Below are 57,671 nucleotides of genomic sequence, written 5' to 3'. Positions count from 1 at the left end.
ACGCTCGTCATGCCGTCCTCGAAGTCGCCCGAGCGACGCCAGATCATGCGCGCCTACGGCGCCGAGATCGAACTCGTCGACGGAGACATCTCCGCGGCGAAAGAGCGCGCCGACGAGCTCGAAGCGGACGACGGGTACGTCCAGCTCCGCCAGTTCGAGAACCCGGCGAACCCGGATGCCCACTACCGGACGACCGGCCCGGAGATCCTCGACCAGATCGGCGACCGCGAGGTCGACGCGTACGTCGCCGGCGTCGGGACGGGCGGGACGCTCACCGGCATCGGGCGCCGACTGCGCGAGGCGTTCCCGGACGTGGACATCGTCGCGGTCGAGCCCGCGAGCAACGCCGTCCTCTCGACCGGCGAGGCCGGCGAGGACGACTTCCAGGGGATGGGGCCGGGGTTCGTCAGCGACAATCTCGACCGCGACCTGCTCGACGGCGTCGAGACGGTCGAACTCGCCGCCGCCGAAGCCGAGTGCCGTCGGCTCGCACGGGAGGAGGGCATCTTCGTGGGCCAGTCGTCGGGCGGGACGAACCTGGCCGCGAAGCGCGTCGCCGAACGGCTCGTCGACGACGGGGTGGCGGACCCGTTCGTCGTCACGGTGTACTGGGACAGCGGCGAGCGGTACATGTCGACCGGGATGTTCGAGTAGTTCTCAGTCCCGGCGCGCGTCCTCGAAGGCCCGTCGCTCGCCGGTGATCCGGGCGCTGGCCTGTCGGTGCATGAACATCCCGAGCAGGACCGCGAGCCCCGCGATCACGAGCGCGACGAACATCACGGTCCCGAACGCGACCGACAGGTCGTTCCCACTGACCCGGAGCCCGATCGGGATCAGCGCGGTCCCGGCCGCCACGAAATACAGGCTCCGAGCGAACGCCTCCGCGGGGACCCGGGCACGGGCCAGAAAGGCGGCGGGGCCGAGCCAGCTCCCGAGGAAGACGAGCGGAGCGGTCCACACCGTCAGCGGCTGGACGGTGTTGACGAGGAAGAGCCCGAGCGGAGCGAGCGGGATGCTCACGGCCAGTCCGGCGATCACCATGACCGTGCCGGAGGCGCGGCGCTCGCCACCCTCGACGGTGATGAACTCGGGCTGGTCGTCGCCGTCGAACAGCCCGTCGAGTTCGGAGAGATCCACCGGTGCGCCGTCCTCGGACAGCGCGGCCTCGCAGTGAGGACAGAACCGCGCGCCCGCTGGCAGCGATTCGCCGCAGTCGGGGCAGGGGAAGGATTCGGCCTCCGCGTCGCCTCCGGCGTCGCTGTCGGGGTCCGCGGCGGCCGCTCCGTCGCCCTCGGTCGCGTCGCCGTCGTCCGCCCGGTCCGTCATGGCACCGGCTATGCGGTCCCCGGATAAGAATCCCTGCCCACGGCCGGGTTCGGCGTTCGATCGCACGGGCACGACGGGTAACGACTTTACCGGCGCGGAGCCACGCCACTGCCATGCGACTGGAGGACTACTGGGGTATCGGGCCGAAGACCCGGGACCTGCTGGCCGACGAACTGGGCGTCGAGCGGGCCGTCGAAGCCATCGAGACGGCTGACACGCGCGCCCTCGTCGCGGCCGGGCTCTCACAGGGTCGAGCGACGCGTATCCTCCGGCGGGCGCAGGGCGGCGCGGCGATGGACGTGCTCGCGACGCGGGACACCCGCGAGGTGTACAAGGAGATCCTCGACCTCGCCGGCGAGTACGCGCTCACCGAGGACGCGGCCAGCCGGATCCGTATCCTCACGCCGCTCGGCTCGCGCGACGAGATGGCCGAGCGCATCGACCGGATCCTCGAAGCCCGCGACTCCTGGAACGCGCTCGACGAGCCCACCAGAGCGGCCGTCGAAGACGCGTTCGAGGAGAACGCCGACGGCGGAGAGCTCGCCGCGGTGCGGACCGTCCTGGCGCTCTCCGACGCGGGCGTCTCCGAGGGCGTCTTCGAACCGATCGCCGAACTGGACGACGAGACGCTCGAAGACGCCGCGGCGGCGCTGGCGGGACTCCGCGGCGACGGCGACCGCATCGGCGAGGGCGCCGACGACCGCCTCGACTCGCTCCGTCGGACGCTCGCGAGCGTCGAGGACATGGCCGCGACGCCCGCCGAGGTGGCCGAGGAGGTGCAGTCCGGGGCCCGCGGCGCCGACGACTTCCGCGAGACGCTGGTCCGCCACGTCACGAGCGAGACGGAGGTGGACGTGGGTCGCGTCCGCGAGGCGTTGCCCGGCGAGGCGACCGACGCCGGCGACTTCGTGGCCGAGACGCTCAGGTCGCTGGCGAGCGATCTACGGACGGCTGTCGAGGAGCGGGAGGTCGAGGTTGCCGACCGGCTCGAAGGCACCATCGAGACCTCGCGTACCGAGGTCGACGCCGCGGTGACGGCCGTCGACGACGTGGCCCTGTACGTCTCGCTGGCCCGCTTCGCGGCGGAGTTCGACCTCCAGCGGGCGACGTTCGTCGACCGCGAGACGGTCGCCGTCGAGAACGCCCGGAACCTCTCGCTGGTCGCGAGCGGGATCTCGGTCCAGCCGGTGACCTACGGCATCGGCGACCACGGACTCGACGTGCCGAGCGCGAACGCGCCGCCCGACGCGCATCGCGTGGCGGTGCTCACGGGCGCGAACAGCGGCGGGAAGACCACGCTGCTGGAGACGCTGTGTCAGGTGCAACTGCTCGCCCAGATGGGGTTGCCCGTCCCGGCCGACAGCGCGGAGGTGGGCGTCGTCGACACGGTCGTCTTCCACCGCCGTCACGCGAGTTTCAACGCGGGCGTGCTGGAGGCAACGCTCCGCTCGGTCGTGCCGCCGCTGACCGACGAGGGCCGGACGCTGATGCTCGTCGACGAGTTCGAGGCCATCACCGAACCCGGGAGCGCCGCGGACCTGCTCCACGGCCTCGTCCGCCTGAGCGTCGACCGCGGCGCGCTCGGCGTGTTCGTCACCCACCTCGCCGACGACCTCGAACCCCTCCCACCCGAGGCGCGGGTCGACGGCATCTTCGCGGAGGGGCTCACGCCCGACCTGGACCTCCGGGTCGACTACCAGCCCAGGTTCGAGACCGTGGGCCGGTCGACGCCGGAGTTCATCGTCTCCCGACTGGTCGCCAACGCGGCCGACCGGAGCGAGCGAGTGGGCTTCGAGACGCTCGCCGAGGCCGTCGGCGAGGAGGCCGTCCAGCGCACCCTCTCGGACGCGCGCTGGGAAGCCTGATCGGGCACCCCACGGCCTGGGTCAGACCGCCCCGGCGACCAGGAAATCGTCGTCCTCGCCGTTCTCGTCTTCCGTCTCCGTGTCGCCGTCCGCTGATCGCTCTCGCTCGTCGCCGTGCGACTCGTACTCGGGTGCGATGATGCACAACATAGCTCTCACCAGACTCTCCGGCGGGGATCGAACCCGCCGCTCCGGCGCGGGGCCGGTGTCACACCGCTGTGACCGCGGAGAGCAGGGGGCCGGGGCGGCCCGTTCCGGGGGTCGCCGTCGGTAGTTCTCGCCGTTCACGCGTCGGCGGGTTCGGCGACAGGGACGTCCGCGTCCATGATGCCGAAGCCGTCCTCCAGCGTCTCGCGGACGGCCGTCGTCTCGGGGCTGTGGTCCGGGAAGACGAGCCAGACGGTCGCCGTGACCCGGATGTCAGTGGCTCGCGGCGTCACGTCGGTGACGCCGGTGACCTCGGCCGTCTCGACGCCGTCGACGTCGCGGACGACCGTGCGGACGCCGCTCTCGAGGTCGGCCATGGTGTCCCGGGGGACCCACAGGTCTATCTCCGCTGTCGCTTCCACCGCGGTTGTGGCATGGACTGCCATACGACCCCGGCGCGAGTCGAACGCGCACCGCCGCGAGGCGGCCTCCGAGCGGGCGTCGGGGGGAGAGTGATGCCTCTCTCCGGCATCGCTGGCGCTATCTCTCCGACCCGCGCCCCGCGTCACTCCGACCGCCCGCGGCGGCGACGGCCGCGGGACGGTCGAGAGTGCGACGGGGCGCGGACCGAGCGTGCGTGGACCGGGACCAGCGCTGGACGGAGCGGTGGCACCGGTGGTGCGGGACCTGTCGTCACGCGGGACGGACCGGGGGTCACGACGTCGGAATCTCAGGAAGAGCCGAGATGGCTCGAACCGACGGCCGTCGACCGGACTGGGAGCCCGGACGGCCCGCGGAATCTCACGCGGCGACGGTCGGTTCGAGCGTGCGGATCACCCCGACCGATAGACCCATCGCGAGATTCGCGCCGGCGAAGCCCGCCACAGCGGCGGCCTTCGGACAGCCGGACCCGTCCCCATACGGGGCGTGGCTCCGGTCGTCCGCCGGGTTCGCGATGTAGTCGATCATCGGGGATCACCGCTCACACCGTGTGGTGGAGCGTACTCGATACGTCTACACGGCAATATATTAAATTTTTTGCACGTATGCGAGAGGTTCACACACGTCGAGTTCTCGGAAGGAGTACACTTATCAGATTCAGCGACTAACTACACAGGTATGGGAACCCGATTGAAACGCGTCCTGAGTCGAGCTCGCTACGCAGCCATGGGAGCCGCCATCGGTGCCGGTATCGGTGGGGTCTTCGGTCGAAACGCCGCCAGCACCGGTGGGGCACTCGGCGCCATCGTCGGCGCCACCGTCGGTGAGAAACGTGTCAGCGTCGACACATTCATCGACGACGTGAAAGAGAAGCGCGCGGAACGCGACGTGCTCGCGGAAGGCGACGACTGACCGGCCGCCGGCGCTTGGGGGCCCCGGTCGACCCCGCGGTATCGCGACCTCAGACGGCTTCTTCGACGTGCACTCTCGACACGTGACCGCCGCAGCCACACTGTTCCACGTACTCGTACGAGACGGCGTCGCCCACGGACTCCTCGAGCGCCTCGTAGAGGTACGTCTCGGGATGGCCGTGGTCGCCGTGGGTGACCAGGTTCACGTGGTTCCCCGGCGCGGTGTGCTCCACGGCGTCGACCGCGTGCGAGAGGACGAGCTCGCGGTCCTCGCCGTGATGGGGTTTCTCCAGATTCGCCGACCAGGAGTTGTCGTGGACGTGGTCGGTCACGGGTTCGACGTCGTCGTGGCTCACAGACATACCCGATCGTACGGTCCGAACGCGCGAACCGCTGGTGCCGAACGTGTTCGGCCGACGAACAGCAGTCAGGCGACGCCGGTGTCGCGCTCCTCGTCGTCCCCTTCGCCGGTCTCCTCGCTGCTCTCCTCGGCCGCGCTCTCGTCATCCGTGCTCTCGTCGGCCGCGCTCTCTTCAGCGTCCTCGACGGTCCGCTCGCGGACCTGAACGCCCTTGCCGGCGAGATAGCGCATCTGCTGGCGGGCGAACTCCTCCTCGCTCGTGCCCTGTGTCGCGAGGACGTACATCAGGGCGCGTCCGGCGGGGCGCATCGTCCGCCCCGCTCGCTGCGTCCCCTGTCGGCGCGACCCACCGAGGCCGGACGCGACGATCGCGAGCGACGCGTCGGGGAGGTCGATCCCCTCGTCGCCGACGCGGGAGACGACGAGCGTCCCCAGCGAGCCGTCGCGGAACTGCTGGAACAGTCGCTCGCGCTCGTGGTGGGGCGTGTCGCCGCTGATGAACGGCACGTCCAGCGCCGTCGACAGCGCTCGGCCCTGGTCGAGGTAGTCGACGAAGACGAGCGCCTTCTGCTCGGGGTGGCGGGCGAGGATCCGCTCGGTCTCGTCGATCTTGGCGGGGTTCGAGGCCGCGACCTGCCGGCGTTCGTGGCTCTCCGTCCCGACGTACTCGTTACGGCTATCGTCGTCGGTCCACGGGACGTAGCGGATCTCCACCTGCGGCTCCGCGACGAAGCCCTCGTCGAACAGCGCGTCCCAGTCGGTCCCGATCGGCGGGCCGATGAGGGTAAATATCTCCTCCTGGAGGTCGTCCTCCCGGACAGGCGACGCCGAGAGCCCGAGTCGGTGGCGCGTCTGGAGGTTCGCGCTCCGCCGGTACACGTCGCTCGGGACGTGCTGGACCTCGTCGTAGACGATGAGCCCCCACTCCCGGGAGTCGAAGAGGTGGCGGTGGCGGTCCATCCCCGCGGTCTGGTAGGTCGCGATGGTCACCGGCCTCACGTCCTTCTTCCCGCCGTGGTACTCGCCGACCTGCGACTCGTCGAGAGTCGTGTGGGTGAGCAGTTCGTCACGCCACTGGCGGACGAGTTCGCGGCTGGGCACCAGGATCAGGGTCTCGCCGCCGACCCGTTCGAGGATGCCCATCGCGGCGACGGTCTTGCCGCTCCCGGGTGGGCCGACGAGGACGCCCGACTTCGTCTCCATGAAGCGCCCGACCCAGTCGTGCTGGTACGGCCGGAGGTCGAGGGTCGTGGAGAGGTCGAGCGGGTCGCCGGAGTCCAGGTCGCGCTCGTCCTGCACCGGGTAGCCCGCCTCGTAGAGGATCCGTTTGATCTCCGCCGTCGCCTCCTCGGCCACCCAGCTCTCGGTGTCGGAGATGGGCGCTCGCAGATGAGAGTCGTCGAGCTTCTGGCGAGCGACGTTGCCCATCAGGTTCTCCGTCGCGGCCTCGAGCACGGTGTAGCCGTCTTCGTGGGTGCGGAGGGTGAACTGGTGGGCGCGCTTCCACTGGTCGCCGATCCACTCCTCCAGGTCGGGGTAGCGCTGGGGGAGCACGTCACGGACCGTCCCGAGGAGCCCTTCAAGGTCCTCGTAGGGCGCCTGCCAGATGTCGGAGTCGCCGATCTCGTACACGTAGCCGCCGTCGCCGTTGGTGTCGACGAGGCGGGCGAACTGTGAGAGCTGTGCCCGCGTGAACTGCGCGGGTTCGTCGACGACGATCTGGCGGCGGTCGGGGAACACGACGAACCGTTCGCGGTTCGCGTAGTCGGTCCACTCCGCGGGATACCACACCGTCGGGTCCTGAGACACGTCCCGACTCACGACGCCCTCGGCCCGCTCCAGGTCGCGGAGCCACGCTTCGACCCGTTCCCTTGATTCGTCCGACTGGCGCGCTATCTCCTCCGTCGTCAGGACCGGACTGCCCGCTTCCTCGACGGCGTCGTGAAAGCGGTCCAGCGCTCCCTCCCCCTGGTCGTCTGTCACGCTCCCCGGTTAGCGGCGACGCGACAAGGGGGTTTCGTCTGCGCACGCGACGGATCGTTAATAGATTTGTTATCTGGTAGTACGAGAGTCGTATAATATTTCGAGGTATTAAATTGCGGATTTTAATTATACGCCAGCGAGGTACGAATACGGCCACATAGGTCTGCAAAAGAAGTATTCTGGGCGTTCACCGGGAACGGAGGCTCGATGGTCGGTTCGTAGAATCAGATCGAAGAAATCCAATCCAGACAGATCGAATGGGCTATTGAGGGCCGTTACAGCCAGAATATCGGTATCGAAGCGAATCCGTGTCGAAGAGAGTACGAGATAGGCAGATCGGTTCAGTTGCTCAAACTCTAATAATTCTAGTATAGTCCGATATTTTACGAGTAGGTGACGTTGAGCTCGAGGACGTTGGCGGTTTCGAGGACGCGCTTGGGGAGTTCCTCGCGGAAGCGGTGGTCTTCGAAGCGGTGGGAGGGGCCGGAGACGCTGATAGCGCCGAGGACGCGGTCGTCGTTGCTGAGGACGGGCGCGGCGACACAGCGGAGCCCGGACAGCCGTTCTTCGTCGTCGAACGCGAAGCCACGCTCGCGGATCTCGGCGAGCCTCTCGAACAGTTCGTCGCGGTCGGTGACCGTCCGCTCGGTGGTCTGGGGGAGCCCGTGACGGTCGATGATCTCGTCGACGCGGTCCTCCGAGAGGTGCGCGAGGATGGCCTTGCCCAGCGCCGTGCTGTGGAGGCAGACCCGGTTGCCCACGTGCTCTTTCACGCGGACGGCGTTCTCGCCGCGGGTCCGGTAGAGGTAGGTCCCCTTGCCGTGCTCCTCGACGAGGAGGTTACAGAGCTCGCCGGTCTCGTTCGCGAGCCGGTCGAGTTCCGGGCGCGCGATCTCGAAGATGGGGGACTGGTTGCGGGCGTAGGCCCCGTGTTCGAGGAACCGGAGGCCGATGCGGTACTCGTCGTCCGCTTTGACGACGTACGCCTCCTGTTCGAGCGTGCTGAGGTAGTTGTGAACGGTACTTTTCGGCAGGTCGAGATGGGTCGACAGCTCCGTCACTCCCGCTCCGCCCAGCTCCTGCAGCCCACCGATGATCCTGAACGTGCGTTCGACCGACTTTACTGTGTTCCGCGCGGACTGCGCCATACACGGCTACTATCACCCGCCCGTAATAACCGTTCTGCAAACGCAAACAGTCGTTCAGAAGATTACTCGCGACCGAGCAAATCCTTCGGTCGCTCAGACCGTCGTAACTGGGTTCGTCAGCGTCCCGATCCCCTCGATATCGATCTCGACCTCGTCGCCCTCGTGGAGCGTGAAGTCGCCTTCGGGCACCAGCGCCGTTCCGGTCATCAGAACGGTCAGGTCGGGGACGACGTTGTGTCGAGTCAGGTAGGAGGCGAGTTCCTCGCAGGTGCGGACCATCTCGCCGGTGTTGGTCGTGCCCTCGTAGACGACCTCGCCGTCGCGGTGGATCTGCATCGTCATCTCGAGGTCGTGCGGGTCTTCGATCTCGCCGGCGGAGGTGACGCAGGGGCCGAGCGCGGCACAGCGGTCGTACACCTTCGCCTGCGGGAGGTAAAGCGGGTTCTCGCCCTCGATAGAGCGACTGCTCATGTCGTTGCCGATGGTGAACCCGACCGTCTCGCCCTGGTAGAGGACGACGGCGAGTTCCGGCTCGGGCGTGTCCCACGTGGAGTCGCCGCGGATGCCCACCGCTTCGTCCGGGCCGACCGTCCGGCTCGGTGTGGCCTTGAAGAAGACCTCGGGGCGCTCGTTCTCGTACACGTCGATGTACACGTCGGGCATGTGGCTCTCCTCCTGACGCGCTTCCTCACTGATGGCGTAGGTGACGCCGGAGGCCCACACTTCCGGCGGCTCGACGGGGAGCACCAGGTCCTCGTCGTCGAAGTCGATCTCGTCGGCGTCGTCGAGGTACGCCTCGGCGGCCTCGTCGAGGCCCTGGCGCGTCTCGTCGGCGGACGCGAGGAGGTCGACGACGGTCGACGGCCCGGTCGGCGCGCTCGTCAGGTCGTAGGCGGCGTCTCCATCCGATGCGACCAACCGCTCGTCGTCTCCGCGCGTCACCCGAAAGTATCTCATGCTACTCACTGTGATGGACAGCCACTATTTAATTTTGCCGGGCCGCGGCCGACGGCCGAATCGCTCACCGGCGGCGGGCCCGTCGCCGTCCCTCGGCCGTCGCGTGCACCCCGTCGCTCCGGGCGCGATTCTGCCCAGAATCGCCTGAGGACGCGGCGAGCGGTACCGACACCGCAAGAGTTTTTGAGCGTTCGTGTGAGGTGAACACACATGGACGTAGGTGTGCTCACCGTGGCATTGGGCGGCGAATCGGTCGACGACGCGTTCGCGTACCTCGACGAACAGGGCGTCGACGCGGTCGAACTCGGCTGTGGGGGGTTCGTCGGCGACGACCACCTCCCTCGCGACGAGTATCTCGACGACGACGAGGCACAGGCGGAACTGCAGGACCTGCTGGACGAACACGACCTCTACGTGTCGGCGCTGGCGACACACAACAACCCGCTCCACCCCGACGAGGACCGGGCCGCGCGCGCAGACACGGAACTCCGGGAGGCCATCACGCTGGCCGACCAGCTCGGCGTCGACGCCGTGACGTGCTTCTCCGGGCTCCCGGCGGGCGGGCCGAACGACGAGACGCCCAACTGGATCACGGCACCCTGGCCGAACGAACACCACGAGGCCCACGAGTACCAGTGGGAGGTAGCCGAGGAGTACTGGTCGGATCTCGCCGAACACGCGGCCGACCACGACGTGTACGTCGGCATCGAGATGCACCCGAACATGCTCGTCTACGAGCCGACGGGCATGGTCGAACTCCGCGAGCGCACGAACGAGTACATCGGCGCGAACTTCGACCCCTCGCACCTGTTCTGGCAGGGAATCGACATCACCGAGGCGATCCGCTTCCTCGGCGAGCACGACGCCATCCACCACTTCCACGCCAAGGACACGAAGGTGTACGAGTCCAACAGCCGCGTGAAGGGCGTCCTCGACACGGAGCCCTACACGGAGGAGCCCGACCGCTCGTGGCTCTTCCGCTCTATCGGCTACGGGCACGGCGAGGAGTTCTGGAAGGACGTCGTCTCGACGCTGCGGATGGTGGACTACGACGGCGCCCTCTCCATCGAGCACGAGGACTCGCTGACCTCGCCGAACGAGGGGCTGGAGAAAGCCATCGACGTGCTCCAGCGCTCCGTGTTCGAGACCACCCCCGGCGACGCCTACTGGGCCTGAACGATGACGGACGAACCACTCTCCGTCGGCGTGCTGGGCTACCGGTTCATGGGCAAGGCCCACGCCAACGCGCTGGCGCGCCTCCCCATGTTCTTCCCGGAGGCGCCCGAGGTCGAACGCGAGGTCGTCGTCGGGCGCGACGAGGAGGCGCTGTCAGAGGCCGCCGACCGGCTCGGATTCCAGCGGTACGCCACCGACTGGGAGGACGTGGTCGAGGAGGTAGACGTGTTCTACAATCTCGGGCCGAACAACATCCACGCCGATCCCTCGATCGCGGCGCTCGAAGCGGGGACGCACGTCTTCTGCGAGAAGCCCCTCGCGCACACGCTCGAAGACGCCGAGCGGATGCGAGACGCGGCCCGCGAGTCGGACGCTACCGCGGGAATCGCGTTCAACTACCGGTTCATCCCGGCGATCCAGTACGCGAAGAACCTGATCGACGCCGGCGAACTCGGCGAGATCCACCACGTCCGCGGCACGTACCTCCAGGACTGGCTCGTCGACCCCGACGCGCCGTGGAGCTGGCGCAACTCGAAGGATGTCGCGGGCTCGGGCGCGCTCGGCGACCTCGGCGCCCACACCATCGACCTCAGCCGCTACCTCGTCGGCGACGCGGCCGGCGACCTGACGCGACTGTCGGGGCACCTCCAGACGTTCGTCGACGAGCGGCCCGTCCCCGGCGGCGACGAGGGGTCGCTGGAGGGCGAGGGCGGCGAATCGTCGGAGACCCGCGCCGTGACGGTCGACGACGCCTACACGGCACAGGCGGAGTTCGAGAACGGCGCCATCGCGACCTACGAGGCCTCCCGGTTCGCCAACGGCTGCAAGAACGACCACTCTATCGAGATCAACGGCTCGAAGGGGAGCCTGAAGTTCTCGCTCGAACGGCTGAACGAACTCGAACTCCTGACCGAGGGCGACCGCGGGTTCCAGACGATCAACGTGACCGACCCCGAGGACCCCTACATCGACCACTGGTGGCCGCCGGGCCACGTCATCGGCTGGGAGCACACGTTCGTCCACGAGAACTACGAGTTCCTCTCGGCCGCGGCGGCCGGCGAGAGTCACAGCCCGTCCTTCGAGGACGGCTACCGCGTTCAGGAACTGCTTACCGCCATCGAGGAGTCCGACGCTTCCGGCGAGTGGGTCGAGGTCTGACGGCTCGACCCCCCTCGGACACCCGGAAGAAATCGCTCGCGACGGCAGCTTTTTCCTCTTCTTACGTCTGTATAGTGTATGACATACACGGCGGCAGTCATCGGAGCGGGGCCGGACCCGGAGAACCCCAGCGGCGAGGGGTACGCCATGGGGTATCGCCACGCCGACGGCTACGAGACCGTCGAGGGCGTCGAACTCGTCGCGGTCGCGGACATCGTGCCCGAGAACGCACGGCCGTTCGCGGCGGAGTACGACATCGACGACGACGGGATCTTCGAGGACTACGAGCGGATGCTCGACACCGTCGAGCCCGATATCGTCAGCGTGACCGTGCCGCCGTCGATCCACGCCGACATCTCCGTCGGGTGCATCAGGAGCGGCGTCGTCGAAGCGGTCCACTGCGAGAAGCCCATGTCGCGGACGTGGGGCGAGGCCCGCCTGATGGCACAGGAGGCCGACCGGCACGGCGTCCACCTCACCTTCAACCACCAGCGCCGCTTCGGCGAGCCGTTCCGTCGAGCCAAGGACCTGCTCGACGCCGGCGAGGTCGGGACGCTCGAACGCGTCGAGTTCTCCGCGCACAACGTCTACGACTACGGGAGCCACTCCTTCGACCTGTGCTCGTATTACAACGACGAGGCCAACGCCGAGTGGGTGCTGGCGAACGTCGATTACCGCGAGGAGGACGTCCTCTTCGGCGCGCACAACGAGAACCACGCCGTCGTCCAGTGGGCCTACGAGAACGGCGTCACCGGCCTCGCGACGACCGGCGTCGGCGCGGAGACGGTCGGCTGTCACAACCGGCTGATCGGCTCGGAGGGCGTCATCGAGGTCGGTCCCGGTGGTGTCGGCGCGAGCGAACCCCTGCGGATCCGCCGCGACGGCGAGGGATGGGAGTCCGTAGCGTGCGAGGAGGGGCTCCACGACGACGCGTTCATCTACCGGGGGATCGAGGACGTGGTGTCAGCCGTCGAGACGGGCGAGCCGTCCGAACTGTGCGCGCGGAACGCGCTCGTCGCCACCGAGTTGATATTCGGCGCCTGGGAGTCCGCACGGCGCCGCGGCCGCGTCGACTTCCCGCTCACGGTCGACGACAACCCGCTCGAATCGATGGTCGAATCGGGCGACCTGACGCCCGAACCCCGCGAGGACTGACGGCCAGTCGGAGACTCGTCGCAGACGGTCCCTCCGAACGGACGGCCGGACCCCCTGACCGCAGGTTTCGATGGGTCGCCACACCGTCCCGCTGAGGCGAATCGGAGTTCTCCTTCTCACAGTGCCGTTCTCTATGACAGCATTTCGTTCTGTAATGAATCCCATCCGGTCTCCGATACGAGACCGAAGTGAACAGATAAATCAGCCGACTCTGTCAGATGAACGGTTCCGGTCACTGACGACAGAGTCCCGCTATTCTGTGTGTGACCCTCCCTCACGGGCGGTGGGACCGTCTCAGATTACAAACTTAAGACTGTAATCGGCGTCGATCTGGTTCCGATCGAAACTAGTTCTACTAAACGATATTCTCCATAGCAGAACGACACCGGATTTCTGTCCCGGACGACGGCCAGTGGCAGAAGACGCAGATTCCGAGCGGAGGTTACGACCGGTCGTCGAGGCGCTCGGCGAGCGCCCGGTACCCGTCCTTCGGTCGACGGTGCTCGGTGAGGATGCCCTTGTTGTTGCGCGACCGCGGGCGAGACATCGCGTCGACGGGGTTGGCGAGCGTGTCGGCGAACTGCCAGACGGTGAACCCGGCGACGCTGTCGCGGTCGAGGAACAGGTCGACGCAGTCGGCGAGCAGATCCGCCTGGTAGGACTCGGACCACTTGCGCGACTCGTGGGTCCGTTCGTCCGGGATCGCACCGGCCCCGAACTCCGAGACGACTATCGGTTTCTCGCCGTACTCGTCCTCGATCCGGTCGAGGTGGTCGGCCCAGTCGCCGTCGTCCCGGTACCAGCCCCAGTAGGCGTTGACCGAGAGGAAGTCGCAGAACTCGAACACGCGGTCGGCCTCGCCCTCCCAGTCGGTGTTCGAGGCCGCGGTCACGAGGCGCGACCCGTCCAGCCCGTCGACGGTTCCCCGGAGCTGCCGGGTCGCGTCGACGACGCTGTTTTGCTCGTTCGCGCACTCGTTCGAGAGGCTCCACGCGAACACCGACGGGTGGTGGCGGTCGCGCTCCAGCATCTCGATGAGCGTCCGCTGGGCAGATTCGATACTGGCCGTCATCGTCCCGCGGTCGACCTGCCACAGGGGGAGTTCCTCGATCACGAGGACGCCCGCCTCGTCGCAGAGGTCGAGAAACCGCGGGTGGTTCGGGTAGTGTGAGCACCTGACCGCGTTGCAGTTCGCGCGTTCGACGATCTCGAGGTCGCGCTGCTGGATCCCCAGCGGCTGGGCGGCCCCCCAGTCCGGGTGGTCCTCGTGGCGGTTGACCCCCGCGATCGTCACGGGGTCGCCGTTGAGCAGGATGTCGCGGCCGTCGACGGCGACCTCCCGGAAACCGATCCGGTCCCGCCGGTCGTCGGTGAACACCTCGCCGTCGCGCGCCGCGGCCTGCTCGCCCCGGAGTCGCGCTTCTACGTCGTACAGCGTCGGGTCGTCGAGCGTCCAGCGGTCCACGTCGGTCAGCGTGAGCGACAGCGTGGTCGTCAGCGCGTCCATGCCGTCTACCTCGACGTCGTCGACGGCGGTCTCGTCGCCGACGGAGACGGCCAGTTCCGGTTCGGCTGTCAGCGCGCCGGCGTTGTGCACCGTCACTTCGGCCTCCACGGTCGCGTCGTCGCCGTCGAGTTCGTAGTCGACGGCGAGATCCCGTACGTACACGTCCGGGACCGTCTCTACGACGACTTCGCGGTGGATGCCACCGTACGGGAACCAGTCCACGTCGTCGTGCGGGACGGTCGTCTCGGTGCGCGTGTTGTCGGCGCGGACGACGAGTTCGTGTTCGCCGGGTGCGAGGTCGCGGGCGAGCGCGTCGAAGGGCGTGTAGGCCCCCTCGTGGCTGACGAGTTCCGCTCCGTCGAGGTACACGGTCGCCTCGCGGCCGACGCCGTGGAAGGTGACCAGCAGCGATTCGGACTCGGTGAGTTCGAGGGTCCGCCGGTACCAGGCCGGGCCGACGTAGTCGGCGTACGCCGTCCGAGCGTTCCAGGAACTCGGGACCGCGATACGGTCGGCGTCCTCCGAGGGGAACGCTTCGTGATACTCGGCCTCGCGGCCCTCGTCGTCGGGGTCGGTGACGAACTCCCACTGTCCGTCGAGGGTCCGCTGGCGTCGTTCCGTCGTCGTCTCGAACGTCCTGTGCATACTGACCACCCGCTCGCGGTGCAGGATAAACGTTACCACACGAACGGCTCGCGAGGGGTCGGTCGAAAGCGAGAAACGGGCCTGACAGCGAGTGAGTCCCGTTACGGCGACGGGAAGTCCTCGTCCGTGCTCGCTTGCGTGATACCGCTGAGAACGACTGCGTTCTCGATGCCGGCGAAGCGCTCGTAGTCGAGCGCCTGGGCGTCCGGCTCGGGCCACTCGAAGTCCCGCACGTTGCCCCACGACCCGGCGAGCAACTGCTGGAACACGAAGTGGGGGACGTAGAAGTTGTAGTACTGCGCGCAGGTGCGGTAGAGCTCCTGGAGCTCCTCGTCGGAGTTGCCCGGCTGTCGGATCGCATCGACGACTTCGAGCATGTCGACCTCGCGTCCGTTCTCGAGGTCGGGATCACGACCGGCCTGGTCGGGCGCTTCGATCGAGCCGACCTCCTCCGGGAGTTCGACGTGGACGGGTTTGTTCTGGGTGTCCACCTCGTCGTCGTCGGTCAGGCGGAAGGGGCTGTCGGCGGACGGACTGCCGCCGAGGAGCGCCTCGCCCCACCACGCGCCCCGGTCGTTGTACTTGCCGTAGACCGTGGCGGTGTCCGACCAGAAGAGGGTGGAGTCGTAGTTGAGCTGGTTCGGTTTGAGGCTGTTCGACCACGTGGACCAGCCCTGGGTGGTGAAGTTCACGCCGAAGCCCCAGCTCGCGAGGTTCTCCCGGATCGTCTGCCCGGCCTGGACGTTGGACGTGCTTCCCGACCGTGCGCTCAGGTCGATCGCCGCGGTGTTCCCCTGCGGGTCGACCCACTGACCGCCCTGTCGCGAGTAGCCGGCGCGCCGCATGTACTCGTCGGCGGTCTCGGTGTCCGACTCCCGCGAGTAGGTGTGGAGGCTGTCGAGGAACTCCTGTGAGAACACTCTCTCGGACTCGGCGTCGAGCAGGAACGTGTCGTGTTCGGTCACGATCGCGGAGTCCTCGCCCCAGCCGTTGGCGCTGACGGCGTTCCAGTCGATGGCCTCGACCATCGCCCGGCGCACCCACAGCCGCTGGAGGTGCGGGTTGTGCCAGTTGAGTTTCCACATGTCGCCGCGAGTCGTGTTGAGCCACCGGGACAGCTCCTGCATGTGGTCGGGGAGCGCCTCCCGATTGAGGGTAGACGTCTCGGTGACCGGCCCGGGATTCACGTCTATCTCCCCGTTGGTCTGGAGCGTCTGGAGCCGGTCGCCCTCCGCCCAGTACAGTTCGAGCTTCTCGACGTTCGTGTGCTCGGCGTTCGGGTGGTCCGGGTCGAGGTGCAAGACCGCCTTCTCCGACCCGACGTCGTCCATCGACTCGAGGACGTACGGCCCGCTCCCCCAGCCGTTCTCCTGGATCCGCTGGAGCGAGATGCGGTCGCTCCCGAGGTCGTTCGTGACCGACTCGACCTGGTCCGTCGAACTCGCGTCCTGGTACTTCTCGACGTACGGCTGGGTGAAGTCGGGGTGAGTCGGCGGGTTGAAGTTGAGCCGCGACGCCTCCGTCTCCAGAACGGGAGTCGAGACCGGGTTCGGGTCCTGGTCGGGCACTTCGCCCTTGTCGAACCAGCCGTGGCGCGTCCACTGGTCTTCGGCCTCCTGGTTGTACGTCGCTCCCTCGGCGAACTTGTTCCCGTCGTGGAAGTACTGGACGTGGTTGTGGGTGACGAGGGCGTCGGCGTCGAACGGGTCGCCGTTCCAGAACTCCGAGCGGTCGTCGTAGTGCTGGCGCCAGTCGTACGGTGGCTCTACTTCGTGGTCCTCGATCCAGGTCATCACCTCGATCTCGTCGTGGTCGGGCTTGTGTGGGGTCGGGATCGCCGCCCCGCTGTAGGAGTTGTCTCCCGTGTGGACGTTGCTCAGTCCGTACAGTTCCGTCATCCAGAGGTCGCCGATGGTGTTGTCCTGTGGCGTCCACGGGTTCCAGTTGAACACGTCCGGCGAGTTGGCGATCCCGACGGCAATCGAGTCGGTCACCGCCTGTCGGTCGGTCGCGGTAGCTTCCGACGAGTCGTCTGTCGGGGTCGCGGTCGGGTCCTCGCCCCCGCTATCGGCGGGCGTCTCGGTGTCCGCACCTCCGTCCTCCGGCGTCTCGCCGCCGCTACCGCTGTCACTCGGACACCCGGCCAGTCCGGCGACGCCCATCCCGGCCAGTACCTGCGCGTACTGTCGCCGAGACAGTCCTGTACTATCGTCTATGCTATTGGGACGCATACCACAACCCACCAATCCGGGGTATAAAACCATAATTGAAAATTACGCGATATGGACGGGGCGAACAAACGATACTGTCGCGCGTCTGAAAGGCTGTGATGCCTCTACTGCGGACAGGTCGGCCCAGTATCTGAATCTGAACTCGGCCGTCTGTCGCGCTCGAGACAGGTTTACTCGCGCTCGCGAGGCCGTCTACTCGTCGAGCGACCAAAACCCTATGGTTGGTTGTCACTATTGTCCATGCGTGATGGTGGGTGACTCCAACCGGCGGGACGACGTTCGGAACGGCGGCGAGTCCGATTCTGGCGGACGACTGAACAGGCGGCGGTTCGTCTCACTGACCGGCCTCGCGGCGTCGGCGGGGCTGACCGGTTGTTCGAACGAGACAGACGGGAGTGACCAGACCACGGCGCCCGACCGGGCCGGGACGAACGTGGTCTCCGTCATGACCCACGCCCACCCGACGTCGCTCGATATGGGGCCGAACATGGGGACGCCGACCGGGCGGGCGCACTTCCTCGGGTTCCTCCACAGTCTGGTCCTGCCCGTCCACGGGCCCTCGGGGGAGTACTACACGAGCGGGCACACAACATCAGTCGGCGGGCGGGAGCTATCGGTCCCCTGCGCGGTCGACGACTACGCCGTCGAGGACGGCGAGGCGGTGCGGCTCTCCTTCGACGACCGCCTGACCTACTGGAACGGCGAACCGCTCGACGGCCGGCCGTACTACCTCGCGGACCGGATCGGCTGGCTCGAGACGAACGGCGCCTTCCAGGAGGCGGAGTTCGGCGGTGACCTCCTCGACGGCACCGAGTACCGGCGGGCGTTCCGTCGCGGGCCGACGAACGCCGAGGCGGCCGGCGGGCGCGTCCACCCCGGTTTGCCGCCGCTCCCCCCGTCCTATAGCGAACCGTGGGTCGAGCGCTTCGAGGACGCGACGACCCGGGACGCCGTCCAGGAGACGTACCTCGACTACCGCCGGGGAAAGCTGCGTATCGAGACGTTCGTCGAGGAGGGGTACGGCACCGGCCGCTACGAGGTCCGGTCGGCGGACGACGTGACCGACGAGGGGATCGAGGTCCCTCACAACCTCCGGACGAACGCGGAAGTCGTCTACGCGGAGCCCCGGTCGGACTACCCCGGAGCCTCGGATAGGCGCACGCTCCGGATCGTCGGCGGGGCCGTGGGCGCCGACGAACCGCAGGTCAACTCGTCGAACGGCGGACGGCCGTCGGGGTCGTTCTACGACCCTCGGGACTACCTCAGCGGCGAGGAGGTGGACTTCGGGACGGGCGTCATCGCCGAGGCGAAGGGCGACTTCTTCGCGGCTGACGTCCCCGACGACGTCGAGCAACTCGCCACCTGGCCCAACCCCGCCGGCGGCGGCCTGCAACTCACCTTCAACTGGGAGAACGAGCACCTCCGACGACTGTGGGTGCGCCGCGCCATCGCCGCCGCGGCGCCGCTCGCTCGCATGCGCCTGAACCAGTACGGGAAGGGGACGATGGCGCCGTCGACGTGGACGGGGATGCTCGGGACCACCCCCGAGACGGTGTTCGAACCCGGGTTCCTCGATTCCCTGTACGACTACCCGCTGGCCGCCGACTACGAGCGGGCGGCGACGTGGCTTCGACGGGCCGGCTACGAGCGCGTCGACGGCCTGTGGACGAGCCCCGAGGGGTCGACGCTGTCGCTGACGCTCACCGTTTTCTCCCCGGAGATCGCCGAGATCGAGACCCTCGTCGCCGGTCTCGAGTCGTTCGGCGTGGCTATCGAGATCCGTCAGTTGCTGGGCGGCGGTCTCGATTACGAGGACAATATCCGTCGCGGGGCGTTCGACCTCCTCCTGACGGACGTTCCGGGCGGGTGGTCGCCGACGACGTACTACAACGACTGGTTTGCGGCGGGCGAGGGTTGGACGGCAATACCACCGATCGCCGTCGCGGGGAACCCGCTGGGCAGCTGTCGAGACGACCCACCCCTGGCGTCGGTGCCCGAGTCGGTCACGCTCCCCGAAGACCCTGGCGCGCTCGCGGTCGACGGCGTCGACTACGCCGACGGCGGCGCGACCTACGAGTTCGACGACGCGGGCGAGACGGTCTCGCCCTGTTCGGAAGTGGAGCGCCTCCGCGCCCCCGACACCGGCGAGGCGGGGTTCCGCGAGGCGGCGCGCCGCTGTGCTCGCTGGTACAACTACGCGCTCCCGAACGTCGTGTTCGTGCAGGACCGCGTGGGACTGTGGACGAATCGCTCGAAGGTCGCCCTCGCATCGGACGACGAGTTGTCGCTCAGGATGAGTCGCGGCCGACCGACCGCGCCCCAGCACTACCACGTACAGGCGGGGACGCTCGGCCCGACCACCGAGTGACTGCGGGGTTCGGGCGCCTCGCTCCGCGGGGGCCGGGCGCGAACGCCAGTTCTAAGCACGCGCGCACGAAGTGAGCGACATGGAAATCGAGTCGACCGACGGTGCGGTGTTCATCTACACCTTCGGGGTGATGTTCAGCGCGCTCTGGCTCTCGACGCCCGGAACGCCCCCGCTCAACCCGCTCGTCGTCGGACTGTTCGGCGTCACGTCGCTGGGGTGGACCGTCTACTTCAAGTGGCAGATCGCACCGCAGTACGAGGACGACGAGGACGACGAGGACGAAGAAGAGGAGACGATCACCCCGCCGACCGTCGAGGAGTAGGCGGTCGGCGGCTGGGTTGGACGACGGTCGGCCGGTCGACGACCAACCGAGTCGACTGTCGAACGTGTCGACGATCACCGAGTCGACGGCCCCGCTCGCGGATCAGTGGACGCTTCGCTCGTCGGAGGTATCGATGTCTTCTCGCGGTTCGGCGTTCCCACCGCTGGACGTCGCCGGGTCGTCGCTCGGGGCGGCCCACTCGACGGCGTTGGCCAGCACGTGCAGAATCTCCTCGTTGTGGTAGATCGGATACGTCTCGTGACCCGGTCGGAAGTAGAAGATCCGGCCGCTGCCGCGGCGGTACGTACAGCCCGAGCGGAACACTTCGCCGCCCTCGAACCAGGAGTTGAACACGAGCGTCTCGGGCTGAGGGATATCGAAGCGCTCGCCGTACATCTCCGCCTCGTCGAGTTCGATGCAGTCGTCGATGCCGTCGGCGATGGGGTGGCTCGGCTCGATGACCCACAGGCGCTCGCGCTCTGCGGCCTCGCGCCACTTGAGCGAACAGGTCGTCCCCATCAGCCCGCGGAACACCTTCGAGAAGTGTCCCGAGTGGAGGACGATGAGGCCCATCCCGTCGCGGACGTGTTCGATGACTCGCTCGGCGATCTCGTCTTCGACATCGTCGTGAGCCGTGTGCCCCCACCAGGTCAACACGTCGGTCTCGTCGAGTACGTCCTCGGTGAGACCGTGTTCGGGCTCCTGGAGAGTGGCGGTCTCCGTGTCGAAGCCGCGCTCGGCCAGCGCGTCGGCGATGGCGCCGTGGATACCGTCGGGGTAGAGCTCCGCGACCGTGTCGTTCTCCTGCTCGTGCACGAACTCGTTCCAGACCGTGACGCGTGTGTCGGGCATGTCGAGACTGTCGCCGCCCGCACGCATGCGGATTCGGATACCGGAAAGACTGTTCGCGGGCGGTCGACTTATCCGGCCGCTCCACGCCCCGCCTCGCCGTCCCGGACCGGAACCCGGACCCGGAGAGTTCCACGACCAACCGCGCGCTTTTTTGTCGGCCGACGGAAGTGAACGCCATCATGACTGACTCCACGCCGGGATCCGACCGGCCGCCCCAGCGGGTCCACGTCGACCAGGTGGGATACCTCCCGAACGCACCCAAACACGCCATCGCGGCGGTCGAGGCCGATCGGTTCGTCGTCAGAGATACCGACGAGGACGGTATCGCGCTCTCCGGGACGCTTTCCGACCCCATCGACGACCCGGACGCGGGCGAAACCGTGCGTCGTGCCGACTTCTCCGACCTGACCGCTCGCGGGGAGTACCGCGTCGCCGTGGGCCGTGGCACGGACGCGGACGGCGAACTGGCGGAGACCGCCGGGGAGTCGGTCCCCTTTCGCGTGAGCGCCGACGTGTACGAGGGGACGCTGGTCGACGCAGTCCGTCTCTACTCGTTGAAGCGGTCGGACACCGCCATCGACGATCCGGTCACCGGGCTCGATATCGACGCCGGTCACACGCAGGACGCCGAGGCGCGTCTGTACTTCGGCGACGAGTTCCGCGACGAGGGCGGCGTGCTCGACGTCTCGGGCGGGTGGTACGACGCCGGCGACTACGGGAAGTACGTGCCGCCGGGCGCGGTCACCGTCGGCCAGATGCTCCTGGCGTACGAGCGGTATCCCGACGCGTTCCGTGCCGGGCAGTGCGACGTTCCGACGGGGCTCTCGTCGGCCGACCGCGAGGCGGGACTGCCGGACCTGCTCGTCGAGGCGAAGTTCGAACTGGAGTGGCTCGAACGGATGCAACGACCCGACGGCGCCGTCTACCACAAGGTGGCGGGCGAAGCGTGGCCGGATCTCGACACCCCGCCGACGGCGGACACTCGCGACCGCTTCGTGTTCGGCCTCTCGACGTTCGGGACCGCCCAGTACGCCGCGTCGATGGCGATGGCCGCACGCGTGTACGCAGACTTCGACGCCGAGTTCGCCGAGCGCGCCCTGTCGAACGCCCGCGACGCCCACGACTACCTCGAAGCCAACCCGGACCCGTCCTTCCGCTTCGACGAGGGCCAGGGCGGCGGCTCCGGCCCCTACCGCAAGGAGACCGACGCCGAGGAGCGGTTCTGGGCCGCGAGCGAACTGCTGAAGACCACTGGCGAACCCCGATACGCCGACTATCTCGAATCCGAACTAGGAGACCTGTTCGACGCGCCCGTACGCGCGCCCGTCTGGGACGACACGCTCTCGCTCGGCCAGTGGGCGTATCTCACGAGCGATGCTGCCGATCCGGCCCGGCGAGAGGGGCTCGAATCCACCTTCCTCGACTACGCCGACGCCCTCGTCGCGGAGATCGAGGCCGACGGTTACCGTGACGCGCTCGACACCGAGGACTACCACTGGGCGTCGACGAAACTCGCGCTCTCGAAGGGCGGGCTGCTGTTGCTGGCGAACGAGGTCAGTCCAGACGAGCGCTACGTCGCGGGCGCGCTCGACCAGTTGCACTACGCGCTCGGTCGGACGCCGACCGGTTACAGCTACGTGACGGGACAGGGTACCTACCCGACGCAGAACCCCCACGACCGGCTGATCGAGGGGACCGGGACCTACATTCCGGGGATGGTCGTCAGCGGCGCCAACCGCAACGGCGACGACGAACAACTCGCCGAGTACATCGAGCGAACGGACGCCCCGCCCGCGAAGTGCTACGTCGACGCGACGGCCTCCTTCTCCGCCAACGAGTGGGCCATCGACTACACCGCACCGGCGTTCCTGATACTCGGTCACGCGACGACGATGATCGACTGAGCGGGTCCGGCTCCGGCTCCGACTCCGGGTCCGGGTCCGGCTCCGGCGCTGGCCGCTTCAGCGCAGTTCGGGTGCCACTTCGTCGCCGAACAGTTCCATCCCGCGCGTGTCGGGGTAGTCGAGGAACATGAGCTGGAGCTTGTCGAACCCCAACTCGCGAACGCCCTCGATCTGTTCGACCACTTCGCCGGGGGTCCCGATCAGGAAGTCGCCCTTCTCGCGAGCCTCCGCGGGTGTGCTCAACTCGTCGTCGACGTCCTCCTCCTCGCCCCACGGGAGCGGGAATATCTCGTCGCAGAGCCGGTCGAGTCCCGCCTCGTCCTCGCGGACGAGACAGTGGGCGAGCCACGACCGCTCGACGTCGTCGGGGTCCCGGCCCGCCTCCTCGAGGTACTCGTCGAACTTGCGGACCTTGAACTCGATCGGCTTGCCGCGCGCTCGGCCCGAGATCTCCACGTTCCACTCGTCGGCGTGACGAGCGGCGACTCGCAGCATCCGCGGCCCGGCGCCGCCGACGACGATCGGTGGATAGGGGTCCTGAATCGGCTTGGGCTCGTTGAACGCGTCCTCGATCTCGTAGTGCTCGCCCGAGAAGGCGGGTTCGGCCTCGGTGAACATCGCCTTCACGACCTGCAGGCCCTCGTCGAGCATGTCGATGCGCTGGTTCACGGGCGGGAACTCGAAGTCGTAGGCCTCGTGTTCCTCGCGGTGCCACCCGCAGCCGAGCCCGAGGCGAGCGCGGCCGCCGGAGAGGTGGTCGACGGTCGTCACCATCTTCGCCAGCAGGGCGGGGTTGCGGTAGGTGATCGAGCCGACGAGCGGACCGATATCGAGGTCGGTTCCGTGGGTTCGTTCGGCCAGTGCCGAGAGGAGCGTCCACACCTCGAACTCCTGGTGTTTCGGGCCGAGCATGAAGTGGTCGGGTGCCCAGAGCCCCTCGAGTCCGGCGTCGACGGCGGCGTCCACGCCTCGCATCAGCGTGTCGCGGTCGAGGCTGTCGAGCAGCGGGGTGTCCCTGTGGACCCCCGCACCGGCGTAGCACGCGACCATCCAGTCGAATTGCATACAGGACGGGCGGGCGGCACTCCCTTGAGTGTCGGGGTCGGCCGTGGGCGGTTCGGAGCGTGTCGGTCGACCGAGTCGCCGCGGATTCGAGCGGCTGCGCGACGCGTCGGTCGAGAGTCGGGCCGCCCGAGTCGTCTCAGACCGTCTCGACCGACAGGCCCGCGACGCTGCTGGGCGGCAGGTCGAGGACTACGTCACCGTCGGCGGTCGTCGCGTCGAGGTCGGCCGACGCGAACCCGTCGGCGTTCTCGCGGGTGGAGTAGTCGGCGGGGTCGTGCTCGGCGAACAGGAGTTCGCCCGTCACGGCCTCGACCTCGCCGTCGACGGCGACGCTGACCGTCCGTTCCTCGTCGAGCGAGCGGTTGCTGAGGGTGACGTACGTGCCGTCGTCGTCGGCGGTGGCCGACACGCTGACGAGCGGAACGTCCCACAGGTCCGTCTCGACCGCGCCGGTGTCGACGGCCGTCCGGACCGCCGTCGCGCCGACGTGGGGGCTGTACAGGTCCAGTACCCGGTACGTGGGCGTCGGCCACGCGGCCTCCTCGTCGGTCTGGACGACGCACTGGAGGACGTTCACGGTCTGAGCGAGGTTAGCCATCGACACTAGGTCCGCGCGGTGGGTGAAGTCGTCGAGGACGCCGGCTGCGGCGACGGCGTCTCGGACGCTGTTCTCCTGTTGGAGCCCGTTCTCGCTGTCGGCCTCCGGATGCCAGGCGCCCCACTCGTCGACCGCGATGCCCACGTCGTCGGTCGACGCGTACGTGTCGATGGTGGCGGCCGCGCTGTCGATCGCCCGGCCGACCTTCAGCGACTCGGCGAACAACCGGTAGTACTGCTCGTCGTCGAAGTCGGTGGCGCTCCCGCAGTCGCCGTCCCAGCGCCCGAAGTAGCGGTGGATCGAGAGGTGGTCCACGAGGTCGGGTTCCGTGAGTTCGGCGAGGAACCGCCGGTTCCAGTCCTCGTCGATGTGGCCGCACGCGATCGTCTCTTCGGCGCCGGCCACCCGCATGAAGTGGGCGAACCGGCGGAACTCGTTGGCGTACGTCTCGGGGTCGAACTTCCCGCCGCAACCCCAGTTCTCGTTGCCGACGCCCCAGTAGGTCACGTCGTGGGGGTCCTCGGAGCCGTTCTCGGCCCGTTCCCGTGCGAGCGTCGTGTCGTCGTCGCGGTTGCAGTACTCGACCCAGTCTCTCGCCTCCCGTGGGTCGCCCGAGCCGACGTTCGCGGCGAGGAACGGTTCTGCGTCCACGAGGTCGCAAAAGCGCACGAACTCCTCCGTCCCGAAGGCGTTCGACTCCACGAACGCCTCCTCGCGGCCCTGCGCCCAGAAGTCGTTCGCGCGTCGCGGGCGCTCCTCGCGGGGGCCGACCCCGTCGCGCCAGTGGTACGCGTCCGCGAAACACCCACCCGGCCACCGGAGCTGGTGCACCCCGAGGTCGGAGAGGAGTTCGACGGTGTCCTCGCGGATCCCGTCGGTCGTCGGGACCCGGTCGTCGTCACCGATCCAGATCCCCCCGTAGACACAGCGGCCGAGATGTTCGGCGAAGTGGCCGTGGATCTCGGGGTTGACGCGGTCGATCTCCTCGCAGCGGTGGACGCGGACGGTATCGTGTGTCATCGACGCTGACACACGCGTCACGGACCGGAATAAACAGTTCGTTCGAGGGGTCGGAACCAGGTCCGAGCCGTTCGATCAGCGGTCGACCGTCACCGCGCGACGGCTCCCGTCGTATTCGACGACCGTGTCGGGGTCGGATTTCTCGACGCCGACGCCCTCACCCTCGCCGACCACGACGACCTCGAAGTCGCGCTCCGCGACGAGTTCCGGGAACGATCCCTTCCGGTCCCCCACCGTCAACTCGCTGGCGGCGTCGTCCCAGCGGATGGGCGTGAAGGCGTAGTCGCCGTCCTCGTAGTCGTAGCCGTCGCCGGCGTCCTCGTAGGCGTCGAACTCGCCGTCCTGCCCCGGATAGACGCGCAGTTGCCACGGCGCGTCGGGCCGCTCGCCGGTGTGCTGGACCGCGGGACCCATCGGAAGGACGCTGCCGGCCTTCACGAACAGCGGCAGTTTCTCGAGGGGCGCGTCGGCGAGAATCGTCTGCCCGCCGTCGTAGCGCTCGCCCGTCCAGAAGTCGTACCAGTCGGTGCCTTCGGGGAGGTAGACCTCGCGGGCCTCGGCCTTCCCGTCCAGTTCCTCCGAGTCGGGGCCGTAGTACATCGGTTCGGTGACCGGGCAGACGAGCAGGGAGGGGCCGAACATGAACTGGTCGCCGACCTCGTGGGCGTCCTCGTCGTCCGGGAACTCCAGCGCGAGGTGGCGATACATCGTGTAGTCGCGGTGGGTCTCCCAGCCCGCCAGCGAGTAGATGTACGGCATCAGCCGGTAGCGCAGGCGGTCGAACTTGACGAGCGTGTCGTAGGTGCGGTCGCCGGGTTCGCCGAAGCGCCACATCTCGCGTGGGGTGTCGGTCCCGTGCGACCGGAACATCGGCAGGAAAGCGCCGTACTGGAACCAGCGGACGTACAGCTCTCGGTAGCCCAGGTCGTCGACGCCGTCGTCGAAGTCGCCGTCGGTGATCCACGACGGGCCGTCGCCGACGAAGAAGGCGCCCACGTCGAGCGTCCACTTGGGGTTGCCGGCGGCGGTGAACTGCAGGCCGTCGGTGATCTGCGTGCGGTAGCGCTCCCACGTCGCCTCGATGTCGCCGGACCACGTGATCGCGCCGTAGCGCTGCTGACCGGGGTAGCCCGACCGCGTGAGGTTGATGACGCGCTTCTCGTCGGTCTTCGCCCGCTGGCCCTCGTACATCCCCTTCGCCTGGTGGAGCGAGTAGCTGTTGAGGTACCCCGGGTCGAACACGTGCTTGAACGCGTCCGTGGTGTGCTGGGCGAGTTTGAACGGGTCCGGGCAGGTCGGGAGCGTCCACGTCGGGTCGTACGGCTCCGTCGAGTCACACCACCACGCGTCGACGCCGTGGGAGAACAGCCCCTCGTCGGCCTGGTCCCAGTAGATGTCGCGGGCCTCCTCGGAGAAGGCGTCGTAGTAGCGCTGTTCGTTGCCCGGCGCGGGCAGGGTGGCGTCGTCGAGGATGTGCCCCGCGTCGCGCATCTCGCGGTAGTTCTCGCCCGCGAGCATGTTCGGCCAGATGGAGACCATCAGCCGGACGTTTCGCTCGTGGAGACCGTCGATGGTCGCCGACGGATCGGGGTAGCGGCCCTCGTGGAAGGATTTCTGACCCCACTGGCCCCAGTCGCCCTGCGGGCCGCCCCAGTCCTCGAAGTTGGGGTCGTCGTCGGTCGTGTCGGGCCAGTACTGCCAGTCCTGCACGATGCAGTCGATGGGAATCTCGCGCTCGCGGTACTCCTCGACCACGTCGATCAGTTCCTCGCCGGTCTCGTAGCGCTCCTTGGACTGGACGTAGCCGTACGACCACTTCGGGAGCATCGTCGACTCGCCGGTGAGCTGTCGGAACCCGGCGATCACGTCGTCGGGCTCTCCCGCGACGACGAACACGTCCAGCGCGTCGTCGCACTCCGTCCAGACGTACGACCCGTGCTGGTCGTCGTGGAACGTGGTCAGCGACCCCGTGTTCCACAGCATCCCGTAGCCCCGCGTGGAGAGGATGGCGGGCATGGCGACCTTGGTGTTGCCCTGGTAGAGGACCTGCTCCTCGCCGCGGTAGTTGGCGACGCCGCCGTCGTGCTGGCCGAGGCCGAGGATCGCTTCGTCGTCGGAAAATTCGAGGTCCAGTCGGGTCGAGTACGCCTCGCGGTCGAGCGAGTCGCGGGGACTCACGACCTCGCTGTCCCCGACGGTCAGGTTCTCGGGCGAGACCGGGACGAGGGACTTGCCGCCGTCGGCCGGTTCACCGACGAGGCGCCGGCCGTCGGCGTCGCGCCACGTGAGTGCCCCCGTCTCGCGGTCGAGTTCGACTCGCATCGCGGCGGTCTGGAGTTCGAACTCCGTCTCGCGCTCGACGAGCGTCCACTCGTCGGTCGGGTCCTGTTCGACGATTACCGGGCTCTCGGGGTCGGGTACCTCCTCGCCGTCGGTGTAGACGAGGCGAACGATGTCGTCGGCGAGGACCTGCAGTTTGATGCGACTGTCGCCCGCCGCGAACAGCGGGCCGTCGGCGTCCCGTCGGAGGGTGTCGACGTGCATGCGCCATCCTCAGACGGGTCCCTCTTTAGGTTTCCTGTCACGTGCTCGCACGACCCGCCGGTGTCGGAGAGAACGACCGGTATCGGTGGGAACGGTCGGAATCATCGGGGAGAATAGCCCGGTATCTTTATCCGGTTGTGCTCACCTGTTCGTCACATGGCAGACGGAGACAGACTGCGAGACGTGGCTGCGGAGCGGGACTTCCAGATCGGTGCCGCGGTCGCGGCACAGCCCCTTCGGACGGACGCCTCGTACAAGAAGATCCTTCGCAACGAGTTTAACTACGTCACCGCCGAGAACGCCCTGAAGATGGGGCCGCTCCGGCCGTCGGAGGACACCTACGACTTCTCGGACGCCGACGCGGTCGTGAACTACGCTCGCGAGCACGACCAGACGGTCCGCGCCCACACGCTGGCCTGGCACAACCAGACCCCGACCTGGTTCCAGGAGTGGGACTACACGGACGGCCAGCTCGAGGACTTCCTGCGCGAGCACGTCCACACGGCCGCCGGGCGCTACCGGAGCAAGGTCGACACGTGGGACGTCGTGAACGAGGCAGTCGCCGACGACGGGACGATGCGCGAGAACCTCTGGTACGAGGCCATGGGCGAGGAGTACCTCGACAGGGCCTTCGAGTGGGCCAACGAGGTCGCCCCCGACACGGACCTGTACTACAACGACTACGGCGCCGACGGCGTCAACGAGAAGTCGGACGCCATCTACGACCTCGTCGAACGGATGCTCGACCGCGGCGTCCCCATCGACGGCGTCGGCCTCCAGATGCACGCCCTGCACGAGAAGCCCGGTATCGAGTCGGTCGCCGAGAACATCCGCCGGTTCAAGGAGCTCGGCCTCGACGTGGAGATCACGGAGATGGACGTGGCCTACCTGCCGGAGGACGACCCCGGCGACCAGGAGGCCCGCTGGGAGCAGCAGGCCGACTTCTACCGCGATATCACCGAAGTGTGTCTGGACGAGGGCGTCGACACCCTGATCGTCTGGGGTGTCCGCGACTCCGACTCGTGGATCCCGAACTGGTTCGAGTCGCTCACCGGGGACCCGCTCCTGTTCGACTCGGGCAACGACCCCAAACCCGCCTATCACGCGATCAAAGACACGCTGGAGACGTACGAACCGAACTAGAATCGCCGCAGTCGACGCTTTCCTACAGGTCGACCAGACCGCCGTTCTCGCCCGACTCGTAGATCGCTTCGGTCAGTCGCATGTCGAACAGGCCGTGCTCGCCGTCGGGAGCGATGTCCATGTCGGTCAGGACGCCGGTCGCGAAGTAGTCGAACTCCTCGACCATCTCGGAGGGTTCGTCGGGTTCGACGACGGTCTCCTCGCCGCTCCCCCGGATCGTAATCTTGCGGTCGGCGTCGACGTTGAACGGGACGTCGACGCGGATCCGGCCGTGGGTGCCGCCGACCTCGAAGTAGTTGTCGCCGGCGACCTGATAGCCGGTGTCGCACTCGGCGACGACGCCGCTGGGAAACTCCATCGTGAACGCGCAGTACTGCTCCAGCCCGTCGAACTCGGACGGCCCCTCGACGGTCGAGGCGTGGACCGCCGTCGGGTCCTCGTCGAGGACGAACCGCGACGTGTTGAGCGGGTAGACGCCCAGGTCCATGAGCGGACCGCCGCCCGCGAGGTCGGGGTTCAGGCGCCACTGGTCCATGTCCTCGCCGGCCGCGATCAGGTTGTACGAGAACGCGCCGCGCGTGTGTACAGGGTCGCCGATAACCCCGTCCTGCACGAGGTCACGGACCCACCTGATCGAGTTGGTGGTCTGCATCCGGTAGGCGGTCATCAGATCGACGCCCGCTTCCTCGCAGACTTCGACGCACTTGCGGGCGCGCTCGGCCGTCGCCTCCAGCGGTTTCTCGCAGAGGACGTCCTTGCCGAGGTCCGCGGCCGTCTCGACGTGCGGGAGGTGGAGACCGTTGGGGGTGACGACGTAGACGGCGTCGTAGGCGTCGGCGGCCTCGCCGTCGGCGTAGTCGTCGTAGGTGAGCGCGTGGTCGACGCCTTTCTCGTCGGCGACGCGCTCGGCCTTCTCGCGGTCGCCGCTGACGACGGTCGTGGTCACGCAGTAGTCGGATTCCTCGATGGCGGGGATCGCCACGTCCGGGCCGAACCAGCCGAGACCGATCACGGCGAACCGAACGGGACCGCCGTCGACCGGGCGCGCCCAGTCTCGCTCGTCGAACGTACTCGGGACTTCGATGTCCATACTCCGACTCACAGCGGCACGGATTAAAAGAGAGACGGTCGCGGCATCGCCCGCTGGCGCCCCCCGGCAGGCGGCGACTCAGAACCCGTACAGTTCCTTCGGTCGCTCGTAGGCGACGTGGTCGACCAGATCCTCGGCCACGTCGAGGGGCATCTGGCCGCGCTCTACCTTCTTCCCGACGACGTTGGCCAACGTCCGGCGGAACATCTCGAATCGGGAGTCGAACGAGAGGAGTTTCCGGGAGTCGCTGACCATCCCGGCGTGGTTGGCGAGCAGGTCGACGCTCCCGACGTAGTCGAGCTGGTGGTCCATCCCGAACGGGCTGTCGTTGTACCACCACGCGGGGCCGACGCTGACGTTCGGGAACGCCCGCGCGACGGTAGTGATCGAGGGGTAGTGGGTCGGGTCGACGACGTAGAGGACGATCTCGCCCTCGCCGTCGAAGCGGTTGACGAGGTGGCGCAGTCCCTCGGTGAGGTTCAGATCGCCCGTCGTCGCCGTGCCGCCCGCCGCCGGACCGATCGTCTCGTAGAGCTCCTGTCGGTAGTGGCGGACCGGACCCATGTGCAGCTGGGTGACCCAGTCCTTCTCGACGTTCAGTTCGGTCACGAACTCCAGCATGTACGCCTGGAAGTCCTCGATCTCGCGCTCGCTCAGCTGCTCACCCGCGCGGCGTCTGTCGAAGATCTCCCGAGCGCGCTCGTCGCTCACCGGCCGCGAGACGGGCTCCTCGATACCGATGTCGCAGGCGACACAGCCCCGCTCGGCGAAGTGGTCGTGGGTCGCTTCCAGCGCGGTACGGAAGCCGTCGAAGTCGTCGGGGTCGTAGTCGGTCGCCTCCTCGAGATCGTCGACGAACTCGTCGAAGTCGGCGTTCTGGACGTTGACGGCGCGGTCGCCCCGCCACGTCGGTCGAAGCGTGACGCCCTCGACCTCCGCTGCGGCGCGTTCGTGAGAGGCGAGGTCGTCAGTGGGGTCGTCCGTCGTCCCCACGACTTCGACGTTCATCTCCCGCAGGACCTCCTGCGGCCGCATGTCGTCGCCCTCCAGCTGGGACTTCGTCTCCGTCCAGATATCGTCGGCCGTCTCGGCGGAAACGGGCTCGTCGATGCCGAATCGGCGCCGCAGGTCGAGATGGAGCCACTCGTAGACGGGGTTGCCGGCCATCTCGGGGACGACCTCGGCGAAGGCGTCCCACCTCTCGCGATTCGAGGCGTCGCCCGTGATCAGTTCCTCGTCGACGCCGCGCTTTCGCATCATCGACCAGACGTAGTGGTCGGTCGCACCCTGGACCTCCCAGATGTCCGACCACCCCTCGTTCTCGACTATCTCGACGACGTCGGCGTGGGTGTGCGGGTCGAGGATCGGCCGGTCCTCGATGGTCTCGTACAGCGTCTCGGCGGCCTCGGTCTCGAGCAGATAGGTTTCGTCGAGGAAGCTCATGTCACGCGCAGCTACCCGCGATTCGGCAATAAAAGTAGCTGTCCGCGAGTGGAGACACCGTACGGCGGAAAATATGGGTAGCTATTTACTCCGATCGCCCGATGGCCCGAGCATGAGTGACAGAGATCCGGAGGACCTGAACTTCGGGTGCCAGGTCGTCACGTACGGCGACGTGCAGGGTAGCATCGACGACGCGGTCCGCGCGGAGGAGGCGGGCTTCGACATCATCACCGTGCCGGACCACCTCTTCCACCCGACCGGGTCCGAGGAGTTCCTCGTCGACCCGCCGTGGGAGGCGTTCTCCGTGCTCGGGGCCATCGCCCAGCGGACCGACGAGGCGATGCTCATGCCGGGCGTGACCGACTCCGTGCGGCGCCATCCGACCGAACTCGCCCACATCGGGGTCACCCTCGACCAGATGAGCGACGGGCGGTTCGGCCTCGGCATCGGCGCCGGCGAGGCGTTCAACTTCACGCCGATCGAGGACATCGACTGGGACGACCCGTTCGGTCGGTTCAGCGAGGCGTTCAAAGTGATCGACAGGCTCTGGGCGTCGACCGCGGCGGACCCCTTCGACTTCGACGGCGACTTCTACCAGCTCGACGCCGCCCACATGGGTCTGAAACCCGTGCAGGAGCCCCGTCCGCCGATGTGGGTCGGCGGCTACGGGCCGAGCATGCGCGGGTTCACCGGCGCACTCGCCGACGGGTGGTTCCCGTGGATCCACGCGCCGGAGCAGTACGAGGCGGACCTCCAGCGCGTGCTGGACGTGGCCGAGGACCGCGGGCGCGACCCGGACGACATCGACCGCGCGGTGATGATCCCGACCACCGTCTCGGAGGACGGCGACGCGGCCCGCGAGGCCGCTATCGAGCGCAACCGCACGAGCCTCGCGCTGCGCCCGCCGCTGCTCGATAAGATGGGCTACGAGGACATCGCCGAGGACACGCCGATCATGTTCGAGATGGCGTTCGACGAGGAGCAGGAGGAGCGACTGCTGAACGCCGCCGAGCGCATCCCGGACGAGGCCGTCGACGAGGTGACGATCTCCGGGACGCCCGAGGAAGCGATCGACGACCTCGAACGCTGGGTCGAAGCGGGACTGGACAACGTCGTGCTCATCCCGGTGGGCGACTTCGAGGAGACCGTCTCGCACTACGAGGAGACGATCATCCCGCACTTCGACAGCGAGTGAGCGACCGCGGTCGGGTCCGGCGATAACGAGTCGGTCGCGGTTCGGTCTCAGTCGTAGGCGTACTTCACTTCGACGACGTTGACGGTGTTTCGGAGTTCGGGGAGCAGTTCCTGCTGGATGCGGTCGTCGTCGAAGCGCTCTTTCGGGCCGGTGACGGAGACGGCGCCGACGACGGTGTCGTCGACGACGATGGGGCTGGCGAGCGAGCGGATCCCCTCGCGGCGCTCCTCGTCCTCGACGGCGTAGTTGCGGTCGCGGATGGTGGCCAGTTCCTCGTCCAGGCGGTCCCGGTCGGTAATCGTGTTCGGCCGGGCGCGTGGCAGGCCGTAGGTGTCGACGATCTGGTCGACGTAGCCGACGGGGAGGTGTGCGAGCATCGCCTTCCCGAGCGCCGTCCAGTGCATCTCGGTGTACTCGCCGATCGGGGCGTTGTCGTGGACGGCTTCCGTCCCTTCGGCCTGGTAGAGGATGACCCGCTGTCCGTTCTCCTCGACGCCGAGGTTGGCGACCTCGCCGGTCTCTTCGGCGAGGGCTTCGACCTCCGACTTCGTGGCGTTGTAGACGTTTTCCCGGTCCCGGACGGTCACGCCGTCGCGGAGGAACCGGTAGCTCAGTCTGTAGCCGTCCGCGTCCTGGACGACGTACCCGGCGGCTTCGAGCGTCTTGAGGTGGACGTGGGCGGTGCTCGTCGGGATGTCCAGCGCCGACGCCACGTCGGCGATACGGACCGTCCCTTCCGCTCGCACGACGCCGACCACGTCGAACGCCCGCCGGACCGACTTCACCTGTTTGTCGCTGTCGTCCTGCCGCGTGATGTCCATACCACAGTGTACGATTCCCCGATGATAAAATCTACTGATGTTGGAAATCCCGCCCCTGATTACGCCCCTACTGATGTAATCTTAGGCGCGCTCGATACCATGGTAATTTGTCACGCGCGCGTCCTCTTGGCGAGCTTTCACGGGCGCTGCACGCCTTCGTTTATAATGATTATTGGTAACTAGGGGTTTCCAACGATAGTGGATCCGTCGTGTGAAATCGTCACGTGGCAATCGAGAGAGGCGAAGCGAGCGGGCGGACTGGGCGTGGTATCCGCTCGTCGTGAGAAGGGATCGCGCGGGCTGGTCGGAGTCGCACGTCGAACGGGACGGTGAGAAACGGGAGAGCGTCTACCTGTGAGGGGCGGCCGCCGCTCGCTCCGACCGCATCGCCTTCAGCATGCCGCGGAGGTAGCCGATGGTGTAGGCTCGGCCGCGGTGTTCCCAGTCGGTGTCGCCCTCAAGATGGGGAGTGTGGTCCGGGATCATCATGCCGGAGAAGCCCACGTCGTCGAGGAGCGTCAGGAGCTGGTACTCGTCGTAGTTGCCCTCGTCGACGAAGTCCTCCGAGAACGTGGGGACCGTCCCGGACACGTCGCGGAAGTGGACGTAGACGATCTCGTCGCGCTCGCCGAAGTACCGGATCACTTCGTCGAGGGGTTCGCCCATCTCCGACCAGCAGCCGAGACAGAGGTCGAGGCCGTGGTAGTCGCTGTCGCGGTAGTCCATCGCCCGCTTGAAGTTCTCGAAGTTCCGGAACAGTTGCGGGACGCCGCCCAGGCGCTTCATCGGCGGGTCGCTCGGGTGGAGCGCGAGCGTAACGCCCGCCTCCTCCGCGACCGGCAGGACCTCGTCGAGGAAGTACTCGTAGTTCTCCCACAGTTCGGCTTCCGAGTACTCGCGGTCGTGCGTGAGTTCGTCGGCGTTCGACGCTTCTGCGTCGAAGACGGAGACTTCGGCGCCGCCGCGTGTCTCGCCCCACCCGGTCCGCCAGACGCCCGCGGGGGCCCAGTGGTAGCCGAAGATCGGGATGCCCGCCTCGCCCATGTTCCGGATCGTCCGCTTGAGTTTCGTCAGTTGCTCGTCTCGTTTCGGCCCGTTCAACATCACGTCCTCGTAGAAGGAGACGGGCACGTTCTCGATGGCGTTGAGTCGCATGCCCTCGGCCTCGACGCGTTCGCGGACCTCGCGGAGGTTCTCGACGGACCACTCGCCGTCGCCCTCCAGTGGGACCCGCTCGTCGTCGGGCATGTGTTCGTAGTCGGGGTCGTCGACCTGGTACATGTTCAGCAGGACGTCGTCCCCGCCGAGTTGCTTGATGTATCGCAGTCGCTCCGGCGCGGGATCCATGAACTGGCCCGCCCCGACCCGCATCGGCAGATCGTCCAGGGACGTACTCGTCTCGCTACCTTCCGTAGCCATACTCCCCCGTACCGGACTCACCGATATAAATGGTGCTCACCGCCCGTCGATTCGCGATCCGCTCGATCCGGACGCCGGGGCGTGGTTTGAAGACCCAGCCCCTGTTTCGTGGGGGTATGCAACGCACCGCATCGCCGCCGACGCACCGCGCGCTCGCCACGACCGCCACAGCGACCGTACCGGGGGTCGCCTGATGGTCGATTTCGCCGTCAACGCCGGCATCGTCGCCGACGACGGACAGTCCGTCGCCGAGGCTATCGAGACGGCCGCCGAGCTCGGCGTCGACGCCGTCGAGTTCTTCGACTGGGAGGGCGCGGACCTCGACGCGGTCCGGGCGGCCGCCGACGCCCACGACGTCGACGTGGCCGGCATCCTCGCGGCCGGCGCCGGGTCGAACATCGACGACCGCGACGCGCCCGCGGCGGTCAATCCCTACGACCGACAGACCGTCGTCGAGGACGTGGAACGCTCCATCGAGGGCGCCGAACGGGTCGGCGCCGACTGTCTCATTCTCACGGTCGGTCCCGACCAGGGCGGGTTCGCCCGCGACACGCAACGGCGCTCGCTCGAACGCGTCCTCGAACGGATCGCGCCGGCCGCCGAGGACGCGGGGGTCACCGTCGTCGTCGAACCCCTGAACACCGTCGTCGACCACCCCGGCTACTTCCTCGAATCCTCCCGCGAGGCGTTCGACATCGTCCGGTCGGTCGGGAGCCCGCGAGTGAAAGTCCTCTTCGACGCCTACCACCAGCAGGTCACGGAGGGCGACGTGATCCGCAACCTCACCGACAACGTCGACCAGGTGGGGCACGTCCACGTCGCGGACAACCCCGGTCGCTACGAGCCCGGGAGCGGCGAGATGGCCTACGGGAACGTCTTCGACGCGCTCGACGACGCGGGCTACGACGGCTACGTCGGCATGGAGTTCTTCGCGACCAGCGACGGGACGACGCTGGAGCAGGGTATCCGAAACACACTCGCGATGGACTGAGATGTCCGGGTCCGACCGCCACGACGACAGGCTGTGGTACGACGCGCCCGCCGACGAATGGGTCGAGGCGCTCCCGGTCGGCAACGGCCGCCTCGGCGGGATGGTTCACGGGCGCCCGGCCCGCGAGCGCGTGGCGCTCAACGACGACCGCCTGTGGGCCGGCGACTACGCCGACCGGACCCCGGAGGGCGGCTCCGACGACCTCGACGCCGTGCGCGAGTGCCTCTGGGACGGGGAGTTCGAGCGCGCCCAGCGCCTGTGTAACGAGTACTTCGTCAGTGAGCCGCACGGAGTGGCGCCCTACCAGCCGCTCGGCGACCTCCTGATCGACTGCCCGGGCCACGACGACCCCGCCGAGTACCGGCGGAGCCTCGACCTCCGCGACGGGCTCTCGCGGGTGGCGTACTCGGTCGACGGGACGCGCTTCGAGCGCGAGTGCTTCGCGAGCGCGCCGGACGGCGTGCTCGCGGTTCGGATCGAGGCAGGCGACTCGGGGACCGTCGACGCGCGGGTCCGGCTGGACCGCGAGCGGTCGGCCAGCGCGACGGTCGTCGACGACACGGTCGTTCTCCGCGGGCAGGTGATCGACGTGCCGGGCGACGACGAGTCGGTCGAACCCGGCGGCTGGGGCCCCAGATTCGAGGGGCGAGCGCGGGTCCGCGCGGAGGGCGGTACCGTCGCAGCCGCCGACGACGAAGGCGCGCCATCCCTCGGAGCGGGAGACGGCGAGGGTGACGGCGACGGTTCGAGTGCGGACGCGGACGAAGCCGACGGCATCGTCGTCGCGGACGCCGACGCGGTGACGGTCGTCGTCGCGGCGGGAGTCGCGCCGTCGGACGGCGACCCGACGGCCGACTGCCGCGAGACTCTCGCCGCGGTCGCCGGCGACGACTACGCCGCCCTCCGCGAGCGCCACGTCGCCGACCACCGCGAACGGATGGAACGGGTGGACCTCGATCTGGGCGAGCCGGTCGACGCCCCGACGGACGAACGCCTCGCACGAGTGCGTGACGGCGAACGGGACCCACACCTCGTTCAGCAGTACTTCCAGTACGGACGGTACCTCCTGCTGGGGTCCTCCCGACCGGGGGCGCTCCCGGCGAACCTCCAGGGGATCTGGAACGAGGAGTATCGTCCCCCGTGGGACTGCGACTACACCCTGGACGTCAACCTGGAGATGAACTACTGGCACGCCGAGGTGACCAACCTCGCCGAGTGTGCCGACCCGCTCGTGGAGTACGTCGGCGACCTCCGCGAGTCCGGCCGCGGGACGGCCCGCGAGCGCTACGGCTGCGAGGGATTCTGCGCTCACCTCCACAGCGACCGCTGGGGGACGAGCGCTCAGACCGCCGACGCCCACTGGGGACACTGGCCGATGGGCGGCGCCTGGCTCTGCCAGAACCTGTGGGAGCGATACGCGTTCTCCGGCGACCGCGCGGACCTCGAACGGATCTACCCGATCCTCCGCGAAGCGGCCGTCTTCCTGCTCGATTTCCTCGTCGAACACCCCGAAGAGGGGTGGCTCGTCACCGCGCCCTCGGCCTCGCCGGAGAACCAGTTCCGCACCGCCGACGGCCAAGAGGCGACCACCTGTGTCATGCCGACGATGGATATCCAGCTCACGCGGGACCTGTTCGGGCACTGCATCGAGGCCGCCGAGACCCTCGACCGGGACGCCGAGTTCGCCGCCGAACTGGCGGATGCGCTCGACCGGCTTCCGCCGATGGGCGTGCGCGAACACGGGGGGATCCGGGAGTGGATCCGTGACTACGAGGAGGTGAATCCGGGACATCGCCACGTCTCGCACCTCGTCGGATACTACCCGGCGGACGTGCTCCACGACGAAGTGGAACTCGCGCTCGACGAGGAGGAAATCGACGACGCGGTCCGCGCCACGCTGGAGCGCCGACTCGACAACGGCGGCGGGCACACGGGCTGGTCCTGCGCGTGGACGATAGCCCTGTTCGCGCGGCTCGGCGACGGCGAGCGGGTCGACGAGCACGTCCGGAAACTCCTCGCGGACTCGACGTACGACTCGCTGCTCGACTCCCACCCGCCCTTCCAGATCGACGGCAACTTCGGCGGCACCGCCGGGATCGCCGAGGCGCTCGTCCAGAGCCACGGCGGAGTGATCCGCCTCCTCCCCGCACTCCCCGAGGGGTGGGACGAGGGCTCCGTCTCCGGCCTCCGCGCCCGCGGCGGGTTCGAGGTGGACATCGCGTGGCGCGACGGATCGCTCGATGCGGCGACGATCCGAGCCGAGCGGGACGGGCGGTGTCGCGTCAGCGTCGAGGGGGACGGGATCGCCGCCGTCGAGCCGACCGAGGGGGGCGCCGTCGAGACGACCCGTGAAGGCGACGTGGTCGCGTTCGACGCCTCGGCGGACGAGTCCTACGCCGTCGTCCTCTCGGACCGGTAACCGCGAGATTGGGCGCCGTCGAGACGGACCGACTCGCCGGGACCCCAGCGCTTAACCCTCGGGATGCGTACCCACAGTCGATGGCAACCAACGCGACAACTGCCGAGCAGCCGATAGACCGGGACGACCTCGAGATCGCCTACATCGGCGGCGGGAGCCGCCAGTGGGCGCCGAACCTGATCCAGGACCTCGCCCTCTCGGAGTTCGACGGCCACGTACGGCTCTACGACACGAACCACGACGCCGCGGAGACCAACGCCGAGTTCGGCAACTGGGTCCAGGAGGTCGAGGACGCCACCGCCGAGTGGTCCTACGAAGCGGTCGAGTCCCTCGGCGACGCCCTCGCGGGCGCCGACGCCGTCATCCTCTCGACGCAGTACGACCCGCGCGAGACGTTCGTCCACGACCTCCGCATCCCCCGAGAGTACGGCATCTACGGGGCCGTCGGCGCCACTATCGGCCCGGGCGGCATCTTCCGTGCGATGCGCACCATCCCCGTCTTCCGACGCTTCGCCGCGGCGATCCGCGAACACTGCCCGGACGCCTGGGTGTTCAACTACACCAACCCGGTCCACTTCGTCACGCGAGCGCTCTACGACGAGTACCCCGACATCAACGCCCTCGGTCTCTGCCACGAGGTGCTGGGCACCCGCTGGCACCTCGCGATGCTCGCAGAGGAGGAACTCGGTATGGACGCCGAGCGCGCCGACGTCGAGGTGAACGTCAAGGGCGTCAACCACTTCACGTGGGTCGACGAGGCTCGCTGCAAGGGGGTCGACCTCTGGCCGCTGCTGGAGGAGCTGAAGGACGGCGAGCGCGCGAGCAAGCGCTACACCTACGACGACCTGAAGGACGACAGCGTGTTCAACGACAACTGGCAGGTCACGTGGGAGCTGTTCCGGCGCTTCGGCGTCCTCCCGGCCGCCGGCGACCGCCACCTCGTCGAGTACGCGACCTCCTTCATCGCCGACGAACAGGAGTCGCTGAACCACTGGGGCGTCCGCCGCACCGACGCGGACTACCGCGCGAAACACTGGTCGCCCGCCGAGTCCAAGCAGACCACGAACGTCGAAGCGTGGCTCCAGGGCGAACGCGAGTTCGAACTCGAGTCCTCCGGCGAGGAGTTCCTCGACATCCTCGAAGGCCTGACCGGTGACGGCCCGTACGTCACGAACGTCAACCTCCCCAACTCCGGCCAGATCTCCGACATCGAGCAGGGCCCGGTCGTCGAGACCAACGCCGTCGTCCGCGACAACCAGGTCAAGCCCGTCAACGCCGGCGGCTTCCCCCGGCCGGTCCGCAACATGGTTCAGGACCACGTCGACACTATCGAGACCGTCATCGAGGCCGCACGCACCGGCGACGTGGACTACGCCTTCCAGGGCTTCTCCGTCGACTCGCAGGTCCAGACGCTCACCCCCGACGAGTCACGCGACCTCTTCGGCGAACTGTTCGCCGCGGAACTGGAGTACCTCGACGACTGGAACGTCGACGACTCCGACGTGCTGGCGAAGACCGATACGTTCGACCTGTAACGCTCCGGGTCCGCGGACCCGGGGGTCCCCGTACCGATCCACGCGGGCAGTCGCCTCCTCTTCTCTCTAACCGTTCGAGACACCGGTTCGGTCCCGGCTCTGCTCCGCCCGAGCGCGGATATGTATCTCGAAAACGTAGTTCTCAATAACATGTTTTTGGGTTGTATTCTATTTTAACCTTGGTTATAATTGCTAATTTTTATACATGCACGTCGAGTGGGGGGTAGACGCGGTAGTGTGAGAATGGTACGCAATACCAGCGATAACGGCAGTGATGGATCGGAGTCTGACAGCATCGGACGCCGCGACTACATGAAAGCGGTGGGCGCGGCTGCGGCGACGGGCATCGGCGTGGGGGCGATGGCGTCCCCGGCCGCCGCGGCACGGGACGTCACCTCGAACGAGACCGGCACCCACAACGGGTGGTGGTACTCGTTCTGGACCGACTCCGAGGGGACGGTCACCATGACCCTGGAGTCAGACGGTAACTACAGCGTCGACTGGTCGAACACGGGCAACTTCGTCTGCGGCAAGGGCTGGGAGACCGGTTCGCGTCGGAACGTGGACTACTCGGCGTCCTCGTTCAACCCGGGCAGCAACGGCTACCTGTGCCTGTACGGGTGGACGACCGATCCGCTCGTCGAGTACTACATCATCGAGGACCACGGCAGCTACCGACCCGAGCACGAGTACAGGGGGACCGTCAACACCGACGGCGGGACGTACGACATCTACGAGTCCCTGCGGGAGAACGCCCCGTCCATCGAGGGGACGGCGACGTTCCCGCAGTACTGGAGCGTCCGCCAGAACACGCGCACGAGCGGCACCATCACGACGGGGAACCACTTCGACGCGTGGGCGAGCAACGGGATGGACATGGGCAACCACGACTACCAGATCCTGGCCACCGAGGGCTACGAGAGCAGCGGGAGCTCCAGCGTCACAGTCGGTAGCTCCGGCGGCGGCGGTGGCGGTGGTGGCGACGACGGCAGCGACGACAGCGGCTCCTCGGGGTCCGTCGCCAGCGGCACCTACAGCATCCAGAACGTCAACAGCGGCAAGGGGCTGGACGTGACCGGCGAGTCCACCGACGACGGTGCGAACGTCCAGCAGTACTCCTACTGGGGCGGCTCGAACCAGCAGTGGAACGTCACCGACACCGGGAACGGCGTCTACAAGATCGAGAACGTCAACAGCGGGAAGGTGCTCGACGTGTCCGGCGCCTCGACGAGCGACGGCGCCAACGTCCAGCAGTACACCGACTACGGCAACGACAACCAGCGGTTCGCACTCCACGACCAGGGCGGCGGACAGTACCACATCCAGCCCGTCCACAGCGACATGGCCGTCGAGGTCGAGGGCTCCTCGGGCAGTGACGGCGCCAACGTCCAGCAGTACAGCTGGTCCGGCAACAGCAACCAGCTCTGGACCTTCGAATCGGTCTGAGCGTCGGTCGAGCGTCTCCCACGCGGGAGCGACTCCGTAGTTCGCGACCGAGCTGAACGGTCTGCCCGGCTTTTCGGTCAGACCACGGCTCGCTGCTCCGTCGCTCGTCACCCCACAGCGGCGAGCCCCGACTGACTGCCTCGCTGATCCGCGTCGACACTGCGGGTTTGATGTAATCTATGTTGAAATAATTATATAAACTGTAATCAAAACTGCAAATGTTTATACCCACTTCCTGCGAGGTACGAATGCGGGGGATGTACTAGCATGCCAAGAGATAGCGACATCGACGGCGAGGAATCGTTCGACGAACGGCGAGGCGGACTCGGCCGACGCGAGTACATGAAAGCGGTGGGAGCTGCGACGGCAACGGGACTCGGCCTCGGCGCCGCGGCGAGCCCGGTCGCCGCCCACGGCGAGACGATCACGTCGAACCAGACAGGCACCCACGACGGGTACTTCTACTCGTTCTGGACCGACGAGGAGGGGTCGGTGGAGATGACGCTGGGGGAAGCCGGCGAGTACAGCATGGAGTGGAACAACACGAACAGCATGGTCTGTGGCCTGGGCTGGGAGACCGGGTCGCGCCGGAACGTCGAGTACACGGCGTCCACGTTCGACCCGGGCAGCAACGGCTACCTCGCTCTCTACGGGTGGACGACCGATCCGCTCGTCGAGTACTACATCGTCGAGGACCACGGCCCCTACCAACCAGGAGACGAGTTCCAGGGCACAGTCGATTCCGACGGCGGGACGTACGACATCTACACGTCCCTGCGGGAGGACGCGCCGTCCATCGAGGGCACGGCGACCTTCGAACAGTACTGGAGCATCCGGCAGAACGGGCGGACGAGCGGGACCATCACGACGGGGAACCACTTCGACGCCTGGGAGAGCAACGGCATGGACATGGGCAGCCACGACTACCAGATCATGGCCACCGAGGCCTACCAGTCCACCGGGAGCTCCGACGTCACCATCGGGAGTTCCGGCGGTGGAGACGACGGCGGTGGAGGCGGTGGCGGCGATGACGGTGGCGATGGCGGTGGTGGAAGCGGAAGCCAGCAGCCCTACAACGGCACGCCCCACGCGGTCCCCGGCCAGATCCCGGCCGAGGAGTACGACGAGGGCGGCTCCGGTGTCGCCTACAGCGACAACACGTCCGAGAACGAGGGCGGTGCGATGCGCACCGACGAGGCGGTCGACATCTCCTCGAACAGCGGCGGTACCGGCTACAGCATCGGTTACATCGAGTCCGGCGAATGGGTGGAGTACACCGTCGACGTCGAACAGTCGGGCGACTACACGCTCGACGCGCTGGTCGCCTCCGACTCGGGCGGCGGATCCTTCCACCTCGAGGTCGACGGACAGGACGTCAGCGGGACCGTGGACTTCGGCGCCACCGGGGGCTGGGACTCCTGGGAGACGGTGTCGACCTCTGGTGTCTCGCTCGACGCCGGCCAGCAGGTGATCCGCGTCTCGATGGACGAGAGCTGGTGGGACCTCAACTACCTCGAGTTCTCGCTGGACGGATCCGGTAACGACGGCAGCGACGGCAGCGATGGTAGTGACGGCAGTGATGGAAGCGACGGCAGCGACGGTAGCGACGGTTCGAGTGGCGATCTGGTCGCGGAGATCGACCCGGACACGACCTCGACGTCGGTCGGCGAGCGGGTCGCCTTCCGCGTCACCGATACGACCGATGACGGCAACTGGATCGAATCGCTCTCGTGGACTCTCGGCAACGGCGAGACCGGCCAGGGCTGGTACGTTGACACCACCTACGACTCGGCCGGCTCGTACACGGTCGAACTCGACGCGACCGACAACGAAGGGACCACGACGACCGACACGGTGACCGTCGACGTCTCCTGATCGGGGCCTCTCGTCCCCGGCTCGTCCTCCACACACCCGTTTCGAATTTTTCGCGTCGCCCGAGGCCGGAGACGGCGACCGTCGCCCGAGTGGAGAGCGGGGGCGCTCAGTCGTCGGCGGGGACTCGGCCCTGCTCGTCGGGGATCTCCGAGTGGTCGTAGAAGAACTCGCACAGTCGGTCACGCCACACGCGTGCGTGTTCGACCTGTTCGTCGAACCGCTCGGCGACGTGGCGGTAGCGCTCCGCGTCGACCTCGCCCTCGAGCGTTCGCCACTCGTCGCGGAGGCGCTGGGTCTCCTCGACGCCGGCGAAGCAGTTGTCGTACAGCGTCTGGATGACGGTGCGACCGTCATCGAGTTCGTAGTCCCACGGGAGGTGGTGGAAGAACAGGAGCAGTTCCTTCGGGCAGGACTCAGGGTCGTCGTACATTTCGGCGAGCGCGTCGGGGTACTGCTGGGCGTAGCCGTTCCCCTTCGAGTTGCGGTCCTTGCCGATGCCGTCCGCGGTCGCGCCGGTGTAGCCCGGCCACTCCTCGGGCCCGGGGTCGTAGTGATTTTCGAGGTAGGCGCTCCCGTTGTACATCATGTGCATCAGGCCGATGCCGCCCGTCGAGTAGTCGATGACCGCCGGCCAGGTGTCGTGCATGATCCCGGTGACCGTCTCGACCACGCTCCGCTCGTGCCCGAACGTCTGGCGCACCCACTCGTCGGTGATCTCCTCGGTTTCGAGGTCGGGATCCCACGCGAGTCGGCCGTACCCGTAGAGGTTCGCTTGCGCGAGGTAGTGACCGGTCCAGCTCCGGTCCTCGCCGGGCCCGCCGACGCCGGCCATCCCGGTCCCCTCGTCGGTGAAGAGATCCTTCACTTTCCTGCCGTGGCCCTCGGGGTCGGTGTCGAACTCGAGGACCTCTTTCCACATCGGGACGTGGTAGCAGGCGTGGACGTGCTGGCCGGTGTACTCGCCGGTGATCTGGAGTTCGAGTCCGAGATCGGTGTCCGGCATCTGTCCGAACACCGGCGAGACGGGCTCGCGGGGCTGGAAGTCGATGGGGCCGTTCTTCACCTGGACGGTGACGTTGTCGTGGAACTCGCCGTCGAGCGGTTCGAAGGTGTCGTACTGCTGGACGGCGCGGTCCTTGTGCGACCCGTAGACGAACGCGCGCCACCAGACGCGACCGCCGTGGGGTTCGAGCGCACGCGCGAGGACGTTCGCGCCGTCGACGTGGTCGGCGTCGTAGTTGTACGGCCCCGGCTGGCCCTCGGAGTCGGCCTTGACGAGGAACCCGCCGAAATCGGGGATCAGGTCGTACACCTCGTCCGCTTTCTCGGCCCACCACTGCTCGACGTCCGGGTCGTTCGGGTCCGAGGTGTCGAGGTCGCCGACCTTCTCCGGGGCGCCGAAGTTGATCGAGAGGTACGTCTGGATCCCGTAGCGCCGGAACACTGAGGCGAGTCCGGTGAGTTTCTCCAGATAGCGAGATTCGAGGAGCCGCCAGCCTGCCAGTTCCTCCATGGCCTCGCTGGCGCTGTCGCGGCCGGGGATCTGGGTGTTGACGTTGTTCAGGACGATGCCGTTGATCCCGACGGAGGCCAGCAGGCGGGCGTAGTCGCGGTAGCGCTCGCGCAGGTCCGGCAGCCGTTCGAAGTCGAAGATGGACTGCCCGGCGTAGCCCCGCTCCACCGACCCGCGGAACGGGTTGTCCCAGTGGTTGATAAGGCGGTCGGGCGAGGCGGGTTCCTCGACGAGGTGGACGTCCTCGATCGGTTGGCGAGTCGCGAGCAGGCGCAGGAGATGGAAGGTTCCGTAGACGAGGCCGCTGTCGGACGACGCGGAGACGACGAGCGTATCGCTCCCCTCCCACTCGCCCGTGGTGATCACGTAGCCGTCCTCGGCGAGGTCGGCGACGCGGTCCTCGTCGACGGCCTGTGCCACCACGTCCATGTCGGAGGGCGTGCCGATGGCGAGGAATCCGTCGGTCGTACGGGGTGGGTGTTGCCACAGATGGGGGTCCCGACCGAGCAGGCCGCCGAGGCCGCGGCGCAGTTCCTCGCGGACCGCGCCGAGTTCGCGCGACTCCTCGGAGACGTAGGCGTGAGAACACAGTCGGCGGTACGAGGCCCGGAGGTCCTCGTCGGTGACCTCCTCGTACCGGAGCCAGCAGTCGTCGTACGTTGGCATACGTGACCCGCTTTCTCGGCACCCACCAAAACGCTGGCGGAGGGGGCGAACGCGGGCAGAGCCGTCCACAGGAGCGCCGCTGCGGTCGGCACGGGAGGTGACGCGCCCCGCGGGGTCGAACCGCGAGACCGCATCGCGACGGCGTGTCGAACTGCGCTCTCGAAGGAAATCCTTTTGACGTGTCTTTCCTACCGGACAATCACATGTCATCCGAAGACCGGTTCGACCAGCGCGACGACTCGGACGAGCGGTTCTCGCTGTCCCGCCGCCCGTTCATGAGCGGGCTCGCCGGGCTCGGCGCGGCGGGCGTCGCCGGCATCGCCGGCGCACAGGAGGACGGGTACTACGGGACGCTCGTCTCCGATCTCACCGAGATGGGACTGCCCGAGCCGTCGTTCGTCTACGCGGACAACGAGAGCGACACCTGGGACGCGTACCAGTTCGGCGGCACCGAGGAGTTCGCGAACGTCTCCGGGCTGGACGTCGAGGACCGGCCGTTCGGTCACGCCTCCCGCGTCGAGATTCCCGAGGAGACCGACAACGACTACGACGTCAATCTCCGGGCCGACGTGAGCGACTCGGCCGCCGCCGAGGGCGACGTCCTGCTGGGCGTCGCCTATCTGCGCGCACCGGAGGGCGAGGCGGAGGTCAACTACCACGCCCGCTACGCCGCCGAGTACTCCAACGAGGTCGCCAGCGACAGCCAGCCGACGTTCGGCTCGGAGTGGGAGCGGTACTACTTCCCTATCGAGTACGGCACCGGCGCCGATGCCGGCGACTGGTGGACCGAGTTCTGGCTCGCCTACGGCACCCAGACCGTCGACGTCGGCGGGCTCGCGCTCCTGGACTACTCCGACACCGACGTCGCCGTCGGAGACCTGCCGTCCGGAGCTGCCAGTCAGGCCGAGGCCGGCGGCGGCGACGACTCCGGCGGGAGCAACGAGGGTCCCGACGCGTGGCCCGAGGTCGAGGACGCCTACTACTCGTCGCTGATCGACGAACTCGACGGCATGGACCTGGGCCCTGGTGAGTTCGTCTACGCCGACAACCCGGCCGACACGCTGTCGACGTACACCCTCGGCGGGACGACGGAGGCCGCCGAGCGGTCGTCGCTAGACGTCTCCGACGCCGACGTCCCCTTCGACGAGGCCGCGCGGCTGGACGTCACCGAGGAAGTCGAGAACAACTACAGCGTCAACTTCCTCGGGACCGTCGCCGACCGCGCCGTCCAGTCCGGCGACGTGTTGCTCGGCGTCGCCTACCTGCGCACGCCCGACGAGGAGAGCGCACAGGTCACCTACAAGGCCAGCGAGACGGACAACGTCGCCCAGAACTACGTGACGAAGGGCGCCCCGTCGGTCGGCAGCGAGTGGGAGCGATACTACTTCCCCGTCGAGTTCGGCGTCGACGGCGAACCCGGCGACTGGTGGACCGAGATCTGGCTCGGCGCGAAGGTCCAGACCGTCGACGTCGGCGGCCTCGCGCTGATCGACTTCGGCGGGAACGACGACGTCGGCGACCTCCCCGTCTGGGAGGAGTCGCCCGCCGACGACTGGGAGGAGCAGGCCGACCAGCGCATCGAGGAGAACCGCACCTCGGAGCTGACCGTTTCGGCCGTCGACGAGAGCGGCGACCCGATCGAGGGCGCCGACGTCTCCGTCTCGATGGTCGAACACGAGTTCCGCTTCGGGACGATGGTCAACGCGCCCCATCTCGTCGAGAACACGGAGGAGGGCGACCCCTACCGGGAGCACCGCAAGGAGCTGTTCAACACCGGCGTCCTCGAGAACTACCACAAGTGGGCCTTCTGGGAGAGGGGGCAGGACTCCGCCGACGCGGCCGTCGACTGGATGGAGGACCAGGACTGGTACGTCCGCGGTCACGTCGCGCTGTGGGCCAGTATCGATTCGGCCGCCGTGCCCGACGACGTCGTCGACGCGATGGGCTGGGACGACGACGCCGGCGAGGTCGTCCCCAGCGAGGCCGATTCGGAGTACGTCCGCACTGAGACGACCGCGCACGTCGAGGACATCATCGGCTACTACGGCGACCGCATCGACGAGTGGGAGGTCATCAACGAACTCACGCACGTCCCCGGATTCGTCCGGGCGATCCACGGTGACGACGTGAACCCCGTCGAAGCGCCGGTCCTCGACGAGTGGTTCGGAACGGCCCGCGAGGCGGGCCCCGACGGTCAGCCGCTGGGCATCAACGACTACAACACGCTCGTCGGCCCCTACAGCGGCACCCGGGACCAGTACGAGACCCAGATCCAGTACGTCCGGGACACCGACGCCGGGCTGGACTTCGCCGGCGTGCAGAGCCACTTCAGCCAGAGCTCCGCGTTGCTCCCGAGCGAGGTGATGCAGGGGCTCGACCGCTACGCCGACGACGACGTGCGCCTCCGGATCACGGAGTTCGACATGTCCGACGACACGTGGCCGGAGGCGGACAAGGCCGACTTCTTCTACCAGTTCCTCAAGACGGTCTACAGTCACCCGGCCGTCGACCAGTTCCTCGTCTGGGGCATCAACGACGAACTCCACTGGCGCGACGACGCCGTCTTCTTCTCGGCCGGTTGGGAGGAGAAACCCGCCCTCGACAGGTACCGCGACCTCGTCTTCGACCAGTGGTGGACCGAGGAGAGCGGGACCACCGGCGCCGACGGCCAGTTCGCCGCGACCGGTCACCACGGCGAGTACGAGGTCACCGTCTCGACCGACGACGCGGAGACGACGGCGACGGCGACCCTCTCGGCGGGCGGGGACAGCGTCGAGGTGCAGGTCGGCGGCGACGGCGGGAGCGCCACCGCCACCGACACCGACGACGGGACGAACGGGACCGACACCGCGACAGATTCCGGGACGGACGGCACCGACACCGCGACAGACGCCGGGATGGGTGGCACCGGGACCGCGACCGACGACGGCGCGGGCGGCGCCGGGACGGACGCCGACACAACGTCCGGCGACGGGCCGGGACTGGGCGTCCTCACCGCACTGACGGGTCTCGCCGGCGCCGGTGCGCTCTCGCGGTTCCGCGGCGACGGAGACGACTCCGAGGCCTGACTGGAGCCCACCGGTTCCCGGCGGTAGCGCACCGTCACGCGGGACCGGTCGGGATCTAAACGTTTTTTATATATGATCGATCTCTGTACAGGTACTTCGATGTCAGACGACGCGAACTACGGTGGTGACGACGGTGACGGGGTCTCGTTCGGTCGGCGGTCGCTTCTGGGAACGCTCGCGGCGGCGGGGCTCGCGGGCTGTCCAGGGGACAGCGGGGACTCGAACACGGACGCGCCGGACGGTGGCGACGGCGACGACGGCGGCGGTCCGCCAGCGACACCGTCGGGAACTCCGGTCTCTGTCCCCACGGGCTGGCCGGAGACGCGCGACCCCTACTACGGAGGGCTCGCGAGGACCCTCGGTGGGGAACTGGGACTGCCCGCCGGGGAGTTCGTCTACGCGAACTACGAAGCGGGTACGATGGCCGCCTTCAGCGCCGGCGCAGCGGCGGCCGAGACCTCGGAGATCGACGTGGACGAGAGCCAGCCGTTCTCCTCGGCCGTTCGGGTGACCGTCACCGAGGAGACGGAGAACGTGTGGGACGTGACGATGATAGGCACCGCCACGAGGTCCGAGGTGAACTCCGGCGACGTGCTCCTGGGCGTCGTCTACCTGCGAGGTCCCGAGGAGAGCGAGAACGAGCCGACGGTACAGTTCGTCTCGAAGGATCAGGACAACCTCGATACGAACATGGTTCGCTCGACGCCGGAGGTCCAGCCCTCCGCCGAGTGGACCCGCTACTACGTCCCGATCCAGTTCGACTACGACGCGAACGCCGGAACGTGGCGCCTGGAACTGTTCCTCGGATACGGCCCGCAGACGGTCGACATCGGCGGCATCGCGCTGATCGACTTTGGGCAGGGCGTGTCCGTCGACGAGCTTCCCAGCGGCCCGGCCAGCGAGATCGGCGGCGATGGTGGGACCGACGACGGCGACTGGGAGGCCGCGGCCGACGAGCGCATCGCGGACCACCGGACGAGCGAGTTGACCGTCGACGTGACCGACGCCGACGGGAACGCCGTCGACGCGGCGGACGTCGAGGTCGCGATGCGGGAACACGAGTTCGGCTTCGGAACCGCCGTCAGCGCGAACCACCTGCTCGCGGAGACCGAACCGGGCGACCCCTACCGCGAGAACGTCAAGGACCTGTTCAACCTCGCCGTCCTCGGAAATCACCACAAGTGGCGCTTCTGGGAGGAGAACCGCGACCTCTCGGACGGGGCGACCGAGTGGCTCCTCGACCAGGGCCTCGACGTGCGCGGGCACGTCTGTCTCTGGGCCAGCGTCTCCGCGTGGGCCGTCCCGCCGGACGTGGTCAGCGCAATGGGCGTGGAGTGGGAGGACAACGGCGTCACCGACCCCGAACTCGACCCGGAGTACGTGCGCGAGCGGACGCTGGAGCACGTCTCGGACATCATCGAGTACTACGGCGACGACATCGTCGAGTGGGAGGTCGTCAACGAAGTCATCCACGAACCCGGCCTCGTCAAAGCGGTCAACGGCGTCGCCGGGACCGAGGACTCCACGCTCGAGGACCCCGACCCCGTCGAAGCGCCGATCCTCCGGGAGTGGTTCTCCGAAGCCCGTGGGGCCGCGCCCGAGGGGATGCCGCTCGGGATCAACGATTACAACACGCTTACCGGGCCGTACGTGAGCACTCGCGACCAGTACGAGCGCCAGATCCGGTACCTGGACGACTCCGACTCGGGCCTCGACTTCGTCGGACTCCAGTGTCACTTCGATCAGGGGTCGTCGCTGACGCCCGAGCAGGTGCTGGAGGGGCTCGACCGCTACGCCGAGAACGACGTGTCGCTCCGGATCACCGAGTTCGACATGAGCGACGACGGGTGGCCCGAGGAGGACAAGGCGACCTTCTTCCGACAGTTCCTGAAGGCGACGTTCAGCCACCCGGCCGTCGAGCAGTTCCTGGTCTGGGGCATCTACAGCCCGATCCACTGGCGGGACGACGCCGCCTTCTTCGCGGAGGGCTGGGAGGAGAAGCCCGCTCTCGACGAGTACCGGGACCTCGTCTTCGACGAGTGGTGGACCGAGGAGTCCGGGACGACCGACGCCGATGGCAGGTTCACCACGACCGGGTTCAAAGGGGAGTACGAGGTCACCGCCGTCGTCGACGGCGAGGACGTCACCGAGACCGTCACGCTCGGCGACGACTCGACCACCGTCGAACTCTCGCCGGACGCCTGATCGGTCCGCACTGCCGGTCGCGTCTGCCGCCGTTCGTCCTCTAATCACACGATCGTTCCGTAAGATTACTGAGGTTCTGGCGGAGAAACGAACGTTTATATTCAGTTACTTGCCTCTTTTTTACCAGATCAATGCAAAACGGTGACGGCACACCCGAAGACGACGAGGGTGCGAAGAACGGGACGCTCGGCAGGCGTTCGCTGCTGACTACGCTCGCCGCGGCGGGCCTCGCTGGCTGTCAGGGGATGCTCGGCGACGAGGGCGAACCGACGGCGATGGAGACCGCGACGGACGAGCCGACGCCCACGCCGACTCCCCATCCGAACGGGACGCCGGCGTCGGTGCCCGCCGGCTGGCCCGACGTCAGGGACGACTACTACGGTTCGCTGGCGACGACGCTCGGGCGGGAGATGGGGCTGCCCGGCGGCGAGTTCGTCTACGGAGATACCGAGGCCGAGGCGCTGTCGGCGTATCGCGTCCAGTCGGACGCGGGGACGGCGGAACCGCTCGACGTGAGCGGCGACGACGTGCCGTTCTCCGCCGCCGCTCGCGTCGAGGTCACGGAGGAGACCGAGAACGCGTGGAACGTGACGATGAAGGCGACCGTCCAGGACCGCGACGTCTCGGAGGGAGACCTGCTCCTGGGCGTGTTGTATCTGCGCGGACCGGAAGAGAGCGAGAACCAGCCGACGCTCCGGTACGTCTCGAAAGACGAGGCGAACGAGTCCACGAACATGGTCCGCGGGGTCGAGGACATGCAGCCGGTGGACGAGTGGATCCGCTACTACGTCCCGATCCAGTTCGACTACGACTCCGAGGCGGGCGCGTGGTGGACGGAGTTCTTCCTCGGATTCGGCCCGCAGACGATCGACGTCGGCGGACTGGCGCTGATCGACTTCGACAAGAACGTCTCGCTGAGCAACCTGCCGAGCGGGCCGGCGACCGAACCGACGAGCGACGACGACGGCGACTGGGAGGCCGCGGCCGACGAGCGCATCGCGGACCACCGGACGAGCGAGCTGACCGTCGAGGTGACCGACGCGGAGGGGAGCCCGGTCGTGGCCACCGACGTCGAGGTCGCGATGCAGGAACACGAGTTCGGCTTCGGGACGGGCGTCGACGCGAAGCACCTCCTCGAGGAGACCGAGCAGGGCGACCCGTACCGCGAGAACGTCAAGGACCTGTTCAACACGGCGACGCTGACGAACCACCACAAGTGGCGCTTCTGGCAGGACGAGGAGTTCATCTCGGACGGGGCGACCGAGTGGCTCCGCGGCCGGGGGATAGACGTGCGCGGCCACGCCGCCCTGTGGGCCGACGTCTCCGGGTGGGCCGTCCCCGAAGACGTGGTCCGGGCCATGGGCCGGACGTGGGAGGACGCCGGCGTCACCGACCCAGACCTCGACCCCGAGTACGTGCGCGAACAGACGATGGCGCACGTCGAAACGGTCATCGAGGACTACGGCGACGACCTGATCGAGTGGGAGGTCCTCAACGAGGTCATCCACCAGCCCGGCTTCGTCAAGGCCGTCAACGGCATCGCCGCGACCGACGACACCACGATGGAGGATCCCGACCCAGTCGAAGCGCCGATCCTTCGAGAGTGGTTCTCCGCGGCTCGCGAGGCCGCTCCCGACGGGATGCCGCTCGGGATCAACGACTACAACGTCTTCGTCGGCCCCTACGAGAGCGAACGGAGCCGGTACGAGCGCCAGATCCAGTACCTGAACGATGGCGACGCCGGCCTCGACTTCGTCGGGCTCCAGTGTCACTTCAGCCAGAGCGAGACCCTCACCCCAGAGGAGATCATGAGCGGACTCGACCGCTACGCGCAGTACGACGTCGACCTCCGGATCACGGAGTTCGACATGGCCGACGAGGGGTGGAACGAGGAGAACAAGGGGACGTTCTTCCACCGGTTCCTCAAGACCGTCTTCAGCCACCCGGCGGTCGAGGAGTTCCTCGTCTGGGGCATCTACTCCCCCACCCACTGGCAGGGCGACGCGCCCTTCTTCACCGAGGGCTGGGGCGAGAAAGCGCCGCTGGAGGCGTATCGCGACCTGGTGTTCGACGAGTGGTGGACCGAGAAGACCGGGGCCACCGACACCAACGGCGCCTACAGCACGACCGGGTTCAAGGGAGAGTACGAGGTCACCGCCGTCGTCGACGGGCAGGAGGTCACCGAGACCGTCACGCTCGGCGACGACCCGGCCACCGTGGAACTCAGCCCCGAGTAAACCGCGCCTGAGACGCGGTGGCGCCAATTCGGCGGAACGCGGGCCGCCCTCACGCCGACGCGCCCCCGTTCGGTCGCGCTCCGACGCCGAATCACGACCGTATCGGCAACCGTTTCCGGCTATCCTGACAGTGATCGGGACTCTGTCCGCAATTATCAGTATGTTATAGAAACACTTTTGTGGATCAAATTGGGGAGTTACGCCTGCATCTATGCGAGACCCTGACAGAGACGGTCGTGGGGACGACCGTCTTCGGGTGGGTCGCCGACCCTTCCTGCAGTCGGTGGGAGCGGTCGGGGCCGCGGGTGGCATCGGAACGATAACAGCAGACGACGTTCGCGCGGACACGCCGAGCGAGTGGGCGTCGGGCGGTGACGCGTACTACCAGACGCTCGTCGACGACCTGCAGAACGGACTCGGACTCCCGGCGGCGGAGTTCGTGTTCGACAACACCGAGTCGGGGACGATGAGCTCCGACGCCGTGTTCACGGAGAATTCGAACGGGACGACCGAATCGCTCGACGTGAGCGGCGACGGCGTCCCGTTCTCGGAGGCGACGCGCTTCGACGTCACGTCGGACCCGGAGAACGACTGGGACGTCCAGTTCCGAGCGGACATCGACGAGTCGTTCTCGTCGGGCGACGTGATGCTGGCGGTGGCGTACCTGCGGTCCTCGTCGGAGAGCCCCGCGGCGAGTTTCGTCGCGGTCGACGCCGGCGAGTACGGCAACGACGCCGCGGGGAACAGTTCGCCGGCGATCGCCGCGGAGTGGGAACGGCACTACTTCCCCGTCGAGTTCAGCAACGACACCGACGCGGGTAACGCGTACGTCCAGTTCCAGCTGGGCCAGCAACAGCAGACCGTCGACGTGGGCGGGTTCGCCCTGCTCGACTTCGGGACGAACGCCGACGCAGGGAATCTCCCCTCTGGCGCGGCGGGCGGAACGCTCGGACCGTACTACGAGACGCTGCGGAGCGACGTCACCGGGATGGGACTGCCCGAACCGGAGTTCGAGTTCGGCACGACCGAATCCGGCGTCCGCAGTTCCGACGCCGTGTTCACCGAGAACCCGAACGGGACGACCGACTCGCTCGACGTAAGCGGCGACGGCGTCCCGTTCTCGGAGGCGACGCGCTTCGACGTCACGTCGGACCCGGAGAACGACTGGGACGTCCAGTTCAGGGGTAACATCCCGGACTCCATCTCGTCGGGCGACGTGATGCTGGCGGTGGCGTACCTGCGGTCCTCGTCGGAGAGCCCCGCGGCGAGTTTCGCCGCGGTCGACGCCGGCGAGTACGGCAACGACGCCGCGGGGAACACCAGCCCGACCATCGCCGCGGAGTGGGAACGGCACTACTTCCCGATCGAGTTCAGCAACGACACCGACGCGGGCAACGCGTACGTCCAGCTCCAGCTGGGCTTCAAACAGCAGACCGTCGACGTCGGCGGGTTCGCACTGCTCGACTTCTCCGGGACGGGCGCTTCGGTCGGCGACCTCCCCTCCGGGGCGGCGTCGCTCACCGGTCCGTACTACCGGACGCTCTCGGACGACCTGACGGCGCTCGGGCTCCCCGAACCGGGCTTCGTCTACAGCAACACCGAGTCGGGCACGTGGGACGCCTACCAGTTCGGCGTCGGCGAGTACGGGACCGTCGACGGCATCGACGTGAGCGGCGACGGCGTCCCGTTCGCGCAGGCCTCGCGTGTCTCGATCAACGGGAGTCAGGAGAACGACTACAACGCGAACCTCCGCGCCGACGTTCAGGATATGCCCGTCGAACAGGGCGACGTGTTCCTGGGCGTGGCGTATCTGCGCGGTCCCGACGGGGGCGCACAGGTCACCTACGCCGCTCAGGAGGCCAGCGACGGGTTCGACAACTGGGCGAACTCGACGAGCCCGTCGATCGGCTCGGAGTGGGACCGGTACTACTTCCCGATCCGGTTCGGCGCCGGCGCCGACGCCGGCAACTGGTGGACGGAGTTCTGGCTGGCCTACGAAGAACAGACCATCGACATCGGTGGGCTGGCCCTGCTGGACTACTCCGACGCCGACGTGACCGTCGACGACCTGCCGGCCGGGCCGGCCAGCGAGATCGGCGGCGGCAGCGGCGGTGACGGCCCCGAGGAGTGGCCCCAGACTGACGACCCCTACTACTCGGGCCTGATCGACTATCTGCAGGAACTGCAGCTAGCCCCCGGACGCCTCCTCTACGCGAACAACGAGGCCGACGCGTTCGCGAACTTCGCGCTCGACGGCGGCGAAGTCGACAAGGCCACGCGCTCGTCGCTCGAGGTCGGCGACGACGTCCCGTTCTCGCAGGCGACCCGCGTCGAGGTCTCGGAGGCGGGCACGAACGCCTACAGCGTCAACCTCAAGGGAGTTATCGAGAACGAAGGCGTCTCCGAGGGCGACGTCTTGCTGGGCGTGGCGTACCTGCGTGCGCCCGACGGCGACGGCCAGATAACGTACAAAGTCAGCGAGAACAGCACCTACGGGAACTACGTGATAAACCCGGGGCCGCCGCTCAACAGCGAGTGGCAGCGATACTTCTTCCCGATCTCGTTCGACGCGAGCTACGAGGCCGGGAACTGGTGGACGGAGATCTGGCTCGCCGCACAGGCACAGACCGTCGACATCGGTGGGCTCGCGGTGTTCAACTTCGAGGGCAACAACTCGGTCGAGGCGTTGCCGCAATGGGAGCAGTCGGCCGACCCGGGCTGGGAGGACGAGGCCGACCAGCGCATCCAGGAGCACCGAACGGCGGAGATGACCGTCGAGGTCGTCGACGAGGACGGCGACCCCGTCGAAGGCGCTGACGTGTCCGTCGCGATGCAGGAACACGAGTTCGGCTTCGGGTCGATGGTCAGCGCGCCGGAGCTCCAGAACACCGAGGAGGGCGACCCCTACCGGGAGAACCGCAAGGAACTGTTCAACACCGGCGTCCTGGAGAACTACCACAAGTGGAACCTCTGGGAGGGCAACCAGGACACCGCCGACGCGGCCGTCGACTGGATGGAGGACCAGGACTGGTACGTCCGCGGCCACGTCTGCCTGTGGGCCGACGTCAGCGCTGCGGCAGTCCCGGACGACATCGTCGACGCGATGGGCTGGGACTCCGAGGCCGAGGAGGTCGTCCCCTCGGAGGCGGACTCCGAGTACGTCCGCAACGAGACGACTGCGCACGTCGAGGACATCATCAGCTACTACGGCGACCGCGTCGACGAGTGGGAAGTCGTCAACGAGGTCATCCCCGTGCCCGGGTTCGTCAGAGCGATCCACGGCGACGAGGTCGAACCGGTCGACGCCCCGGTGTTCGGCGAGTGGTTCAGCACCGCCCGAGACGCCGGTCCCGACGACCAGCTACTGGGCATCAACGACTACAACACGATCGAGGGGCCCTACTCGGGGCGCCGCGACAGCTACGAACAGCAGATCCAGACGATCAAGGACACGGACGCCGGGCTCGACTTCGTCGGGCTGCAGAGTCACTTCAGCCAGAGCTCGAGCCTGCTGCCCTCGGAGGTCATGACGGCGCTCGACAGGTACGCGGAGAACGACGTTCGCCTCCGGATCACGGAGTTCGACATGTCCGACGACACGTGGCCGGAGGAGGACAAGGCGACCTTCTTCTATCAGTTCCTCAAGACGGTCTTCAGTCACCCGGCCGTCGACGAGTTCGTCGTCTGGGGGCTCATCGACACCCTCCACTGGCGCGACGACGCGCCGTTCTACGCGGCGGGCTGGGAGGAGAAACCCGCCCTCGACAGGTATCGCGACCTCGTCTTCGACCAGTGGTGGACCGAGGAGTCCGGCACGACCGACGCCTCCGGCGCCTACTCGCTCCGCGGCTTCAGGGGCGAGTACGCGGTCGACGTGAGCTACGAGGAACAGCTGGTCTCGACGACGACGACGCTGTCCGACGGCGGGACCTCGCTGGAGATATCGCTGGACGGCGACGTCTCCGACGGCGAGAGCGGCGAGGGCGAAGGGGACGGCGGCGGCTCGAGCGGCCCGACCGCCGACGCCGGCTCCGACCAGCGAGTCCGGCCCGGCGAGCGCGTGACGCTCGACGGCGGCGGCTCGACCGGCAAGGGCCTCGACTACGAGTGGTTCCAGATGTACGACTCGACCACCGACGATCCGGCGGTCTCGCTCACGGGCAAGAAGACGGCGAGAGCGTCGTTCACGGCACCCGAGGTCGACGAGACCCGGGAGCTCGACTTCCGCCTGGAGGTGACCGATTCGAGCGGGAACACCGACCAGGACACCGTGGACGTGGTCGTCGAGGGGTCCAGCACGTCGACGCCGACGGCCACACCAACGGATTCGCCGACGGCGACGCCGACCGATTCACCGACGCCGACGGCAACCGAGACGGCGACGCCGACGGCCACACCGACCGATTCACCGACGCCGACCCCGACGGCAACCGAGACAGCAACGCCGACCGCGTCGCCCACCGGGACGCCGACTCCGACGGACTCGGGGCCCGAACCGATGACGACGGCGCCCGAGGCCGAAGAGGACGCGCCCGCCACGGGGACGACCTCCGGTGACGGAGCGGGGCTTGGTATCGTCTCGACCGTCGCGACGCTCGGCGGCCTCGCCAGTGTCACGAAGTATCTGATGGACGACGACGAAGACGACGCCTGACGACGGCCACCCGTCACCATCAGACGTACCCCTCGCCCGTTTCGACATATTTTCGCGTCCACGCTCGTTCACGACGTCCATCGAGCGCTGTCGACTCCCGCCTGTGAGACCCCGTCGAGCGCTGGCCGCTCCCGTCTGTGAGACACCGTCGAGCGCCGTCGATTACCGGGCGTGAGACTCCCGTCGGAACCATTAATATCCGGGATCACCACCTCGCAGTCGTAATGACAGCGGACTCTGACGCAGTCTATCGAGACCCGACGGCAC

At 67.7% G+C, this 57,671-nt stretch carries 40 protein-coding genes (2 of these 40 cut by a window edge); 21 read left to right on the top strand and 19 right to left on the bottom strand.

All coding sequences use genetic code 11. The features are described 5' to 3' along the window. A protein-coding gene (locus D1409_RS04575; RefSeq protein ID WP_123534457.1) for a PLP-dependent cysteine synthase family protein crosses the window boundary here: on the top strand, positions 1 to 654 show its 3' portion. The gene continues 252 nt to the left of window position 1, outside the view; only the last 654 of its 906 coding nucleotides appear in the window; its start codon lies beyond the left edge, outside the window; its stop codon occupies positions 652 to 654. A 3-nt stretch (positions 655 to 657) separates the two neighbouring features. Here D1409_RS04575 and D1409_RS04570 read toward each other — a convergent pair whose 3' ends face one another. Further along, positions 658 to 1,326: a zinc ribbon domain-containing protein gene (locus tag D1409_RS04570; RefSeq protein ID WP_123534456.1), complete on the bottom strand. Its 669-nt coding sequence runs from the start codon at positions 1,324 to 1,326 to the stop codon at positions 658 to 660. Positions 1,327 to 1,439: 113 nt separating this feature from the next. On the opposite strand from D1409_RS04570, the gene D1409_RS04565 reads away from it, so the two are divergent. After that, positions 1,440 to 3,191: a MutS-related protein gene (locus D1409_RS04565; RefSeq protein ID WP_123534454.1), complete on the top strand. Its 1,752-nt coding sequence runs from the start codon at positions 1,440 to 1,442 to the stop codon at positions 3,189 to 3,191. 21 nt (positions 3,192 to 3,212) lie between these two features. Here the strand turns inward: D1409_RS04565 and D1409_RS25535 are convergent, their stop codons facing one another. From D1409_RS25535 to D1409_RS24300, 3 genes are all read right to left on the bottom strand, one after another. Further along, a complete protein-coding gene (locus D1409_RS25535; protein WP_268895807.1) occupies positions 3,213 to 3,341 on the bottom strand; it encodes a hypothetical protein in 129 nt (42 codons plus the stop codon). Positions 3,342 to 3,475: 134 nt separating this feature from the next. Next, positions 3,476 to 3,784 (bottom strand): Asp23/Gls24 family envelope stress response protein, encoded by a 309-nt coding sequence (locus D1409_RS04560; RefSeq protein WP_164471561.1) that lies wholly within the window; start codon positions 3,782 to 3,784, stop codon positions 3,476 to 3,478. Between the two features lie 355 nt (positions 3,785 to 4,139). After that, positions 4,140 to 4,307: a hypothetical protein gene (locus D1409_RS24300; RefSeq protein ID WP_164471560.1), complete on the bottom strand. Its 168-nt coding sequence runs from the start codon at positions 4,305 to 4,307 to the stop codon at positions 4,140 to 4,142. A gap of 150 nt (positions 4,308 to 4,457) precedes the next feature. Between D1409_RS24300 and D1409_RS04555 the strand changes: the two genes are divergently transcribed. Further along, the gene (locus D1409_RS04555) at positions 4,458 to 4,691 is read left to right on the top strand and encodes a hypothetical protein (RefSeq protein ID WP_123534450.1); all 234 of its coding nucleotides are present in this window, start codon (positions 4,458 to 4,460) and stop codon (positions 4,689 to 4,691) included. A gap of 49 nt (positions 4,692 to 4,740) precedes the next feature. Here D1409_RS04555 and D1409_RS04550 read toward each other — a convergent pair whose 3' ends face one another. The 4 genes from D1409_RS04550 to D1409_RS04535 form a co-directional block, all read right to left on the bottom strand. Then, positions 4,741 to 5,052: a CGCGG family putative rSAM-modified RiPP protein gene (locus D1409_RS04550; RefSeq protein WP_123534448.1), complete on the bottom strand. Its 312-nt coding sequence runs from the start codon at positions 5,050 to 5,052 to the stop codon at positions 4,741 to 4,743. Positions 5,053 to 5,117: 65 nt separating this feature from the next. Beyond that, positions 5,118 to 7,034: a DEAD/DEAH box helicase gene (locus tag D1409_RS04545; RefSeq protein ID WP_123534446.1), complete on the bottom strand. Its 1,917-nt coding sequence runs from the start codon at positions 7,032 to 7,034 to the stop codon at positions 5,118 to 5,120. 383 nt (positions 7,035 to 7,417) lie between these two features. Then, positions 7,418 to 8,182, bottom strand: coding sequence for an IclR family transcriptional regulator (locus D1409_RS04540; RefSeq protein ID WP_123534444.1), 765 nt, complete (start codon positions 8,180 to 8,182; stop codon positions 7,418 to 7,420). 93 nt (positions 8,183 to 8,275) lie between these two features. Then, complete coding sequence (locus tag D1409_RS04535; protein ID WP_123534442.1) at positions 8,276 to 9,139, bottom strand: fumarylacetoacetate hydrolase family protein; 864 nt, start codon at positions 9,137 to 9,139, stop codon at positions 8,276 to 8,278. 210 nt (positions 9,140 to 9,349) lie between these two features. On the opposite strand from D1409_RS04535, the gene D1409_RS04530 reads away from it, so the two are divergent. From D1409_RS04530 to D1409_RS04520, 3 genes are all read left to right on the top strand, one after another. Further along, positions 9,350 to 10,315: a sugar phosphate isomerase/epimerase family protein gene (locus D1409_RS04530; RefSeq protein WP_123534440.1), complete on the top strand. Its 966-nt coding sequence runs from the start codon at positions 9,350 to 9,352 to the stop codon at positions 10,313 to 10,315. A 3-nt stretch (positions 10,316 to 10,318) separates the two neighbouring features. After that, positions 10,319 to 11,473, top strand: coding sequence for a Gfo/Idh/MocA family protein (locus D1409_RS04525; protein ID WP_123534439.1), 1,155 nt, complete (start codon positions 10,319 to 10,321; stop codon positions 11,471 to 11,473). 78 nt (positions 11,474 to 11,551) lie between these two features. Then, positions 11,552 to 12,628, top strand: coding sequence for a Gfo/Idh/MocA family protein (locus tag D1409_RS04520; RefSeq protein WP_123534437.1), 1,077 nt, complete (start codon positions 11,552 to 11,554; stop codon positions 12,626 to 12,628). 442 nt (positions 12,629 to 13,070) lie between these two features. Here D1409_RS04520 and D1409_RS04515 read toward each other — a convergent pair whose 3' ends face one another. Both D1409_RS04515 and D1409_RS04510 read right to left on the bottom strand, forming a co-directional pair. Continuing rightward, the gene (locus tag D1409_RS04515; protein ID WP_123534436.1) at positions 13,071 to 14,780 is read right to left on the bottom strand and encodes a glycoside hydrolase family 2 protein; all 1,710 of its coding nucleotides are present in this window, start codon (positions 14,778 to 14,780) and stop codon (positions 13,071 to 13,073) included. Between the two features lie 101 nt (positions 14,781 to 14,881). After that, positions 14,882 to 17,011, bottom strand: a complete 2,130-nt coding sequence (locus tag D1409_RS04510) for an ABC transporter substrate-binding protein (protein WP_123534433.1) — start codon at positions 17,009 to 17,011, stop codon at positions 14,882 to 14,884. A gap of 247 nt (positions 17,012 to 17,258) precedes the next feature. On the opposite strand from D1409_RS04510, the gene D1409_RS04505 reads away from it, so the two are divergent. Beyond that, positions 17,259 to 19,379: a periplasmic substrate-binding domain-containing protein gene (locus tag D1409_RS04505; protein WP_164471559.1), complete on the top strand. Its 2,121-nt coding sequence runs from the start codon at positions 17,259 to 17,261 to the stop codon at positions 19,377 to 19,379. Between the two features lie 79 nt (positions 19,380 to 19,458). Continuing rightward, a complete protein-coding gene (locus D1409_RS04495) occupies positions 19,459 to 19,701 on the top strand; it encodes a hypothetical protein (RefSeq protein WP_123534429.1) in 243 nt (80 codons plus the stop codon). A gap of 102 nt (positions 19,702 to 19,803) precedes the next feature. Here D1409_RS04495 and D1409_RS04490 read toward each other — a convergent pair whose 3' ends face one another. Beyond that, on the bottom strand, positions 19,804 to 20,553 hold the full coding sequence (locus D1409_RS04490) for a ThuA domain-containing protein (protein WP_123534838.1): 750 nt from the start codon (positions 20,551 to 20,553) through the stop codon (positions 19,804 to 19,806). A 179-nt stretch (positions 20,554 to 20,732) separates the two neighbouring features. Here D1409_RS04490 and D1409_RS04485 point away from each other — a divergent pair, with 179 nt between their 5' ends. Then, on the top strand, positions 20,733 to 22,457 hold the full coding sequence (locus D1409_RS04485) for a glycoside hydrolase family 9 protein (protein ID WP_123534428.1): 1,725 nt from the start codon (positions 20,733 to 20,735) through the stop codon (positions 22,455 to 22,457). 57 nt (positions 22,458 to 22,514) lie between these two features. Here the strand turns inward: D1409_RS04485 and D1409_RS04480 are convergent, their stop codons facing one another. The 3 genes from D1409_RS04480 to D1409_RS04470 form a co-directional block, all read right to left on the bottom strand. Beyond that, positions 22,515 to 23,522, bottom strand: a complete 1,008-nt coding sequence (locus tag D1409_RS04480) for an LLM class flavin-dependent oxidoreductase (RefSeq protein ID WP_123534426.1) — start codon at positions 23,520 to 23,522, stop codon at positions 22,515 to 22,517. Between the two features lie 136 nt (positions 23,523 to 23,658). After that, entirely contained in the window at positions 23,659 to 25,140 is a 1,482-nt protein-coding gene (locus D1409_RS04475; protein WP_123534424.1) for an alpha-N-arabinofuranosidase, read from the bottom strand. A gap of 75 nt (positions 25,141 to 25,215) precedes the next feature. Then, on the bottom strand, positions 25,216 to 27,684 hold the full coding sequence (locus tag D1409_RS04470; protein ID WP_123534422.1) for a glycoside hydrolase family 31 protein: 2,469 nt from the start codon (positions 27,682 to 27,684) through the stop codon (positions 25,216 to 25,218). 156 nt (positions 27,685 to 27,840) lie between these two features. On the opposite strand from D1409_RS04470, the gene D1409_RS04465 reads away from it, so the two are divergent. After that, a complete protein-coding gene (locus tag D1409_RS04465) occupies positions 27,841 to 28,827 on the top strand; it encodes an endo-1,4-beta-xylanase (RefSeq protein WP_123534420.1) in 987 nt (328 codons plus the stop codon). 22 nt (positions 28,828 to 28,849) lie between these two features. Here the strand turns inward: D1409_RS04465 and gfo6 are convergent, their stop codons facing one another. Both gfo6 and uxaC read right to left on the bottom strand, forming a co-directional pair. Then, complete coding sequence (gene gfo6, locus D1409_RS04460; RefSeq protein ID WP_123534418.1) at positions 28,850 to 29,917, bottom strand: D-xylose 1-dehydrogenase Gfo6; 1,068 nt, start codon at positions 29,915 to 29,917, stop codon at positions 28,850 to 28,852. A gap of 78 nt (positions 29,918 to 29,995) precedes the next feature. Further along, positions 29,996 to 31,360, bottom strand: a complete 1,365-nt coding sequence (gene uxaC, locus D1409_RS04455) for a glucuronate isomerase (protein WP_123534415.1) — start codon at positions 31,358 to 31,360, stop codon at positions 29,996 to 29,998. 112 nt (positions 31,361 to 31,472) lie between these two features. Here uxaC and D1409_RS04450 point away from each other — a divergent pair, with 112 nt between their 5' ends. After that, a complete protein-coding gene (locus D1409_RS04450) occupies positions 31,473 to 32,555 on the top strand; it encodes an LLM class flavin-dependent oxidoreductase (RefSeq protein ID WP_123534414.1) in 1,083 nt (360 codons plus the stop codon). Between the two features lie 47 nt (positions 32,556 to 32,602). Here the strand turns inward: D1409_RS04450 and D1409_RS04445 are convergent, their stop codons facing one another. Further along, entirely contained in the window at positions 32,603 to 33,376 is a 774-nt protein-coding gene (locus D1409_RS04445; RefSeq protein WP_123534412.1) for an IclR family transcriptional regulator, read from the bottom strand. Positions 33,377 to 33,724: 348 nt separating this feature from the next. Beyond that, a complete protein-coding gene (locus D1409_RS04440; RefSeq protein ID WP_123534409.1) occupies positions 33,725 to 34,795 on the bottom strand; it encodes a mannonate dehydratase in 1,071 nt (356 codons plus the stop codon). Positions 34,796 to 34,988: 193 nt separating this feature from the next. Here D1409_RS04440 and D1409_RS04435 point away from each other — a divergent pair, with 193 nt between their 5' ends. The 5 genes from D1409_RS04435 (at position 34,989) to D1409_RS04415 (ending at position 43,061) form a co-directional block, all read left to right on the top strand. Continuing rightward, positions 34,989 to 35,786, top strand: coding sequence for a hydroxypyruvate isomerase family protein (locus tag D1409_RS04435; RefSeq protein ID WP_123534407.1), 798 nt, complete (start codon positions 34,989 to 34,991; stop codon positions 35,784 to 35,786). 1 nt (position 35,787) lies between these two features. After that, on the top strand, positions 35,788 to 38,205 hold the full coding sequence (locus tag D1409_RS04430) for a glycoside hydrolase family 95 protein (protein ID WP_123534405.1): 2,418 nt from the start codon (positions 35,788 to 35,790) through the stop codon (positions 38,203 to 38,205). Positions 38,206 to 38,285: 80 nt separating this feature from the next. Beyond that, complete coding sequence (locus tag D1409_RS04425; protein ID WP_123534403.1) at positions 38,286 to 39,740, top strand: family 4 glycosyl hydrolase; 1,455 nt, start codon at positions 38,286 to 38,288, stop codon at positions 39,738 to 39,740. A gap of 243 nt (positions 39,741 to 39,983) precedes the next feature. Then, on the top strand, positions 39,984 to 41,186 hold the full coding sequence (locus D1409_RS25655) for a glycoside hydrolase family 11 protein (protein ID WP_123534401.1): 1,203 nt from the start codon (positions 39,984 to 39,986) through the stop codon (positions 41,184 to 41,186). A 267-nt stretch (positions 41,187 to 41,453) separates the two neighbouring features. Next, positions 41,454 to 43,061 (top strand): glycoside hydrolase family 11 protein, encoded by a 1,608-nt coding sequence (locus tag D1409_RS04415; RefSeq protein WP_123534399.1) that lies wholly within the window; start codon positions 41,454 to 41,456, stop codon positions 43,059 to 43,061. A 106-nt stretch (positions 43,062 to 43,167) separates the two neighbouring features. Here D1409_RS04415 and D1409_RS04410 read toward each other — a convergent pair whose 3' ends face one another. Beyond that, complete coding sequence (locus D1409_RS04410; protein ID WP_123534397.1) at positions 43,168 to 45,240, bottom strand: alpha-glucuronidase family glycosyl hydrolase; 2,073 nt, start codon at positions 45,238 to 45,240, stop codon at positions 43,168 to 43,170. Positions 45,241 to 45,443: 203 nt separating this feature from the next. Between D1409_RS04410 and D1409_RS04405 the strand changes: the two genes are divergently transcribed. The 5 genes from D1409_RS04405 to D1409_RS04385 form a co-directional block, all read left to right on the top strand. Next, entirely contained in the window at positions 45,444 to 48,308 is a 2,865-nt protein-coding gene (locus tag D1409_RS04405) for an endo-1,4-beta-xylanase (RefSeq protein WP_123534395.1), read from the top strand. Between the two features lie 99 nt (positions 48,309 to 48,407). Then, entirely contained in the window at positions 48,408 to 50,513 is a 2,106-nt protein-coding gene (locus D1409_RS04400) for an endo-1,4-beta-xylanase (protein WP_123534393.1), read from the top strand. A 131-nt stretch (positions 50,514 to 50,644) separates the two neighbouring features. After that, complete coding sequence (locus tag D1409_RS04395) at positions 50,645 to 52,750, top strand: endo-1,4-beta-xylanase (RefSeq protein ID WP_123534391.1); 2,106 nt, start codon at positions 50,645 to 50,647, stop codon at positions 52,748 to 52,750. A 211-nt stretch (positions 52,751 to 52,961) separates the two neighbouring features. Continuing rightward, positions 52,962 to 57,404, top strand: coding sequence for an endo-1,4-beta-xylanase (locus D1409_RS04390; RefSeq protein WP_164471558.1), 4,443 nt, complete (start codon positions 52,962 to 52,964; stop codon positions 57,402 to 57,404). A gap of 224 nt (positions 57,405 to 57,628) precedes the next feature. Next, positions 57,629 to 57,671: the beginning of a glycoside hydrolase family 3 N-terminal domain-containing protein gene (locus tag D1409_RS04385; protein ID WP_394339011.1), read on the top strand. 2,321 nt of this gene lie beyond the right edge of the window; only the first 43 of its 2,364 coding nucleotides appear in the window; its start codon is at positions 57,629 to 57,631; its stop codon lies off the right edge, out of view.

Origin of the sequence: Halosimplex salinum (assembly GCF_003730195.1) — an archaeon.
GTDB lineage: Archaea > Halobacteriota > Halobacteria > Halobacteriales > Haloarculaceae > Halosimplex > Halosimplex salinum.
Note: the sequence above shows the minus strand (reverse complement) of the source record. Positions and strands in the feature narration are given on the sequence as shown.

Bases quoted from the DNA above. Each gene is read 5' to 3' on its own strand.
- D1409_RS04400 (WP_123534393.1), top strand. From the start codon at position 48,408: ATGTCAGACGACGCGAACTACGGTGGTGACGACGGTGACGGGGTCTCG.
- D1409_RS04465 (WP_123534420.1), top strand. From the start codon at position 27,841: ATGGCAGACGGAGACAGACTGCGAGACGTGGCTGCGGAGCGGGACTTC.
- D1409_RS04530 (WP_123534440.1), top strand. From the start codon at position 9,350: ATGGACGTAGGTGTGCTCACCGTGGCATTGGGCGGCGAATCGGTCGAC.
- D1409_RS04535 (WP_123534442.1), bottom strand. From the start codon at position 9,139: ATGAGATACTTTCGGGTGACGCGCGGAGACGACGAGCGGTTGGTCGCA.
- D1409_RS04390 (WP_164471558.1), top strand. From the start codon at position 52,962: ATGCGAGACCCTGACAGAGACGGTCGTGGGGACGACCGTCTTCGGGTG.
- uxaC (WP_123534415.1), bottom strand. From the start codon at position 31,360: ATGAGCTTCCTCGACGAAACCTATCTGCTCGAGACCGAGGCCGCCGAG.
- D1409_RS04480 (WP_123534426.1), bottom strand. From the start codon at position 23,522: ATGCAATTCGACTGGATGGTCGCGTGCTACGCCGGTGCGGGGGTCCAC.
- D1409_RS04475 (WP_123534424.1), bottom strand. From the start codon at position 25,140: ATGACACACGATACCGTCCGCGTCCACCGCTGCGAGGAGATCGACCGC.
- D1409_RS04415 (WP_123534399.1), top strand. From the start codon at position 41,454: ATGCCAAGAGATAGCGACATCGACGGCGAGGAATCGTTCGACGAACGG.
- D1409_RS04445 (WP_123534412.1), bottom strand. From the start codon at position 33,376: ATGGACATCACGCGGCAGGACGACAGCGACAAACAGGTGAAGTCGGTC.
- D1409_RS04395 (WP_123534391.1), top strand. From the start codon at position 50,645: ATGCAAAACGGTGACGGCACACCCGAAGACGACGAGGGTGCGAAGAAC.
- D1409_RS04485 (WP_123534428.1), top strand. From the start codon at position 20,733: ATGACTGACTCCACGCCGGGATCCGACCGGCCGCCCCAGCGGGTCCAC.
- D1409_RS04525 (WP_123534439.1), top strand. From the start codon at position 10,319: ATGACGGACGAACCACTCTCCGTCGGCGTGCTGGGCTACCGGTTCATG.
- D1409_RS04560 (WP_164471561.1), bottom strand. From the start codon at position 3,784: ATGGCAGTCCATGCCACAACCGCGGTGGAAGCGACAGCGGAGATAGAC.
- D1409_RS04570 (WP_123534456.1), bottom strand. From the start codon at position 1,326: ATGACGGACCGGGCGGACGACGGCGACGCGACCGAGGGCGACGGAGCG.
- D1409_RS04490 (WP_123534838.1), bottom strand. From the start codon at position 20,553: ATGCCCGACACACGCGTCACGGTCTGGAACGAGTTCGTGCACGAGCAG.
- D1409_RS04515 (WP_123534436.1), bottom strand. From the start codon at position 14,780: ATGCACAGGACGTTCGAGACGACGACGGAACGACGCCAGCGGACCCTC.
- gfo6 (WP_123534418.1), bottom strand. From the start codon at position 29,917: ATGGACATCGAAGTCCCGAGTACGTTCGACGAGCGAGACTGGGCGCGC.
- D1409_RS04440 (WP_123534409.1), bottom strand. From the start codon at position 34,795: ATGGCTACGGAAGGTAGCGAGACGAGTACGTCCCTGGACGATCTGCCG.
- D1409_RS04425 (WP_123534403.1), top strand. From the start codon at position 38,286: ATGGCAACCAACGCGACAACTGCCGAGCAGCCGATAGACCGGGACGAC.
- D1409_RS25535 (WP_268895807.1), bottom strand. From the start codon at position 3,341: ATGTTGTGCATCATCGCACCCGAGTACGAGTCGCACGGCGACGAGCGA.
- D1409_RS04450 (WP_123534414.1), top strand. From the start codon at position 31,473: ATGAGTGACAGAGATCCGGAGGACCTGAACTTCGGGTGCCAGGTCGTC.
- D1409_RS04555 (WP_123534450.1), top strand. From the start codon at position 4,458: ATGGGAACCCGATTGAAACGCGTCCTGAGTCGAGCTCGCTACGCAGCC.
- D1409_RS04510 (WP_123534433.1), bottom strand. From the start codon at position 17,011: ATGCGTCCCAATAGCATAGACGATAGTACAGGACTGTCTCGGCGACAG.
- D1409_RS04495 (WP_123534429.1), top strand. From the start codon at position 19,459: ATGGAAATCGAGTCGACCGACGGTGCGGTGTTCATCTACACCTTCGGG.
- D1409_RS04430 (WP_123534405.1), top strand. From the start codon at position 35,788: ATGTCCGGGTCCGACCGCCACGACGACAGGCTGTGGTACGACGCGCCC.
- D1409_RS04505 (WP_164471559.1), top strand. From the start codon at position 17,259: ATGGTGGGTGACTCCAACCGGCGGGACGACGTTCGGAACGGCGGCGAG.
- D1409_RS04470 (WP_123534422.1), bottom strand. From the start codon at position 27,684: ATGCACGTCGACACCCTCCGACGGGACGCCGACGGCCCGCTGTTCGCG.
- D1409_RS04520 (WP_123534437.1), top strand. From the start codon at position 11,552: ATGACATACACGGCGGCAGTCATCGGAGCGGGGCCGGACCCGGAGAAC.
- D1409_RS04550 (WP_123534448.1), bottom strand. From the start codon at position 5,052: ATGTCTGTGAGCCACGACGACGTCGAACCCGTGACCGACCACGTCCAC.
- D1409_RS04410 (WP_123534397.1), bottom strand. From the start codon at position 45,240: ATGCCAACGTACGACGACTGCTGGCTCCGGTACGAGGAGGTCACCGAC.
- D1409_RS04565 (WP_123534454.1), top strand. From the start codon at position 1,440: ATGCGACTGGAGGACTACTGGGGTATCGGGCCGAAGACCCGGGACCTG.
- D1409_RS25655 (WP_123534401.1), top strand. From the start codon at position 39,984: ATGGTACGCAATACCAGCGATAACGGCAGTGATGGATCGGAGTCTGAC.
- D1409_RS24300 (WP_164471560.1), bottom strand. From the start codon at position 4,307: ATGATCGACTACATCGCGAACCCGGCGGACGACCGGAGCCACGCCCCG.
- D1409_RS04405 (WP_123534395.1), top strand. From the start codon at position 45,444: ATGTCATCCGAAGACCGGTTCGACCAGCGCGACGACTCGGACGAGCGG.
- D1409_RS04435 (WP_123534407.1), top strand. From the start codon at position 34,989: ATGGTCGATTTCGCCGTCAACGCCGGCATCGTCGCCGACGACGGACAG.
- D1409_RS04540 (WP_123534444.1), bottom strand. From the start codon at position 8,182: ATGGCGCAGTCCGCGCGGAACACAGTAAAGTCGGTCGAACGCACGTTC.